Genomic DNA, 49883 nt, shown 5'->3' with positions numbered 1-49883 from the left:
GCGCCGGGAAACCGGCGCCCTCGACCTTTTTCGGCAGTACTCACCGCTCAGCCTGCGACGGGCTCCTGCCGGGTGCCGCCGCGCAGCCCGATCGACATGATGTCGGACGGCTCGTCGAGTTCGATTCTGTGCCAGCGGTTGCGCGGCACGATGAACGCGGTTCCTGTCGTGAGCCGCACCGCGGTTTCCGCCTCGCCCTGACTCTCCGGTCGCAGGTAGAGCCGCAGCGAACCGGCGAGGCAGCACACCGCTTCCTCACCGGACGGGTGCATCTCCCAGTGGTCGGCATGGACGTCGGCGTCGGTGTCGACGTGGAAGGTGGCCAGTTGCCAGCCGCCCGACGCGTCGGCCATTCGTCGCTCGCCCGATCGCACCGTGCCGTGCGGCTGGAAGTGCAGGGCGCGGGCGAACAGATCGATGGGTGTCATCGGAGTTCCTTTCATGGGGTTACTGCGGGAATGTCCTCGCGGACCGGGTTTTCGGTGCGGTCCAGCCGGGTGGGTAGGACGGTGGCCGCGACTACCGCCGCAGCGGCGAACAGCGCAGCGGCGATCGCCAACGCGAAGGCGTAGCCGTTGTTGAGCGCGACCGGATCGGCGCTCGCGCCGGTGCGGCCCGCCGCGAGGGTGGCCAGTACGGCGACGCCGACACTGCCGCCGAGTTGGCGGGCGCTGTTGAAGGCGCCGGAGGCCATGCCGGCTTCACCGGGGGCCACGCCGCTGACGGCCGCCGCCGCGACGGGGGCGAGGCAGAGTCCGAGCCCGATGCCGCCGACGATCGACGGGCCGAGAACGTCGGTGACGAAATCGCCGTCGGGACTGATGAGTGCGAACCAGCCGATGCCGACCGCGGTGAGTAGACCGCCCCCGACCAGCAATGGCCTGGGGGAGAAGTGGGCGCCCATCCGGGTGGCGGCGAGGGTGCCGACGATGACGCACAGTGAGAACGGGATGAAGGCGGCCCCGGTGGCCCCCGCGTTCATGTGCAGCACCTGCTGCATATACAGCGACACCAGGTAGAAGGCGGAGAACTGGCCCGCGGCGGCGCAGAAGACGAACAGGTTCGCGCCGCTCACCCAGCGGTTGGTGAAAAGGCTCAGCCGCAACAGCGGGTTCGCCGAGCGTGTCTCGACCACGAGGAAACCCGCGAGGAACCCTGCCGCTACGGCGAGGGTCACGCCAGTCTCGGTCGAAGCCCAGCCGTAGTGATCGGTGCGGATCACGCCGGTGACGAGTAGTCCGATACCGCCCGTCGCCAGCAGCGCACCGGCGATATCGAGCCGCGCCCGCGTACCCGTCGGCGCGTCGGCGGGTACGCCTCTGGCCAAGGCGAGCAGCGCGATCGCGACGATCGGGATATTGACCAGCATCACCCAGCGCCAATTCGCGTACTCGGTGAGCAGTCCGCCGACGAGCACGCCGAGCGCGCCACCCGCGGCGTTGACCCCGCCCCAGACGCCGAGCGCTCGGACGCGGGCGGGTCCTTCGGGAAACGTTGTGGTGAGTGTGGCGAGTGTGGCCGGGGCGATGGCCGCGGCCCCGATGCCCTGCACGGCGCGCGCGGCCACCAGTTGCCATGGTTCCTGCGCGAATCCGCCTGCGAGCGAGGCGATCGCGAAGACGAGCAGCCCGCCCGCGAACAGCCTGCGCCGCCCGTAGAGATCACACGCCTTGCCGCCGAGCAGCAGGAAACCGCCGAAGGTCAGGGCGTAGATGTGCACCACCCAGGCCAGGTCGAGCGGTGCGAAGCCGAGTGCGTCGCCGATCGAAGGAAGCGCCACGTTCACGACCGCCATATCGAGGGCGATCACGAACTGTGCGATGGCGACCGCGACCAGCGCGGTGCCGGGACGAGGAGGAGAAGTGTTTTTATACACGTATAAAAACTAACTCCACCGCGACCCCTTGTCCATACCCGGGCTTCGCATGGGCAAGATGGGGCCATGCCCACCTCGCAGTCGGATCAACCAGCGCGCACGGGCAGACCCGCGCGCATGTCCCGCGCGGATATCGTCGCGTCGGCGCACCGGGTGATCGCCGCCGACGGCGTCGAGAAGCTGACGATGCGCAGGCTCGCCACCGAACTCGGCTGCACCCCGATGGCGCTCTACCATCACGTCCGCGACAAGCAGGACCTGCTGCGGTTACTGCTCGACGACTACGCCGACGCGATCGCCTGGCCTGAGCTCCCGGCCGACCCGCGGCAGCGGATCCTGGTGGCCGCCACTGCGATGCGAGACGCGCTCGCGGCCCAGTCCTGGATCGTGGACGTGCTCGCCGACGGCGATCTGCTCGGCCGCTCGGCGCTGTGGTTCCCCGAGACCATCATCGACGCGGCGATCACCGCGGGCCTCACCGTCGAGCGCGCGGTGGCCGCGTACCGCGCCATCTGGCACTACACCGCAGGCGAGCTGATCGTCACCGGCAGGGCGGTGCGGCGCGCCGAGGAAGGGCCGACCTACCGCGCGGAGGTCTTCGCGGACCTGGACCCCGAGCAGCTACCCCGGCTGGCCGAGATCGGTTCCCGCTGGACCGAATTCGACGCCGAGAGCACCTACGCCGCCGGGCTGGCGGCGCTGGTCACCGGCTTGCTCGCGTGAGGCAGCACCGGCCGGTGACGACTATCCCAACGAGGACAGCACCGCGGGGAGGTCCTCGGTGTGCACCACGGCCAGTCGCTGGGTCGCGCGGGTCAGTGCGACGTAGAGGTCGTTGAGACCGCGCGGGGACTCGTCCAGGATCGCCTGCGGCTCGACCAGGTACACCCGGTCGAACTCGAGGCCCTTCGCATCGTGCACGGTGAGTACCTGAACGGATTCACCTGCCAGCGAGGATAATTCGGGCACCGAGGCGGCGGGAGCGAGGACCGCGGAGGTGCCCGGACCGTTCTCGGCCTCGAGCAACCGCGCCACCTCGCTCGCGACGTCGGCGGGCAACACCCGGTAGGCGCGTGGGGGATTGCCGGTCTCGCGAACCGAACGCGGCACCTTGGTGCCCGGATCGATCTCGGCGAGCACATCGGCCGCGACCGCCATGATCTCGGCGGGAGTGCGGTAGTTCACCGTGAGCTCGGTGAGCTTCCAGCGCTGTGCCACATACGGTTCCAGCACCCGCTGCCAGGACGACGCGCCGGCCGGATCACCGGTCTGGGCGACGTCGCCGACGACGGTGATCCAGCGATTCGGGATGCGCCGCATCACCATTCGCCACGCCATCTCCGAGAGTTCCTGTGCCTCGTCAACGATCACGTGACCGTAGGTCCAGGTCCGGTCGCCCGCCGCGCGTTCGGCAGTGGTCTGCCGGTTGCCGAATTCCTGGCGCTGGGCCAGCTGGGAGGCGTCGATCAGGTCGTAGGCCATCAGGATCTCGGGATCGAGTTCGTCCTCGATGTCCTGCGGGGCGGAACCCGTGAGGATGTCGAGCGCGTCCTGGGCCTCCTCGATCTGGGCTCGCCACCGGCGGCGCGAGCGTTCGCGTTCCTCGGTGTCGTCGACGCCGAGCAGCTCGGCCAGCTCGTCGAGCAGCGGGGCGTCGGCCGCGCCGAAGGTGCCGTCGTCGGAGCGCACCAGCTCGGCGCGGTCGTCGGGGCTCAGGGTCTTGGCGGCACGGTCCAGCCGCGCCGGGTCGGCGAGCAGGTCGGCGAGCACTTCCTGGGGCGAGAGCACCGGCCACAGCGCGCTGATCGCGGCCTGCACGTGCGGGTCGGCCCGCATCTCGTCGCCGATCTCGCTGAGGTCGGCGGAGCTGAGCAGGCTCGTGCCACCGGACAGGTCGGCGCCCATCGTGGCGGCGAGCTGGTCGGTGAGCGCGTCGATCACCGAGGACGCGAAGATCGGCCTGGCCAGGTTGTGCGGGCGTCGCGAGGAACGGGCCCGTCCGCGCGCCCTGGTCGCGATCTTGCGGTCCAGAGTCACCGGATAGCCGTCGAACGCCAGGCGCACCGGCTCCGACGGCACTTCCTGACGGTCGCGCACCGCCTGCTTGAGCACCTCGAGCATGTCCAGGGAGCCCTTGATCTCCCCGGCGCGCAGCGAATCCTCACGCACCGCCTTCACGCCCGGGTACAGGTCGCCGATGGTCGACAGCAGCACTCCGGTCTCACCGAGTGAGGGCAGCACCTGGCCGATGTAGTCGAGGAAGGTGGCGTTCGGGCCGATGATCAGCACGCCGCTCTTGGCCAGCTGCTGCCGATAGGTGTAGAGCAGGAAGGCCGCGCGATGCAGCGCGACGGCGGTCTTGCCGGTGCCCGGCCCACCCTGCACCACGAGCACGCTCTTGTGCTCGGAGCGGATGATCGCGTCCTGTTCGCTCTGGATCGTCTCGACGATGTCGTTCATGTGCCCGGTGCGGGCGGCGTTGAGCGCCGACAGCAGCGCGCTCTCGCCACCGACGCCGTCATCGGTGCCGACCACACCGTCGCGCTCGGCGGCATCGAGATCGAGGTACTCGTCGTTGATCGCGGTCACCGCGCGGTTGCGCGAGCGGATGTGCCTGCGCCGGGTGACGTTCTCGGGATTGGCGGTGGTGGCCAGGTAGAACGGGCGGGCCAGCGGAGCGCGCCAGTCGAGCAGCAGCGGCTCGTAGTCGTTGTCCTCGTCGAGGATGCCGAGCCTGCCGATGTAGCGCGCCGCGTCCTCGGTGCCTTCCAGATCGATCCGGCCGAAGCACAGACCGTGCTCGGCGGCGTCGTATTTGGACAGGTCCTCGTTGTAGAGCTGGGTGAAGGACTCGCGCTCACTGCGCGCCTGCGGCGTGCCACCGGATTCGAGGAGCACAGTCTTGAGCCGGTTCTGCGCGTAGTCGCGCATGCCGTCGAGCCGGTCGTAGAGCACCGAGAGGTACTGCTGCTCCTGTTCGATTTCGCGGTTGTGCGCGGCCGGGGAGGCGTCGGCGAGGCGGTCGGGCAAAACAGGACTCCTTTGTCACCGCGTTGAGAACAGAGTTGTCGAGTCTACGTGTCCGCGGGCAGGGCCGCCGCGACCGGGAAGACTTCGTCGCCGAGGACCGGCGTGAAGTGTTCGACCACCGGGAAAGGCTCGTAGAAGTGGTGCAACAGCGCACGCCAGCGCTGATATTCCGGTGACTCACGGAATCTCACCGTGTGGTCGGCCAGCTGCTCCCAGCGCACCAGCAACAGGAAGCAGTCGGGCCGCTCGACACAGCGCGACAACGACAACCCACCGAAACCGGGCATTCCCGCGATGATCGGATACGCCTGCGCGAAGGCCGCTTCGAAAGCGGCGGCGGCGCCGGGGCGAACGGGTAACAGCGCGTGTTCGACGATCACGCCGACCAGTCTGTCAGGAGGCGTGGGTGTTGTTCGAGCGTCGATTCTGACCGAGACCGAGCTCACGATGGGCCGACGGCTTGTCGCGGTACATCGCCAGGTCGGCGTCGTGCAGCACGGCTTCGGGGGTGCGGCGTTCGTGCGGGCCGAGTTCGGTGATGCCGACCGAGGCGCTCACCTCGAGACGGTGACCGCTGGCGATGATCGGTTCCGCCATCGTCACGCGCAGGCGCTCCACCAGGGCGGGCAGGTCGGCACGCTGCGGATGACCGGCCAGCAGCACCAGGAATTCGTCGCCACCCAGCCGCCCGACCAGGTCTTCGGCGCGCAGCGCCTGTTGCAACCGCTGGGCGACGATCTGCAACACCGTGTCGCCGATGGCGTGCCCGAGGGTGTCGTTGATCGCTTTGAAGCCGTCGAGGTCGATGAACAGCACCGTGGTGATCAGAGTGCCGCCGTCGTCGGCCAGCGCCGCCGACAGCTGCGACAGGATCAGGGAACGATTCGCGAGCCCGGTCAGCGCGTCATGGGTGGCCTGGTACTCGAGCTGGCGCTTGCTGGCCCGGAACGCGGTGATGTCGGCGAACGAGGACACCCCCGCCGACTCCGGGCTGTCCGGATTGAGTAACCGGCAGTTGCACGACAGCCATACCAGCTGCCCGTCGGTGCGCTCGACCCCGAAGATGAACTGGGTCACCGCCTCTCCCGTCGCGAGGGTGCGCGCCATCGGATGCTGGTCGGGCGCGAGTGGCCGACCGTCGCGGTCGAGCATCTTCATGGGCAGTTCGTCGATGTGCAGTCCGAGTACCGGCTCGGCCTCCGCAGCGATGCCGAGTATGCGTTTGCCTGCGGGGTTGATCGATTCGAGGCGACCGCGCCGATCGACGACGAGCACGCCTTCTTCCAGCTGCGACACCACGGTGGTGAAATACGCCTCCGCCTGCCGCGCCGACGCCTCCGCGGCGCGTTGGGCCGTGAGATCGTGCACGACCACCTGGAACGCGAGCTTCTCCTGCCACACCGTGAGCACCGACACGGTCTGCACCGGCACCGTGCGCCCGTCCACCCGGACGAGATCCATGTCGGTGGGCGGCGAGGCCGATCCCTCGGCGGTGAGCTGGTCGATCCGTTCGAGCATCGGGGCGATGGAATCGGGATGGACGAAGACGGTGATCGACAAGCCGAGCAGGTCGTCGGCCGAACGGGCGCCGAGCAGGCGAACCATGGCCGGATTGACGTAGACGATCGTCCCCGACTCGTGCACACAGATGGCATCGGGCGTGTGTTCGACCAGCGACCGGTAGCGCTGCGCGAGCTGCTCGGCGCTCGCCGCGTCGGTCCTTCCTTCTCCCACTGCGAAACCCCCGATCTCGGCCTGGTCTGCGAACGGCATACCGGACTAGTCTGGTGATCCTTCATGAAGATCCGCGAGGAGCGATGTGACGCTGGATGTGCTCACGGGCGGCATGACCCACCGCCTCGATTCTATGTCGCTCGCCGGCATGGGTGTTGTCTCCGGTTACGGGTGGGGTCGGGAATTCCTGTGGCAGGGATTGTTGGGGTGCAAACCGGCAGCCCGTTTGTACCCCGGTTACGGGCCCGGACGTGATCAGCACGCCTGGGTCGGGCTGATTCCCGACGGTGGTGACGTGGCCTACGGAACCGGTCTGTTCGGGCGTGCCGTGTTCGCCGCGGCCGCCGAGGCGGTCGCCGACGCGCAGGAACGCGGGTGGCGCCGGGAGGGACGAACCGTCGGCCTCGTGCACGCGTTCACGCTGGGCGATGTCGCCGATTGGCGCGATTTCTACCGTCGTGACGAGGGCCACCGGCGCTCACGCGACTATCTGCGGATGCTGCCGTCGACACCCATTTCGGTGGTGATGCAGGAGTTCGGTTTCCACGGGCCCGCGATGAACGTGTCGGCGGCGTGCAGTTCGGGCAATGTCGCGTTGCTGACGGCGAAGATGTGGCGTGACGCGGGTCTGGTCGACGATGTGTTGTGCATCACGACCGACCTGTCGGCCACCCCGGACATGCTCGAACATTTCGTCGGTCTGGGTGCCGCGATCGCCGATGCCGACCCGTTCACCGCCTGCAGGCCCTTTCAGGAGGGCACCCTCGGTTTCACCATGGCCGAGGCGTCGGTGGCGCTGCTGCTCACCGACGCGGTCGAGCGGCCCTATGCGCGGCTGCTCGGCGGCGCGATGACCAACGACGCCTTCCATGTCGTCTCGGTCGATCCCAGCCACGCCCAGATCATCGCGTGTGTCCGGCGCGCACTGGCCGACGCGGGGATCGACGCCGGCGACCTGGCGTACTACAACGCGCACGGCACCGGGACCAGGCAGTGCGATGCCGCCGAACGCGACGTGCTGCGCACGGTCTTCGACGACCGGCCCGCCGTCGCCGCGCTCAAACCGCTCACCGGGCACTGTCAAGGCGCCTGCGCGGCGGTCGAAGTCGCCGCGATCGCCCTGTCCTACGAGCGCGGCATCGTCGCGTCGGCGCCGACTGTGGCGCCCGCGCACCCGCGGCTGCTCAACGGCCCGACCCCGCTGCTCGACGGCCCGACGCTGAAACTGTCGCTGGGAATGGGCGGCAACAACGCCGCCGTGGTCCTGGCCGCGGCCTGACTCAGTCCTCGCCCGTCTCGGGTCCGGCGGCGAGGGCGAACCCGCCGGTCGTCGGCGCGTCCTGGGGCAGTGGCACCGCCCAGCGCAGCTGTGTGCCCGGCATCTCGGGGTGGTTGCCGTCGGCGTCGGGGCGTTTCGCCGGACCGACCTCGAAATACCCGCTTGCCTCCTGCGCGCGCTGCTCGAGATTGCGCAGCCCGCTGCGGATGACGTGGTTCGGAATGCCCCAGCCGTTGTCGGACACCGTGATCACCAGATCGTCGGCCACCTCGATCACGATGGCGACGGTGTCGGCACCGGAATGGCGCACCGCGTTGCTCACCGCCTCGCGCACCACCGCCTCGGCGTGGTCGGCCAGCTGCGGATCGAGTACCGACAGCGGGCCCGACACCTGGATCGTCGCGCGCAGGGCGATGTCGGAGGTCTGGCGCCGGATCGCCACCTCGAGGCGCTGCTGCAGCCCTTCGCTGTGACCGGAGCCGCTGGCGTGCAGATCGAAGATGGAGGTGCGGATCTCCTGCACCACCTCCTGCAGATCCATGATCACCGTCGAAAGCCGTTGCCGCACTTCGGGTACCACCGCCTTGGGCAGGGTCGCCTGCACGGTGAGACCGATCGCGAACAGGCGCTGGATCACATGGTCGTGCAGATCGCGCGCGATCCGGTCGCGGTCGGCGACGAGGTCGAGTTCGCGCATCCGCTGCTGCGCGTCGGCCAGCCGCACCGCCAGCGCGGCCTGATCGCAGAAGGCCGCCGTCAGCTCGAGCATCTCGTCGGAATACGGCGCGAAACCCGGCGGCCGGAACGTCACCAGGACGCCGAGGGTGGCATCGGGGGTGCACAGCGGCAGCACGAGAGCCGGTCCGGCGCCGGGTAATTCGGCCACGGGGAACTCGACGCCCAGTGTCACCTTCGACACGTCGTCGAAGCGCAGCGGTGTGCGTCTGCTGAAGGCGTCGCCCACCACCGTCCCCGCGATCGGGATGGTCTGCCAGTCCTGGCCCGCATCGGGGCCGGTCCACTGGGTGACCACCAATTCGCTGATCTCGCCGGGCAATTCGTCGGGCACCGGCACCGAGGCGAGGAACGCCTGATGCGATCCGGTGAGCCCGCGCGCGTGATCGACCACATGGCCGAGCACCCGATCGGATTCGGTACCGGCCAGGAATTCCGTCGCGATATCGCGGGTCGCCTCGATCCACGCCTGCCTGGTGCGTGCCTGCTCGTAGAGGCGCGCGTTGTCGACCGCGATGCCCGCGGCGGCCGCCAGCGCCAGCACCAGGACTTCGTCTTCCTCGGTGAACGGCTGACCGTCGGACTTCTCGGTCAGATAGAGACTGCCGAACACCTCGTCCCGAATGCGTACGGGCACACCGAGGAACGTGTGCATCGGCGGATGTCCCGCCGGAAACCCGATCGAGGATTCGTGCTGGGTGAGATCGGCCAGCCGCAGCGGCGCCTTGTGCGCGAACACCGCGCCGAGTACGCCGTGGCCCGCGGGTAATCGCTCGATCCGGTCGCGGATCTGATCCGGCATGCCCTCGTCGATGAACTGCGCGACCTGATGATCGTGGCCGCGCACCGCCAGCGCGCCGTAGCGGGCGTCGACCAGGTTCATCGCGGTCCGCACGATGGTGCGCAGGGTTTCGTCCAGGTCCAGACCCGCGGTGACCGTGAGCATGGCCTCGACGAGGCCGTCCATCCGATCGCGCGAACCGATCATCACTTCGACCCGATCGGCGACCTCGCCGAGCAGGCTGCGCAACATCTGCCGCGACACCGTCTGGTCAGCCGAATAGCGGCCGCCCCGACCGTCGTTCGCCATCGCAGTACCCCGTCTTCGCAGCTCCTCGAGTGAGTCGAAGCAAAGTCTAGTCCGCAATGAGGGGACTTTCGGCCCTTCACTCGCACCGGCGGTAGTGGTGGCATTGGGCACCGGGAATTGGGATCGAGAAGTGGGGCACATGATGAATTCGTTGTCGAGCACCCAGCACTGGACGACCGCCGCGGACCCGGAGCTCGCCGTGACCACGCGTGGCGAAGTGCCGGCCCAGGACGTCACCCGTGCTGTTCGCGCCATCACCCGCGTGATGCGCAGGCATCATCTCGACAGTCCGGCCAGGGTGCGTGTCACCGCGCCGCAGGGGTACGACGAGCCGACCCTGGTGCAGGCCAACATCCGTACCAACGACACCTTCACCCGTGTCCAGGTCACCGGCCCCGGCGGTTTCGCGGTCACCTTCGCCGCCGAACGGCTCGACCGTCAGCTCGCCCGCCGCGCCGGCAAGGAAGCGCGCGGCGCGTGGCCCGACCCGGCCCGTCGGCCGCTGGCGCAGATCACCGAGACGCGGCCGATCATCCGCCGCAAGGACTGTGCCCTGATGACCGGTACGCCGCTGGAAGCCAGCACCGTCCTGGACGCGATGGACTACGACGCCTACCTGTTCACCGACGCCGATACCGGTGAGGACGCCATCGTCACGTGGGCCGACCCGCACGGCGTCGCGCTGGCCAGGCAGCGGCTCACCGCCGCGGCGGACTCCTCGGCCGAGCTGCCGTTGACCGCGAGCGCGATGCCGGTCCGGGTGGTGCAGGACGCGGCTCCCGTCTTCGCCGAGGACGAGGCCTCCGACGCGCTGTGCGCCGCCGGGCTGCCCTACCTGTTCTTCACCGACAGCCACACCGGCCGCGGCAACCTGCTCTACCGCCGCTACGACGGCAACCTCACCATCGTCGTCCCGTCCTGAACCCTCACGGTTCGCGGAGCTTCGTCGCCAGGACGGCCGCCTGGGTGCGGCGTTCGACCCCCAGTTTCGCTAGCAGTCGCGAGACGTAGTTTTTGACCGTCTTCTCCGCGAGAAACATGCGCGCGGCGATCTGGCGGTTGGTCAGACCCTCACCGAGCAGTTCGAGCAGTCGGCGTTCCTGGTCGGTGAGCCCGGCCAGCGGCCCGGAGGGTTCGGCGCTGCGGCGCAGCCGGGCGCGCAGGGCGTCGGCGGCGCGGGTATCGAGCAGCGAGTGGCCCGCGCCCACCTGCTTGATCGCGTCGGCCAGTTTCATCCCGTCGATGTTCTTCACCACATATCCGCTGGCGCCGGCCAGAATGGCGTCGAGCATGGCGTGCTCGTCGGAGAACGAGGTCAGGATCAGGCAGTGCAGGTCGTCGAATTCGGCCAGCAGGTTGCGGCACAGCTCGATGCCGTTGCCGTCGGGTAACCGCACGTCGAGGACCGCGACATCGGGGCGGGCCTCGCGGATGCGCACCATCGCCTCGGCGACACCGCCTGCCTGACCGATCACAGTGAGTTCTGGATCACCTTCGAGCAGGTCGATCAATCCGCGCCGCACGATCTCGTGGTCGTCGACCAGGAACACCTCGAGCACGCCGGCTCCTTCATCATGTCGAACGATCCACCCTTGTGTTCCAACATAATCCGCGCCTGTCGGTTGCGGGGCCGGTCGGCGAACGAGATATGCCACGTCCCCTGCGCAGCGCGCCCGGCCGACGGGTCCGCGCGGTCGCACACCGAAACTTGTCGGACCCCACGCCTAGCATTGTCAGCGGGGGATTATGTCCGGTCGGCGGATGACGATGGAGAAGGGATTCACCAGGTGGCGGAACGCCTCACTGTGCGCGGAGCTCGGGAACACAACCTGAAAGGTGTAGACCTGGATTTGCCGCGCGACAGCCTGATCGTGTTCACCGGTCTGTCCGGTTCCGGGAAGTCGAGCTTGGCGTTCGACACGATCTTCGCCGAGGGGCAGCGTCGCTACGTCGAATCGCTGTCGGCCTACGCGCGTCAGTTCCTCGGGCAGATGGACAAGCCCGATGTCGACTTCATCGAGGGGCTCTCGCCCGCGGTGTCGATCGACCAGAAGTCGACCAACCGCAACCCGCGGTCCACGGTCGGCACCATCACCGAGGTCTACGACTACCTGCGCCTGCTCTACGCCCGCGCGGGCACGCCGCACTGCCCGGTCTGCCACGAGCTGATCGAGAAGCAGAGCCCGCAGCAGATCGTCGACCAGGTACTCGCCATGGACGACGGTCTCAAGTTCCAGGTGCTGGCGCCCGTGGTGCGCACCCGCAAGGGCGAGTTCGTCGACCTGTTCGACCAGCTCAAGACCCAGGGTTACTCGCGCGTGCGGGTGGACGGCGTGGTGTATCCGCTCACCGATCCGCCGAAGCTGAAGAAGCAGGAGAAGCACGACGTCGAGGTGGTCGTCGACCGTCTCTCGGTCAAGGCCGCCTCCAAGCAGCGCCTCACCGACTCGATCGAGACCGCGCTGCGCCTGGCCGACGGCATCGTGGTGCTCGATTTCGTCGATCGCGACGAGCACGCCCACGACCGGGAACGCCGCTTCTCCGAACGCCTGGCCTGCCCCAACGGGCACCCCCTCGACATCGAGGACCTCGAACCCCGCTCGTTCTCCTTCAACTCGCCCTACGGCGCCTGCCCCGACTGCACCGGCCTCGGCATCCGCAAGGAAGTCGACCCGGAACTGGTGGTGCCCGACCCCGACCTGAGCCTGGCCGACGGCGCGATCGCCCCGTGGTCGCGCGGGCAGACCGCCGAGTACTTCAACCGGTTGCTCTCCGGGCTGGCCGAGGCGGTCGGCTTCTCGATGGACACCCCGTGGCGCGATCTGCCCGCGAAGGCACGCAAGGCGGTGCTGGAAGGCAGCTCCGACCAGGTGCACGTGTCCTACACCAACCGCTACGGCCGCAAGCGCTCCTATTACGCCGATTTCGAAGGCGTGATGCCGTTTCTGCAGCGGCGCATGGAGAACACCGAGTCCGAGCAGATGAAAGAGCACTACGACGGGTACATGCGTGATGTGGCGTGCCCGGTCTGCAACGGCTCCCGGCTGCGCCCGGAGATCCTGGCCGTCACCTTGGCCTCGGACGGCACCGACAAGTCGATCGCCGAGGTCAGTGAGCTGTCCATCGGCGACTGCGCGCAGTTCCTGAACGCGCTCACGCTGGGGGAGCGTGAGACCGCGATCGCCGGTCAGGTGCTCAAGGAGATCCAGGCCCGGCTCGGCTTCCTGCTCGACGTCGGCCTGGAGTACCTGACGCTGTCGCGGGCCGCCGCGACCCTGTCCGGCGGTGAGGCCCAGCGCATCCGGCTGGCCACCCAGATCGGGTCCGGTCTGGTCGGTGTCCTCTATGTTCTCGACGAGCCGTCGATCGGCCTGCACCAGCGCGACAACCGCAGGCTCATCGAGACGCTGCTGCGATTGAAGAAGCTGGGCAACACGCTGATCGTCGTCGAGCACGACGAGGACACCATCCGCGCCTCGGACTGGGTGGTCGACATCGGCCCCCTCGCGGGCGAGCACGGTGGTCGCGTGGTGCACAGCGGCCCCTATGAGGAGCTGCTGACCGAGCCCGAATCGCTCACCGGCGCTTATCTTTCCGGCCGCGAGCAGATCGAGCTGCCGCTGGTGCGGCGCGCGATCGACAAGAAGCGCAAGCTCACCGTCGTGGGCGCCACCGAACACAATTTGCAGAATGTCGACGTGGCGTTCCCGCTGGGTGTACTCACCGCGGTCACCGGTGTCTCCGGTTCGGGCAAGTCGACCCTGGTCAACGACATCCTGGCCACCGTTCTCGCGAACAAGCTCAACGGCGCCCGCCAGGTGCCGGGTCGGCACACCAGGATCAACGGTCTCGACAACCTCGACAAGCTGGTACAGGTCGATCAGTCGCCGATCGGGCGCACGCCGCGCTCGAACCCGGCCACCTACACCGGCGTCTTCGACAAGATCCGCACCCTGTTCGCCTCCACCACCGAGGCCAAGGTGCGCGGCTACCAGCCCGGGCGGTTCTCGTTCAATGTCAAGGGCGGCCGCTGCGAGGCCTGCTCGGGCGACGGCACGCTCAAGATCGAGATGAACTTCCTGCCCGATGTGTACGTCCCGTGCGAGGTCTGCCACGGCGCTCGGTACAACCGGGAAACCCTCGAGGTGCACTACAAGGGCAAGACCATCGCCGAAGTCCTCGACATGCCGATCGACGAGGCGGCCGACTTCTTCGAGGCGATCACCTCGATCCACCGCTACCTCAAGACCCTCGTCGAGGTCGGCCTGGGTTACGTGCGTCTGGGCCAGAGTGCGCCGACCCTGTCCGGCGGTGAGGCCCAGCGCGTGAAGCTGGCCGCCGAGCTGCAGAAACGGTCCATGGGGCGGACGGTCTACATCCTCGACGAGCCGACCACCGGCCTGCACTTCGAAGACATCCGCAAACTGCTCAAGGTGATCAACGGACTGGTCGACAAGGGCAACACGGTGATCGTCATCGAGCACAACCTCGACGTCATCAAGACCGCCGACTGGGTCATCGACATGGGCCCCGAGGGCGGTTCGGGCGGCGGTACGGTGGTCGCCACCGGCACACCGGAGGACATCGCCGGGGTGTCGGACAGCTACACCGGTCAGTTCCTGAAGGAGGTGCTGGCAGCGCCCGCGCCGAAGAAGCCCGCCGCGAAGAAGGCGGCCAAGAAAGCTGCCCCCGCGGCGAAGAAGGCGCCGGCGGAGACGACCGCGGCCAAGCGGTTGGCGCGAAAGGCGGCCGCGCTGCGCTGAGCCGGGCTACCGTCCTCTCGAGACGTTCCGGCAGGGACTTTCCGAAAGCGCCACGAAGTGAAACAGCCGTGGGTAACATTCGCCTCACCGTCCCCGGAATGCCGGGTAGTAGCGGTTTGTCGACGGCTCGATCGTCGTGTAGTTCGAAAGGAACGTCCTCATGGATGAAGCCACCACGGCGCTCATCGCCCAGATTCTCGGTTTCCTCGCCGGCGGGTCATCGTTGGCTTACGAGCCCACCAAGCCGACCGTCTGACCTGGATTCGAAAGGAACGCCTGTAATGGATACCGGAAGCGCGGCGCTGCTCACCGCACTCGCCAACATGATCTCCTCCGGCTCGGCCGTCTCGGTCACCCCCGGCGGTCCCACTCCGACCCCCGTGGTCTGAGTCGCGACGTTCGCTCGCAGCACAGAAAAAGATCCGCCGACGCACTGCGCCGGCGGATCTTTTCGTTGTGCGGACCGTCAGTGCACCGGGCCGGTGTACTTCTCGCCCGGCCCAGTGCCCGGCGCGTCCGGTACCGAGGATGCCTCGCGGAACGCGCGCTGCAGCGCCTGCAAACCCTCGCGGATCGGGCCCGCGTGCGGGCCGAGGTACTCCACCGATGCCGTGACCAGTCCGGCCAGTGCGGTGATCACCCGGCGCGCCTCGTCGAGGTCGACGCCCGCGCCCGAATCCGGGTTCTCGCCTGCCAGGCCCAGCTTCTCCGCGGCCGAACTCATCAGCATCACGGCGGCCCGGCTGATCACCTCGACAGCGGGGATGTCGGCCAGGTCGCGCACAGGAGGATCGAGCTCGTCAGTCATGCTGATCAGGCTATAGCGAGCCTGATTCCGGATGCTCGGGCCAGGTGCGATTCGGTCATAGCCCAACGCCATGCTAGGCTGTTCGCTGACGACCGCCCCTGGATGTGTCATGCATCCGTGGGGCAGATAAGTGGAGCCCGACTCCCACCGTTACCGGCGAGCAATCGTTCGGATAAGCGGTCCCGGTCACCCGCTCATTGTGGTGGGTTTCCCGTGTGCCTGGCACGCGGGGGTCGACAACCGAGCCTGTGAGGGCGTCGGCTGTGGGCGATCGGTCGACATCGGGCCCCGTGGCGGAGAAATACCGCAGCGGGGCTTTCGTGTTGAAACAGGGGTTGCAGTTATTGCGTGCGGTCGTTAAGACGACACCGCTTGACCTAGGAGGCCCCATCAGCACTGAGACCCGCATCAACGATCGCATCCGTGTTCCCGAGGTTCGTCTCATCGGACCCGGCGGCGAACAGGTTGGGATCGTGCGTGTTGAAGATGCACTACGCGTCGCGCTCGAAGCCGACCTCGACCTCGTCGAGGTAGCACCCGATGCCCGTCCGCCGGTCTGCAAGATCATGGACTACGGCAAGTTCAAGTACGAGACCGCGCAGAAGGCGCGCGAGTCCCGTAAGAACCAGGTCCAGACCGTGATCAAGGAGCAGAAGCTCCGTCCGAAGATCGACGACCACGACTACGAGACCAAGAAGCGCAACGTGGTTCGCTTCCTCGAAGCCGGGTCCAAGGTCAAGGTCACGATCATGTTCCGCGGTCGTGAGCAGTCGCGTCCCGAACTCGGCTTCCGGTTGCTCCAGCGTCTGGGCTCCGATGTGGCCGATCTCGGGTTCGTCGAGACCTCGGCCAAGCAGGACGGCCGCAACATGACCATGGTCCTCGCTCCCCACAAGGGCGCGAAGACGCGGGTGAAGGCCCAGCAGGACTCTTCGGCGCCGGCGGCGACACGTCAGCCGCTGCCGACCGGTCCCGCGAGTGCAGACCCGGCCGCGCTGGTCGAACCGGCCGCACCGGTCGAGCAGGCCGCGCCTGCCGAGCAGGCTGCGCCGGCCGACCCGCAGTAAACGATTTCAACGACTAGATAGAGGAATCCATGCCGAAGAACAAGACCCACAGCGGCGCCAAGAAGCGATTCAAGGTGACCGGCCGGGGCAAGCTGCTTCGCGAGCAGGCGAACCGTCGCCACCTCCTGGAGCACAAGTCCTCTCGCCGGACTCGTCGTCTGGAAGGCACGGAGTCCGTCGCTTCCGTCGACGTCCCCCGCGTGAAGCGGCTGCTCGGTCTCGCCTGACCTTCGGGTCAGCCGGACCGTCGCAACCCGACGATTCCGCGGCCGGGATAACCGGACGCCGACAACTACCGAATTCGGGCGCCGCCGCGCCCCCAGATGATCAAGGACTACCAAAGTGGCACGCGTCAAAAGGGCCGTCAACGCTCAGAAGAAGCGCCGTTCCATCCTCGAGGCCTCCAAGGGCTACCGGGGCCAGCGTTCGCGCCTGTACCGCAAGGCCAAGGAACAGCAGCTCCACTCGCTGACCTACGCCTACCGTGACCGCAAGGCGCGCAAGGGTGACTTCCGCAAGCTGTGGATTGCTCGTATCAACGCCGCCGCGCGTCTGAACGACATCACCTACAACCGCTTCATCCAGGGCCTCAAGGCCGCTGGCGTCGAGGTGGACCGCAAGATCCTCGCCGAGCTCGCGGTTTCCGACGCCGAGGCCTTCGCCGGCCTGGTGGCTGTCGCCAAGGCCGCGCTGCCGGCCGACGTCAACGCCCCGGCCACCGCTGCCTGAGCTTGACAACACACAGCGATCTGTCGGAACGACCCGTGGACGCGCTCTCCGAGCGCAATCCGCGGGTCGTTTCCGCTGTCAAGCTCCAGCGCGCGGCCCAGCGCCGCAAATCCGGCCTTTTCCTCGCCGAGGGGGCCAACGCGGTGTCCGCCGCTCTGGAGACCGGCCGCGTCCGGGAGATCTTCTATTCGCTCGCGGCCGCCGGTCGTGAGAACGCGCTGATCGCCGGTGCCACCGCCGACGGCGTCCGCACCACCTTGGTCAGCGATCGCGCCGCCGAACATCTCGGTGAAACTGTCACGGCACCTGGCTTGGTCGCGGTGTGCGAACTCGTCGACGTGCCGCTAGGTGAGATCCTCGATCGTGGCCCGCGCATGCTCGCCGTCCCCGTGGAGATCGCCGAACCCGGCAACGCGGGCACCCTGATCCGGGTCGCCGATGCGGTCGGCGCCGACGGGGTGGTGCTGGCGGGCGAGACCGTCGACCCGCACAACGGCAAATGCGTGCGCGCCAGCGCGGGCAGCCTCTTCCACGTCCCCGTGGCCCGCAGCCGCGACATCACCGCGACTCTCGACGCGATCTCCGCCGCGGGCGTGACGATCCTCGCGACCGCCGCCCACGGCGAAGTCGACCTCGACGCCGCCGACGACATCCTGCGCGGACCGGTCGCCTGGCTGTTCGGCAACGAGGCCCACGGCCTCGACCCCGCCGTCGCCGCCCGCGCCGATCACCGCATCCGCATCCCCATTCACGGCCGCGCCGAAAGCCTGAATCTGGCTGCGGCAGCGGCTATCTGCCTCTACGCGAGCGCTCGCGTCCAGCACGCGAAGTAGTTCTCACGCCGGTGCGGCCCGGCCCCGGAGATAGTCGATCTGGGTGTGGCTGAGCTGCTCGGCCTTGCGCATGTGTTCGGTGATCGCCGCGAGCTCGTCCTCGGTATGGGTGTCGAGCAGCGCTTCCCAGCCCTCGCCGAGGTCGTCCCATACGGCGGTGACGCGGGCGACGCGATCGGGCACAGGGGAGACCAGCACTCGGCGGCGGTCCTCGGCGTCGGGTTCGCGCATCACATAGCCGTCGCGTTCGAGCCGGTCGACCAATCGGGTGGCGGAGCCGGTGGTGAGTCCGGTCATGTCGGCGATCTGTTTGACGGTGAGTGGCTGCGGCTCCGCGGTGAGCAGGCTCAGACATTGCAGATCGGTGGGGTGCATGCCCAGATGGTCGGCGACAGCCTGATTGAACAGGACATACGAGGCCATGTACTGCCGTGAGACGCGCGACAACTCCGCGTAGCGGGCACGTCGACTCTGCTCTGTAATCCGGATCACACTCCTTATCAGCTGCGCGACGCAGTTAAAACGGATAGATTGCTGTGTGGCACAGTTAATGTGCCACACAGCAAATCATACCGGAGGAAACATCATGCTCACCATCGCCGTGGCCGGTGCCACCGGCGCGCAGGGCGGCGCCACCGCTCGCGCCCTGCTCATCATGGGTCACCGCGTCCGCGCGCTCACCCGATTTCCCGACAGCCCCGCCGCGGTGGCGTTGCGCGATCTCGGCGCCGAGATCCACTACGCCGACTTCGACGACCGTGGCTCCCTCGGTGTCGCCCTGGCCGGTGTCGACTCCCTCTTCGCCGTGACCACGCCGTTCGGCACCGACACCACCGCCGAAACCCGCCACGGCGTCACCCTCGTCGATGCCGCCGGTGCCGCACATGTCGGCCACATCGTCTTCACCTCCGCCGCGCATGCCGACCGCGCCACCGGAATCCCGCACTACGACAGCAAATTCGCGATCGAGGAGCAGCTGCGGGCGAGCGGTGTCCCGTGGACCGTCATCGCGCCCGCCGCCTTCATGGACAACTACGCCACCGGCTGGACCCTCGACGGCCTCCGTGACGGCACCTTCGCCTGGCCGATGCCCGCCGATCGGCCGCTCACGCTGATCTGTGCCGAGGACATCGGCGCCTTCGCCGCGCTCGTCCTCGATCGCCGCGCCGAGTTCGCGGGTCGCCGCTTCGACATCGCCGCCGACGAACTCACCCCGGATCAACTCGCCGCCGCCCTGGCTGTCGCCCTCGACCGTCCGATCGCGCACCGCGAAGTCCCGCTCGACTACGTTCGCGGCCACTCCGAGGATCTGGCCGCCATGTTCGACTACTTCGCCACCGTCGGCCTCGACGTCGATGTCGATGGCCTTCGTCGTGCGTACCCCGACATAGCCTGGCATTCGTTCAGGGACTGGGCCGAGGCGCAGAACTGGTCCGTGCTGCTCGCGGGCTGACCGGTCTCAGCGCGAAGGGGTGGTGGCACTGCGCAGGTCGGTGAGGATTTCGGTGGCCCAGGGGAGTGCGATCGCGTCGCTGCCCGCGACCTGCATCGCGGTCATGATGGTGAGCAGCATGCCGGTGGCGACGAAGCGGCGCGATTCCAGCGTGTCGGCGCCGGTGAGTTCGCCGATCAGGCGATAGATGCGCCCGAATCGCTCTCGCATGTGGTCGCCGATCGCCGGATCCGCGCTGGCGGCGGCGCCGTGCAGCAGCACGAGGGGGAGTTCGCGTTCGGCCAGGAAGACATCGAATGCGTGTCCGAGGGCGCGCAATGCCTCCGCGGTGTCGGCGTCGGGGGCGATCTCGGCGTCACGGAACACCTGCTCGATGCGCGTGCACACCTCCAGCAGGCAGGCGATGAACAGCTGCTGCTTGGTTCCGAACAGGCGGATCACATAGGGCTGCGACACTCCCGCCAGTCTGGCGATCTCGTCGGTTTTCGTTGCGGCATAGCCGGTTTCGGCAAAGGCATGGATCGCGGCTTCGAGCACCTGGGCGCTGCGCTCGGACGCGGTCATCCGGGTTCTCGTCATGGGCGTCACTGCCTCCTCGTTCGAATGCCTCTTGACATGTTATCAGTCGATGCATAACGATAAGCGGAGAAGTTATCAGCCAATAACAACTAAGGGTTTGGCATGACGCAGACACTCGAATCCGGCGACGCGCGCGCCGCCGTGACGCCACCGAACTCCGGGGCGAAGAACAAGCCGCTCGGCGCGGTGATCGCCGCCGTCGGCATTCCGATGTTCATGGTCACACTGGACAACCTCGTCGTGACGAACGCCCTCCCGGTGATCAAAACCGAACTGGGAGCGTCGCTGTCGGACCTGCAATGGTTCATCAACGCCTACACGCTGTCCTTCGCCGCGCTGCTGCTGTCGGCGTCGGCCCTGGGCGACCGGATCGGCCGGCGCCGGGTCTTCCTGGCCGGAATCGGCATCTTCGTCGTCGCTTCCGCGGCGTGCGCGCTGGCCACCGAGCCGTGGATGCTCATCGCCGCCCGTGCGGTGCAGGGCGTCGGTGGTGCGGCCGTCATGCCGCTGTCGCTCACCTTGCTGGCCGCCGCGGTACCCGCGAAGATGCGCAGCGCCGCGATCGGCATCTGGGGCGGCATCGCCGGCCTGGGCGTCGCGGTCGGGCCGGTCGTCGGCGGTGCGGTGGTCGACGGCCTGAACTGGCAGTGGATCTTCTGGCTCAACGTCCCGATCGGGCTGCTGGCGCTGCCCTTCGCTGCCCGCATGCTGTCCGAATCACGGGGCGCCGCACGGAAACTCGACTATCTGGGCGTGCTGCTCTCGGCCGGCGGCGTGCTGGCACTGGTCTGGGGTGTCATCCACGGCGCCGATGACGGCTGGACCGCACCGCAGGTCCTCACCGCGCTGATCGGCGGCGTCGCGCTGCTCGTCGCGTTCGTCGTCTGGGAGACCTACGCCACCGATCCGATGCTCCCGCTGCGCATGTTCGAATCCCGCGGCCTGAGCCTGAGCTTCATCGTGTCCTTCGGGTTCTCGTCCGGCGTCTTCGGCTCGATCTTCCTGCTCGCCCAGTTCTTCCAGGTGGTCCAGGGCTACTCACCGCTGGAGTCGGGCATCCGCACGATGCCGTGGACGATGGTCCCGATGGTCGTCGCACCGCTGGCCGGCCTGATCGTCGACCGCGTCGGCGCCCGCACCCTCATCGCGATCGGCCAGCTCTGCCTGGCTGTCTCGCTCGGCTGGATGGCGATGATCACCACCGCCGACGTCCCCTATCTCGCCTTCGTCGCCCCGTTCGTCCTCGGCGGTATCGGCATGGGCCTCACCTTCGCGCCCTCGTCCACCATCGTCATGGCCAGCGCTTCCCCCGCCGACCAGGGCATGGCGTCGGGCATCAGCAGCACCGTTCGCGAAGTAGGCGTCGCCATGGGCATCGCCGTCCTGGCCTCGGTCTTCGCCTCTCACGGCTCTTACACCGACCCCCAGGCCTACGTGGACGGCCTGGTCCCCGCGGTGTGGGTCGGCGCCGCCCTGGTCGCCTGCGCGGCGGTGGTGGCAGCGTTCCTGCCCCGGCACACTCAGCCCGCGGAATAGCCGCTGATCGGTTCCCTGAGCAGGTGGTTGTCGCCGAACGGCACGACAACCACCTGCTCGGCGTCGTCGTAGATGATGGTGCCCGGTGCGGCGGAGTCCAGCCGCTCCCACCCGACGCCGTGCGCGTCGAGGATCTCGAGGTATCCCTCGACCCGCTCGATCATCGACACCGCGCTCGCCTTGAACCACGAGGCGGCACCCGGATGCCGTGCGCGGTCGTACACCCCCGGGTCGACATCACTCGGATTCGTCAGATTCTCGCTGAACCAGTCGTTGCCGTCACGGCGAAACCGCACCTCCCGGGCACTCAGGTGCCCTGCGGCCCACAGCCCGTTCACCAGGCCGAATACGCCCGGATGTCGACCGTGTCGATTGGGCTGCGCAGCCTGGAATCGAACGTAGGGCAGTGCGCCGGCCGACGTGACCCGACGGCCGTTCGGCCCCGTCATCCGACACTGTCCGGGTGCTGGCCCTGCTCGGGCGCCGCCTGCTGTTCTGGCCGGTGCGCGCACAACCCCGCCACACGCGGGAACGGACGCCGCCCCACGGGCCGAATCCCGAAGCCACACAACGCAAGCCCGCTCCCCGGAGCGGTGAGTCGAGCACGCCGCCCCCGCGGAGACGTCGGATCGCCGGTCTGTTCAGCCATCGAGTCGTCCTGTTCTCGAGTCGAACACGCTGGTGTGTTTGCTCATTTGGACGCGCCCCGATCCCATTCGGTTCCCTCGAATTCGGACTGCTTTCCGATTGCCCTGAGAAACAGCCGATTTCGCGCACAACACCCGACGCCGCCCGACTTGGTCGTCCTCCCTGACACCTGGGACACCGACGATGACTGGCTCGCCTACCCCCTCGATGTCGAACTCGCCGTCGAGGTGATCGCGAAGTCGGAGCGGGCGGCGCAGATCAACGGCAAGAACGGCTGGTACGCCGCGGCGGGCGTGCGCGCCCTACTCGTCATCGACCCTCGCGTCGGCCGCTGGGCATTGTTCGCCGGTCCCGCCGCAGGCGGCTACGCCGAACTGATCGAAGGCATATACGGCGACCCGATCAGCCTCCTCGATCCCCTGGGGTTGTCCCTCGACACTTCCTGCCTGCCCCGATACGACGAGTAGCCGCGCCACGACCCCCGACCAGATCGGTCAGTCCGCGATTGCGGGATCCCATACGAGGGCTGTGTGGGTGACGGTCGTGACCGGCGCGCCGGAACCGGGTAGGAGAATTCGCGCGACCTGCGCCGTGGATCCGCGCCCTCGAGTGCGCTGATCAGTCCACCTCGAGACCCCGCCGACCTGCGCTGATCGCGTCGCGAGTAATCCGGATGAATCGCGTCAACCCCATCCCATAGGATTTACGCAGCACCGATGCGGGATGGCAATGACGCGCCCGCGAACCGATCCCCAGGGGAGAGTCGAGAAGATCGTGGCCGACGACAACAGTGGAGTCGAGCAAAACGCCTCTTTGACCGAGGAGGCACTCGCGGCAGCGGCGGCGGAGGCCGAGAAGGCGTTTGCCGCGGCGGCTGACCTGGATGCGCTGGCGGTCGCCAAGACCGACTTCATCGGCGGTAAATCGCCGATCGCGCTCGCCCAGCGTGGGCTGGGCAGTGTGCCCAAGGAGGAGAAGGCCGAGGCCGGTAAGCGGGTCAACGTCGCGCGCAAGCGGGTATCGGACGCGTTCGAGGCGCGCCGTGCCGCGCTCTTGGCGGAGCGCGATCAGGCCGTGCTCATCTCCGAGAAGATCGACGTCACGCTGCCCGCCCGTCGTCAGCCCGTGGGCGCCCGGCACCCGATCACCGTCATCTCCGAGCAGATCGCCGACTTCTTCGTCGGCATGGGCTGGGAGGTCGCCGAGGGTCCCGAGGTGGAGACCGAGCACTTCAACTTCGACGCGCTGAACTTCCTGCCCGACCACCCGGCGCGCACCATGCAGGACACCTTCCACATCGCCCCGGAGGGTTCGCGCCAGGTGCTGCGCACGCACACCTCCCCGGTGCAGGTGCGGTCCATGCTGGAGCGCGAGGTGCCGATCTATGTCGCGTGCCCCGGTCGCACCTTCCGCACCGACGAGCTCGACGCCACCCACACTCCGGTGTTCTCGCAGGTGGAGGGTTTGGCGATCGACAGGGGCCTGACCATGGCGCACCTGCGCGGTGTCCTCGACGCGTTCGCCCAGGCCATGTTCGGCCCCGAGACCCGTACTCGCATGCGCCCCAACTACTTCCCCTTCACCGAGCCGTCGGCCGAGGTCGACGTGTGGTTCCCGAACAAGAAGGGCGGCGCGGGCTGGATCGAGTGGGGCGGCTGCGGCATGGTCAACCCGAAGGTCCTGATCGCCAGCGGCATCGATCCCGAGGTGTATTCCGGGTTCGCGTTCGGCATGGGCATGGAGCGCACCCTGCAGTTCCAGACCACCATCGCCGACATGCGCGACATCGTCGAGGGTGACGTGCGGTTCACCCTGCCCTTCGGTATCCGGTCTTAGAGAGAGAGCGAAACGTCAAGTGCGAGTAGCACAGTCCTGGCTGACCGAGATCCTGCAGCGCACCACCCCCGAGTGGTCGGTGTCGGCGGAAGAGCTCGACGCGGGCTTCGTCCGGGTGGGTCTGGAAGTCGAAGAGGTCGACAAGCTCGAGCCCATCGGCGGTGACATCGACAAGCCGCTGGTCGTCGGCCGCGTCGCCGAGATCACCGAACTGACCGAGTTCAAGAAGCCGATCCGCTTCTGCAAGGTCGACGTCGGCAACCCCGAGTTGCAGGAAATCGTCTGTGGCGCGCGCAATTTCGCGGTCGGCGACCTCGTTGTCGTCGTGCTGCCCGGTGGCGAGCTGCCCGGCGGGTTCAAGATCTCCTCGCGCAAGACCTACGGTCACACCTCCAACGGCATGATCTGCTCGGTCGCCGAACTCGGCATCGGTAAGGATCACGACGGCATCCTGGTGCTCGAGCCCGGTTCTGCGCAGCCGGGCGACGACGCGAACGTGCTGCTCGGCACCGATGACACGATCATCGAACTCAACATCACCCCCGATCGTGGCTACTGCTTCTCGGTGCGCGGCCTGGCCCGCGAGCTGGCCTGCGGGTTCGACCTCGAATACGCCGATCCCGCCGTGCGTACGCTGCCGGAGGCCGACGACCAGGCCTGGCCCGTTCGCCTGGAAGACGATGCGGATTGCACCCGCTTCGGCGTGCGCCGCGTCACCGGGATGAACCCGAACGCGGTGAGCCCGCTGTGGTTGCAGCGCAGGCTGATGCTGTCGGGTATGCGGCCGATCTCCCCGGCTGTCGACGTCACCAACTACGTGATGCTCGAACTCGGTCAGCCGCTGCACGCCTTCGACGCCGCGAAGCTGCACGGCGGCCTGGTGGTTCGCTCGGCGCACAAGGGCGAGACCCTGCGCACCCTCGACGACACCGAGCGCACCCTCGACGCCGAGGACGTGGTGATCGCCGATGATTCCGGCGTCATCTCCCTCGCCGGTGTCATGGGCGGTGCGAGCACCGAGGTCGGCGCCGAGACCACCGATGTGGTCCTGGAAGCCGCCGTCTGGAATCCGCTGCGGGTGTACCGGACCTCGCGCCGGCACAAGCTCTCCTCGGAGGCGGGCAAGCGCTACGAACGGGTCGTCGATCCCGAGATCAACATCGCCGCGCTCGACCGCGCCGCGACCCTGCTCGCCGACATCACCGGCGGCACCATCGAATCCGCGCTCACCGACATCCGGGTGCCCCTGGAGCCGGTCGCGCCGATCGCGATGGACATCGACCTGCCCGACCGCGTCGCCGGCGTCACCTACCCGGCGGGCACCTCCGTGCGCAGGCTGGCCCAGATCGGCGCGGGCGTCGAGATCGAGGTCAACGACGCGGGCAAGACCCAGCTGCTGGTGACCCCGCCGAGCTGGCGCCCCGATCTCTCGCAGCCCGCTGACCTGGTCGAAGAGGTCCTGCGGCTGGAGGGCCTCGAGCAGATTCCGTCCGTGCTGCCGACCGCGCCCGGCGGTCGCGGTCTGACCGCGCAGCAGCGGCGTCGTCGTGCGGTGAGCCGGGCGCTGGCCTTCGCCGGTGCCGTCGAGGTGCCGCCGCCCGCCTTCCTGCCCGGTGGCGTGTTCGAGGTGTGGGGGCTCGACGCCGACGACCCGCGCCGCAATACCACCCGCGTCCTCAACCCCCTGGACAGCGACCGCCCCGAACTGGCGACCACGTTGCTGCCGGGTCTGCTGGAAGTGGCCGCCCGCAACATCTCTCGCGGTGCGCGCGACCTGACCATCTACGGCATCGCCCAGGTGGTGCAGCCCGGCGCGCAGACCCGCTCGGTCGAGGCGCTGCCGGTGGACCGTCGTCCCACCGACGAACAGATCGCCGAGCTCAAAGCATCGCTGCCCGCCCAGCCGGTGCACATCGCCGCGGTGCTCAGCGGTAAGCACGACCCGCGCGGGCCGTGGGGGCCGGGCCGTCCGGCCGAGGCCGCCGACGCCTTCGCGCTGGTCGACGATATCGCCGACGCGGCGGGTGTCGTCATCGAACGACGGGCCGCGGCCTACCTCCCGTGGCACCCCGGTCGCTGCGCGGAACTGCTCGTCGACGGTGTGGTCGTCGGTCACGCGGGCGAACTCCACCCCGCCGTCCTGGAGCGCGCTGGTCTGCCGCCGCGCACCTGCGCGCTGGAAGTGGACCTCGACGCCCTGCCGCTGAGCGAATCCCTGCCCGCGCCCACGATCTCGGCGTTCCCGGCGGTCCTGCAGGACGTATCGATCAGTGTCGAGAAGATTGTCCCGGCCGCGCAGGTGGAAACCGCGCTCCGCACCGGCGGCGGCGACCTGCTCGAGAGCATCGCCCTGTTCGACGTCTACGAAGGCACCCAAGCCGGTGAGGGCCGTAAATCCCTCACCTACGCCCTGCGTTTCCGCGCGCCCGACCGCACCCTCACCGAAGACGAGGCCAGCGCCGCCCGCGACGCCGCCGTCGCCTCGGCCACCACCGCGGTCGGCGCAGAACTGCGCGGCTGATCCGCACCGATACCCGAAGGCCGTCCGGTTGTGCCGGGCGGCCTTCGTCGTGTCGCCGCAGTGATTCCACCTGGGCGGCACGTCCCCGGAATTCGGCGGCGGCGGGCGGGGAGCAGGGGCGACCGGTTGGGGGCGGAGGAGGGGCGGGATAGGTTGGACGGGTGTCGATGATGAAAGGTGCCAATGTCGCGGTGCCTGCCTCCGCGGTCCGGGTCGAATTGGGTTGGCAGTCGGGGCAGGGTGTGCCCGATGCCGATGCGTCCGCGCTGTTGCTCGCCGGGGCGAAAGTGCGCTCCGATGACGACTTCGTGTTCTACAACCAGGCCGTGCACCCCTCGGGGGCGGTGCGGCACGAAGGAAAACAGCAGGGGCACACCGTGGTCGACGCGCTCTCGGTGAATCTCGGGCAGGTCGAGCCGCAGATCGAGACGATCGTGCTCGCCGCGTCCGCCGACGGGGGGACCTTCGGGCAGTTCCACGGGCTCTACATCCGGGTGATCGACACCGCGAACGGCGCCGAGGTCGCGCGGTTCGACAGCAGCGGGGCGACCACGGAAACCGCGTTCGTGCTCGGCGAGCTGTACCGCCGCCAGGGTGCGTGGAAGTTCCGTGCGGTCGGCCAGGGGTATGACAGCGGATTGGCCGGGCTCGCTACCGATTTCGGCATCTCCGTCGACGACGCCCCCGCGCCTCCCGTCGCACCGCCCGCACCCCCGCAGCCGTTCGCTTCGGGCCGGCCGGCTCCGCAACAGTCGTACGCCCCACCGACACAGCCCTTCATCCCCGCGCCGCAGCCGAACCGGCCCCACACCCCGCCGCCCAGCCCGCCGACCCCCGCGTTCCCGCCGAATCAGCAGCAGCCGCAGTACGCGCCGCCGCCGAACCAGCCAGGCATCCCACCCCAGCAGAACCCCCAGTTCGCCCCGCCACCACCACCGGTCGACCTCGCCAAGGTGTCGCTCACCAAGGAGGCCCCGTCGGTCTCCCTGACGAAACACGGCGCCACCGGCGGCGTCATGCGCGTGAACCTCAATTGGACCTCGATGGCCGCCACCGGCCGCCTCTTCGGGAAACTCCGCGGCAAGAACATCGACCTCGACCTGTGCTGTTTCTTCGAATTGGTCAACGGCGCGATCGGTTCCGTGCGCGCCCTCGACCGCCGCTTCGGCGCCCTCTACGAGCCGCCGTTCATCCACCTCGATCAGGACGACCGCACCGGCGCCAGCATCACCGGCGAGAACCTGTCGGTCAATCTCGACTGCACCCAGTTCATCCGCCGCATCCTCGTGTTCGCCTCGATCTACGACGGCGCCAGCGATTTCCGTAATGTGCACGCCACCGTCACCCTGAACACGGTGAATTCCGCGCCCATCGAGATGACGCTCGACGGCTGCACCGACAACTCCCGCGACGCGGTGCTGTTCGCGCTGGAGAATGTCGACGGCGAGTTCGTGGTGCGCCGCGAGGGCAGCTTCGTCCGCCCGCCCGCCGGTCAACCGGGCGGCGGTGTCGTGGAGATCGCCCGCCTGTACAACTGGGACTTCGGCTTCCAGGCGGGCCGCGGCAAATGATCCGGCATCCCGCGACGCGCGTGCTCAACGCGCTGGTCTACCACCCCGACAAGCACCTCGCCCAGACCCCGGCGGCGCTCGGCCTGGACTATCGCGATCTGACCATGCGCACCGCCGACGGTGTCGATGTGCACGGCTGGTTCGTGCGGGCCGAGCGCCCCCGCGGTCACATCCTCTACGCGCACGGCAACGCGGGCACCATCGGCGACCGCGTCTCGATCATCGCGCTGCTGGTCGACGCCGGCTTCGACGTGCTCGCCTTCGACTACCGCGGCTTCGGCCACAGCACGGGCACGCCGAGCGAACAGGGCACCTACCTCGACGCCAGAGCCGCCCGCCAGGCCCTGCTCGATCAACCCGAAGTCGACCGCGATCGGGTCTACTACCTGGGCAAATCCCTCGGTGGCGGGGTATTGCTCGAACTGGCGGGCGAGTATCCGCCCGCGGGCATGATCCTCATGTCGACGTTCAGCGGCATGCGCGCCGCCGCCCGCTCGGTCTACCCGTTCCTGCCCGCGCCGCTGATCCCGAACGCCTATCCGAGCCTGCGGCACATCGCGAACCTGCGCGTCCCGGTCCTGATGATGCACGGTGACCGCGACGAACTCCTCCCGCTGCGCCACGCCGAACGCCTGTACGCGGCGGCACGGGAACCGAAACAGCTGATCGTGGTCCCCGGCGCGGGTCACAACGATGTGATCGACACGCTCGGCGCCCAGTGGCCGAAGATCATCGCCGACTGGGCGGCTCGATAACGCCGCCGGCCGGTCGTCGCCGGGGGTCGCTGATTCTGCGTAGCCTGGCGGTATGAGCGAAACGAGCGAACTCCTCGGCCGCCTGGCTGCGCTGCCCGACGACGAGCTGGTGTCGGTGCTGCGCGCCGCGGTCGCCGGACGCCCCGGGCTCGGCGCGGTCGCCGCCGCACTGGCCCAGGCTGAGATCGGTCATGCCGAAACCGGATCACCTGTGACTCTGGACACGAACGTCATCGACGCGGATGTGGTGCCCGTCGCATCCGGGCAGGTCGGAGGCGCGATGCCGGTACCGCCGGTACCGTCCGGGCTACCGGTGGCCGGCGCACCCACCGCCACCGGCGGATATTCCACTTCCGGAGTGCCGACATTCGACTCGGTTCGGGATAAGGTCGAGCAGCGTTTCGGCACCGCGCAGGGAATGGACGAGCTCGACCGGCAGACTCCCGCGGGTCGCAGCGTCGACGAGCAATGGGAGGCGCGGGAGAAAGCCGCGCGTGAGCGGCTGGATCAGATCCGGAAATCGGTGCAGGGCAACGATTCCGGCGAGAAGTAGCCACGCGTCCTCCCCTCCAGCAACGACCGTGATGGGTGGACACACAGATGACGCAGGCGCGCCAGATCGCCGACCGACTGCTCGATGCGCAGGTGGAATTCCTGCTCGCCGAGGTGACCGGTGAACGGTTCGCCGAGGTGATCGCCCGCGACGTGGCGGCCGTGCTGGCCGTCGGCGAGACGATCAGGTTCGGTGACGTGGTCTCCCTGGAACAGGGCGAGCAGACGGTGGCCACCGTGTTCGACCGCATCGGCGGCAGCCCCGTGATCGCCGATACCGTCGGCATCTTCTCCGACGCCATCTACGACCACATCGCCTCGAACACCGAATACACCCTCGGCGACGTGGTCGACCGCGAACCGGTGGAAGCGCTGCTGGAGAAGATCTTCGGCATGCACCAGGCCCAGGAGCGGATCCTGGACCGGCTCACCGAGAGCCCGCTCGTCGCCACGGTCGCCTCGCGTTTCGTCGACAAGCTGATCGGCGATTTCGTACAGGCCAATCGCGAGCGCGCCGAGAAGATTCCGGGCGTCTCCTCGCTGATGTCGCTGGGTCAGTCCGCTGCCAACCGGGCCAAGAAGGTCGCCGCCGACAGCACCTTCGTCGGTGACCTCGCGGGCAAGGGCGCGCTGTTCGCGCTCAAGCGCACCAACAACGCCATCCGCGACATGCTGCGCGACGCGCCCGTGCACTCGGCGGCGATGGAGTTCTGGGACCTGCACGCCGACGAACCCGTCGCGGGCCTGCGCGAATACCTCACCCAGAAGGACCTCAACGAGCTGGTCCAGATCTGCTACGAGATCGCGGTGACGACCAGGGAGAAGGAGTACTTCGGCCTGCTCGTGCGCGAGTGCGTCGAGGTGTTCTATGCCAGGTACAGCGACCACACGCTCTCGGCGATGCTGCCCGAACTCGGCCTCGATGCCGACGACATCAGTGCCGAGATCCTGCGCTACGGGCCGGCTGTCATCGAGGCCGCCAAGCGCAACGGTGTGCTGGCCGGGCTGATCAGGGAACGGCTCGAGCCGTTCTTCTACTCCGATCAGGTGCTGGGAATTCTCGGCGGCGAGTAATTCTCGCGAATGCCGTTCGGTAACGCGAATTGATCGATACGACTTCGCTTCTCGATTTGCGTGACATCGTCGCAACCGGTAGTGATGTCGAGCATTCGAATTGCGGCTTCTGATCGGTCGCATCAAATGTGCTGTGTGTCACGCTCTCTGGTGACCTGTATGTATCCGGCAGTGAACCGGCCGACCAACTCGCCGCCGGTGCGGCTGTGAGCATTCGGCTACACAAAGCCCGCTGGATTTCCGGCATGTTTAGATCAGTGCACGAATTGCTGCTTTACACCGTTCCGAATTGACCGCGCACTGCGCGGAGTGCAAGTTTGCACCTGACTTTCCGTGAGCCACCGTGACCGACGTTGCGGTGGCATTGCCAAGGAGTAGGTGTGCGTGCACGTTCCCGGCCGAACCCGACCGGAACCCGATCGGACGGCGGCGCTCGAGGGCAGCGGGCCGGCGCCGGGCTGATCCGGCCGCGCACCATCTCCGGCCAGCTCGCCCGGATCCTGGTGGTGTCGCTGGTGCTGGTGCTCGCACTGCTCGGGCTGACCATGTCGACACAGGTCAGCGCCTACCGCCGCAGCGGGGAGACCGTGGACGCGGTGGCGGTCGCGCTGGCCGCGCAGGACCTCGTGCAGCAGGTCCAGCGCGAGCGCGGTCTGAGCAACGGTCTGCTCGGCGGTGATCAGCGCCTGCGCCAACCCGTCACCGACCAGCGCACGGGCACCGACGCCGCCCTGCATGCCCTGGTGAACGCCGTCGTGGGGAACCCGCCCGGTGCGGGGGAGGTGCGCTCGGCGCTGGGGCATCTGGCGGGTCTGCCCGCGATCCGCTCCCAGGTCGACAATCGCAATGTCACCCGGCAGGCCGCGTTCCAGTTCTACACCGACGGCATCGACGCGCTGAACCGCCTCTCGCTGGGTCTCGACCAGGCGCGTGACCCGGCCGTCCGGCACGGCCTGCAAGCGCTCTACGCGCTCGGTGACGCGAAGGAATTCGCGGCCCGTGAACGCGGTTTCCTCAACGGCGTTTTCGCCGCGGGGGAATTCGCGCCGGGGGAGTACGTGCAGTTCCTCGACATCCGCGCTGCCCGCAATGCCGCGCTCACCGCCTTCGGCCACGACGCGACACCCGCCCAGCAGGCCCGTCTGGACGCGGTCCTGGCAAGCGAGAACGCCACGCGGGCAACCGAATCGGAGAACATCGCGATCGCCTCGACGTCGGGACCGCTGGTTCAGCAGGTCGACCCGGCCGTGTGGTGGACGCAGATGACCGCGGTCATCGACGAGCAACGCAGGGTCCAGCAGGTCATCGGCGACGACGTGGGCGCGCGGGCCGAGACACTGCGCCGCGACGCCGCGCTGATGCTGGCCGCCTTCGCCCTGGCCGCGCTGTTGGCGATCGCCGCCGAGTTCGCGCTCGTCTTCGCCAGCATCAGGGCCATCGTCCGCCCCTTGGCCCAGCTGGCCACCGAAGCCGACGACGTCGCCTCCGCCCGACTACCCGAGGTGATCGCGGCCTGGCACAGTGCCGCCGACGCCCAACCCGATCCGCCCGCCCCCGTGCGCACACCTCCCGGCGCAAGCGTCGAGATCGCCGCTGTCGCGGGTGCGTTGGATCGCGTGCAGACCACCGCGTTCGACCTCGCCTCCGAGCAGGCGCTGGTGCGGCGCAACACCACCGAATCGATGGCGAATCTGGCCCGCCGCAATCAGAACCTGGTGCGCCGTCAGCTGGGTTTGATCAGCGAGTTCGAACGCGAGGAGCTCGACCCGAAGGCACTGTCGAACCTGTTCGAACTCGACCACCTGGCCACCCGCATGCGGCGCAACGCCGAAAGTCTGCTGGTGCTGGTCGGCGAGGCGAGTCCGCGTCGATGGGCCGAGCCGATCGCGCTCACCGACGTGATCCGGGCCGGGCTGTCCGAGGTCGACGACTACCGGCGGGTGGTGCTGCGCCGGATCGACGACATCGCGGTGACCGGCGCCGTCGTGAGCGAACTGGCGCATATCCTGGCCGAACTCATCGAGAACGGGCTGGCCTTCTCGCCGCCCGATCTCGAGGTCGAGGTGTACGGCCGCAAGGTCGCGGGCGGCTACCTGCTCGCCGTCGTCGATCACGGCGTCGGCATGCCCGCCGAGCAACTCGCCGAAGCCAATGCCCGGCTGCGCGGCGAGCAGGACTTCATCGTCGCCTCCACCCGCTACCTGGGCCACTACGTGGTCGGTCGGCTGGCGGGGCGCCTCGGCATCGACGTGGAACTGAACACGTCACCGGTCAGCGGCATCGTCGCCCGCCTGCTCCTCCCGCCGTCGCTGCTCGCCGACGGAAAGACCGGGCAGACAGCGGATCCGCGAGAGGGCGCCGCCCGAGGCCCCGCACGTCAGGATCTGGCCGAACCCGCAACGCTGGAGCGCACTGCCACCTCCGTCGCAGTGGGTCACGCGGTGGCCCCTGCGCGCACTGGGGCCACGACCGGTTCGGCGACACCGGGGCACCACGCGATCCCGGCCGACGCGCCGGGTGCGGACCACAGCGATGATCGACCGGTCGGGTTCCTCGGCGATATGTCGCACGGCATCCGCGGTGGCTCGGCGTCGACGACCGGCACCAACGGGCGGTCGCGGCACAGCCGCAATCCGGAATCGGGAGCCGGCAGCAGCGCCAACGGCAGTGGTCCGGCCTCGGCGAACCATTCGTCCACCGGCTCCGTATACGCACAGTTCCTCAGCAGTTCAACCGATTCCGCGCACCCGCGCAACGGTGCGGTCCGCAACGGCACGTCGACTGAGGACCACTACGGCGTGGTAGCCCCGGACCGCTCGGAGCGGGCGGCCCGGGGACACAACGGCTCGGCGGTACCGCCACCGCGTGAACTGCCCGCCGTGGAGTCCATCGGCGCACCCGCCGTCGAACGCACCCGCAACGGCCTGGTCAAACGCAGCAAGCGCGCCAAGATCACCGGTGCGCCCGAGCGACCCCGCCGCGATCCGGCCGGCAGTCCGGACCGGCCTCCGGTTGTCGAACGGACCCCCGACCAGACACGCAGCATGCTCTCCTCGTTCCGCACCGGCCACGAACGCGGCGGCGAGACCGAATCCTCTTCCCCTCCACTCGATCCCACCCGCTGACCGATCGGACAAGACCCCAGGAGACCCGGTGACCACCCACCTACCGACCGCCGATCCACACACCTTCAACTGGCTGCTCGGCAACTTCGTCCGCAATACCGACGGCGTGCGCGACACCGTCGCCGTCTCCTCCGACGGGCTGCTGATCGCGATGTCGGACGGACTCGACCGCACCGGCGCCGACCGGCTCGCCGCGATGGTGTCGGGCCTGTCCAGCCTCGCCCGGAGTGCCTCGCGCAGTTACGATTTCGATGGCCTCAAATTGATCATGATCGAGATGAAGCGCGGCTTCCTGCTGGTGTCGGCGCTGGGCGACGGCAGCTGCCTCGGCGTGATCGCCGACGGCGGCTGTGATGTCGGTCTGGTCGGCTACGAGATGGCGATCCTCGCCGAACGCGCCGGATCACTGCTGGACCCGCTGCTGATCAGCGAATTGCGAGAGTCGTTGCGCAGATGAGAGATTTCGATCTCCCGCGGCTGCCCGACCCGCGCATGATCCCGATGAACCAGCCGGCGGGGTGGCGTGGTCTCGTCCCGTCGGTGCCGGTGACCCCCACCGACCACGACGATGTCGACGACCGCTTCGTTCGCCCGTTCGTGGTCACCGCGGGCCGCACCGTCCCGGTGCTGGACGGCCTGCGCATCGAAACCCTCGTCCAGGCACCGCCGTCCGCACTGTCGGCGCCGCTGCGGTTCGAAGAACGCACCGTGGTGCAGCTGTGCCTGACGCCGCACTCCATCGCCGAAATCGGTGCCGCCCTGCGGGTTCCGATCGGCATCGCCAAGGTGATCGTCAGCGATCTGGCGGCGGCGGGGCATGTGACCGTCCGTGACGCGCCGGAACTGTCGACCGCCGCCATCGAGAGGATCCGCGACCTTGTCCGCGCACTTTGAGGCACCAGCCATGCCGTCGTCGGTGAAGATCGTGGTCAGCGGCGGCTTCGGCGTCGGCAAGACCACCTTCATCGGCGCCATCTCCGAAATCGAGCCACTGGTCACCGAAGCGTCGATGACCGAGGTCTCCATCGGTGTCGACGATCCCGGTCGCCGCGCCGAAAAGACCGCGACCACAGTGGCTCTGGACTTCGGCCGGATCACCCTCGACAAGTCGCTGATCCTCTACCTCTTCGGCACCCCCGGCCAGGACCGATTCGTGTTCCTCTGGGACGACCTGGTCGACGGTGCCCTCGGCGCGGTGATCGTCGTCGACACCGGCCGCGTCGAGGACTGCTACCCCGTCCTGGACTACTTCGAGGAACACCACACGCCCTTCGTCGTGGTGGTGAACCGCTTCGCCGACGCGACCCGCTTCGATCTCGGTGAAGTCCGTGAAGCGCTCGGCCTCGACGACTGGATCCCGGTGCTGGACTGCGATGCCCGCGACCGTGACTCCGTGCGCGATGTCCTGGTCGCACTGCTCGAGCAGGTCCTGTTGCACCGCGTCCAACCCCGTCAGCGGGAGGTGAGCTGAACCCATCCCGGTCGCACCGGTCAGCGTCGATTCAGCGTGAGGTCCGACAGGGCCAGGTGCAACCGCGCGTCGGTGACATCGACCGAGGTGTCGGTGAACCGCTTGCCACCCAGCGTGTTCCGCAGGAAATCGCGTACGGTGCTCGGCTGCGCGTCCACCGAGGCGAGAAGTCCCTGCGGCACTTCGATGGTCCCGTCGAAGAACCGTGGCTGGGCGGTGATTCCGGGCTGCTGCGGTGTCTGCCGCAAGCCGTCGACGGTGTGCAGCACGACGTCGAGCCCGCTTCCGTCACCGAATTCGATCCGCAGCGGTGTGGCGGAGACGGCCGGGTCGAAGGACTGGATGCGTGCGGTCCACCCCTGGGCCGAAACGCCCTGGTAGCCGTACTCGGACACCGGACCGAGCGTCTCGTGAGCGCGGTTCACCGGCGAGTTCTCCAGCACCGCACCGGACAGCGGCTGATCGGTGACGACGAAGGTCCACGACGCATCGGTGAGCATCTTGCGCCAGAATCCGGTCCGGCCACCGTCGCGTCCTTCGACGCGCAGCTCTCGCGCCGCCGAGCCGGGCCCGGTCCGGTGGACGGAGATGCGGTCGGTGATCTCACCGGGCACCTTCGGCTGTGCGGCCCAGTCGGGTGCGGGCAGCTGGATGGCGGCGTAGCGAGGATCGACGCGCTCGGACAGCATGTCCGGCGCTTCGGGCAGGCCGCGCTGGTCCTCGTAGGAGTAGCGGAAGAAGACCTTGTCCGCGCCGGAGATGTCGAAATCGTAGAGGCGCGTGTAGAAGTCGCCGTACCGGTTGACGACCAGCGAGGTCGACGCGCTCGTGGACAACGCGACAGCCTGGAACCGCCCACCGAGCGGAGTGCTCATCTCGTAGCTGTGGTCCACCGGCAGCCACGGGTCGACGTACTGGATCCGCTGACCGCCGTGGGTGAGCGCGAAGACGTGCGACACCTTCGCCCCGCCGACGGGGTGTTCGTTGCCCGCGGTATCTGTCCACACGTGGTCCTCGTTGGGTGACAGCACCGACCACGACCAGGTCAGCGCGCCCGGCGGCAGCGTATTGCCGGGTCCGGTCCACAGCGGGGTGCCGTAGCGGCTGCTCCAGTTCCAGTCCGCGGGAGCGCTGAGTGCGTGATCCATCGTGACGAACCGGCCGTCCCGGTCGATCATCATCACTTCGTCGTCGTCGGCCGAGACACCGGCGATCGTGCCCGCCAGGCAGCCCGGCAGCGCGATCATGCGCCAACCACCGAGGGCGGCAGCCGCTTTCGCGTACACCTGACCGTCGCGGGTGGCGAAGGACCAGCGGCGGTTGAACGACTCGGTGGTGGTGCGGAAATACACCTGCTCGGGCAGCGCGACCGTTGCCGGGGCGAATGCCGCGAACCCGGCATCGGATTCGTCGACGCTCACCTCCGGGGTGCCGACCGTACCCACCGGCAGACACCCCGGATCGGCGAAGGCCGCCGATTGTGTTGTCACCCCGGCGAATACCAGCCCGGCTGCCGCGATCAGCGCTGTACGCCGGACGGCGTGCCCGCGCCTCACAGCCATCCCGCCGCGCCGAAACCGATCAGGGCGATCGCGTCGATCCCGAAGATCGTGCCGACCACCACCCCTTGCTCCGCACGCTCGGTAGATCGTGCACGAAGAAGCAGGCCGCGAAGAACGGCACGTACCCGATGATCCAGATCAGGAACGGGAAGCCCGGCTGCCACCATGACCAGTCCCAGGTCAGCACGCCGGCCTCGTTGAGCAGTATCTCGACACCCACCGCCGCGATCGAGTTGACCGCGATCAGCACCGGCCGGTTCGGCAGCCCGAAGATCCGAGTTTCCTTCGGCGGCAGCATCTTCGCCGCCGCGATGCCCATGATCGCGAACATGAAGCAGATCTCGATGTTCAGCCCGATCAAGATCTGGTACGCCGTCGGTCCGCTCGCCGCCCAGACCGGTGCCCGCTCGGTGAAGTGGAAGACCAGCGAGTTCCAGATCTCGTTGAACCAGTCCATGCCCCACAGCGCGAGCCCGGCGAACAGCACATTCCAGTTACGCCGCTCGACTTCGACCGCGTAGATGTAGATGACCACCAGTAACAGCGGAATGACATACCACTTGAACTGGCTCGCATCGCGAAGAATCTCCAGCGCGGCCCGCGCGTTGTCGGTCAACGGGGCACCTCCTGCTCATGATCGACGAACTCGGCGAGTATGATACAAATCAACATCGAACGTCAATGTGTATCGCCGAGTTCGCCGATTCGTCGAGTCAGCGGCTCCCGAGCGGCATGCCGAACAGGGACGCGAACTTCGCGGCGAGCGAGTCGCCGAGGAAGTCCAGGGCGCCGGGGGTCGCGGCCATGGTGCCCGCGTCGGAGGTGGTGCAGTCGGCAGCGGCCGGGACGCCGTCGAGGCGGTCACGCAGCCAGATCAGCGCGGCCGGACCGCCGACCACTTCCGCGACGATGTGTTCGCTGGCATGGTCGCGGGTGTAGGTCAGCGACGTGTTCGGATCGCGGCAGTAGGTGTCGACCAAGGTGTCGGTGGCGGCCAGCGGCAGGATCTCGTCCCACGCGGAATGCCACACGAACAGCGGCATGTCGGGGACGGACTTGCCCATGCGGGTGTCGTCGAGCATCGCCGCGACCGGCGGATCGTCGAGGGGATTACCGTCGGAGCCGATCATGCCCGTCAGATTCAGAAACGGCAGCAGCGCCGACTGATACTGCACGCACAGCGGCGATTTGATCGCGAACAGGGCCCTGCCGAGCGGATCGAGCCGCTGATCGAGGTAGGCGGCGAAATCGGGGTATTCGCGGATGAGTCCCAGAACGGCGGCGAACACCAGACCCGAGGTCAGCTGATTGTTCGCCATGCTCAAGGCGGCACCGAGATCGGCACCGACCCCGCCTTCGGCCGCGCCCACGATGTTCAGTTCGGGCGCGTAGCTGCTGTGTAGTTCGGCGGCATGGCCGGTCGCGATGGAACCGCCGGAGTAGCCGTAGAGACCCACCGGCGCGGTCGGTCCCGCCTCGAGCGGGGCGAAGCTGGTCGCCGCGCGAATACCGTCGAGGGTGATCCGGCCCGCCAGCGGTCCGGCCGCGTAGGCCGAATCCGGGCCCTGATGGTCCGGAACGACCACGGCCCAGCCCTGTGACAGCGCTGCCTGCGCGAACAAGAACTCGGCGGGCACCACGATCTGGCCCGCCACCGCGGCCGCCGAAAGATGTTGCAGCGCATAGGACGGCGCGCAGTAGCCCGCGGTCGAGTCCTCGGCCAGCTGCACCGACAGCAGCTTGCGCGGGTTCGGCGCCTGCCCGCGCGGCTTGATCAGGGTGGCGACCGCGGGGATCGCCTCGTCACGGCTGTTGTTGGAGCGATACGACACCTGCCATGCGTCGACATCGATCGGCAGCAGACCGAAATCGGCGATCCGCACCTGCCGGACCGCGATGATCGCCCCCGGCTCGGTCGCCGCCACCACGTCCGCAGGCGGTAGGTAGAAGCCCGGATCCCATTCGGGCGGTAGTGGAATCACCGGCGGGGGCGCCGCCGGCGGCGCGGCCGCGACCGGCCCGGCGGTCACCACCGTTGCCGCCGCGAGCACACCGGTGGCCAGGGCAAGCCATCGCTGAACGAAGGGAGATCTCATCGCGCACAGTCCTCACATGAATTGAGACTCCTTCGTCTCAATAGCGGCAACTATGACATGGGTGTGGCGCAGATCGCAATCACGCGTCGGGGGACGTCGCCGAGATCAGGCTGTTCAGGATGGTGGAGAACACGTCGACCAGTTCGTCGACGGGCGGGCGCGGGTCGTCCAGGCTCCACTGGTGCACGGCGCCGTTCACGGCCCCGATGAACGCCGCCATCGGCACCCGCCAACCGCCGGGCGGCATCCGCACGCCGTCGCGTCCGGCCGCGATCGCGGTGACCACCTCGCCCCACCGGTCCCTGACCTGCGCCCGATACGCCTCGATCTCGGGGCTCACTCCGACGATGTCGACGAAAGCGACTTTGGCGCACCGGATGTCGTCGGTGATCGCCTTCGTGTACGCGCGAACGGCCGCGTCGATCAGCGTGCGCAGCTCGTCGGATTCCGCCGCGGCCAGCGCCTCGGCGACCGCCGCCCCTGCCTTGTCCTGCACGGAGTCGTACACCGCGACGAGCAGTTCCTCGCGCCCGGCGAACTGTTCGTAGAACTGCCGACGCGACAGCCCCGCGGCCGCGCACACGTCGGTCAGCGAACTGTTGGCGTACGACTTCTCCGCGAACACGGTCAGTCCCGCGTCGATGAACAGCGCCCGGCGCTCGACCTGTCGTTCGGCGACCGAGGTGCCGGTGTAGTTGTGTCGAGTCCGCCCAGAGGTCACCCCATGACCCTACTGTTCAGGATTCGGTCGAGGCGCCGGCGTCGACGGGTCCGATCGGGACCACCAGCGGAGTGCCGGTGACCGGGTCGTCGATCACCTTGGCGCGCAGCCCGAATACCTGCGCCACCACGTCCTCGGTGAGCACTTCGGCGGGCGTACCCGCGGCAACCACCCGGCCCGCGCGCATCGCGACCAGTCGATGCGCGTACCGCGCGGCGAGGTTCAAGTCGTGCAGCACCATCACCACTGTCCGGCCCGCCTCGGCGTGCAGGCGCCGGACCAGGTCGAGAACCTCGATCTGGTGGGCGAGATCGAGAAAGGTGGTGGGTTCGTCGAGCAGGAGCAGGTCGGTGTTCTGGGCCAGCGCCATCGAGATCCACGCGCGCTGGCGTTGGCCGCCGGACAGCTCGTCGAGCGAGCGATCGGCGAACTCGACCATGTCGGTCCAGGTCAGCGCCTCGGTGATGGCGGCTTCGTCGTCGTCGGACCACTGGCGGTACCAGCGCTGGTGCGGGTGTCTGCCCCGGGCGACCAGGTCGGTGACGGTGAGACCCTCCGGAGCCAGCGGGGATTGGGGCAGGATGCCCAGCACGCGCGCCACTTCCTTGGTCGACATGCGGTCGATCCGTTTGCCGTCCAGGTGGACATGTCCACCGGCGGGTCGCAGGAGCCGGGCCATCGCGCGCAACAGGGTGGATTTGCCGCATCCGTTGGGTCCGATCACCGCGGTGACAGTGCCACCGGTGATGTCCAGGTCCAGCCCGTCCACGACGGTTGTCGGCCCGTAGCCGAGGGTCAGCTCGCTGGCCTGCAGCCGAACGGTCATCACACGCCCGCTTTCCCGACGCGATTGCGCCGCATCAACAGATAGATCAGATAGGGCGCGCCGAGGACGGCGGTGATCACCCCGACGGGCAGTTCGCCGGCGGGCAGCAGGGTGCGGGCGACCAGATCGGCGGCGACTGTGAAGGCCGCGCCGAGCACCACCGAGGTGAGCAGCGGTGGTTGTGCCGAACCGGTGAGACGCAGCGCGACCTGCGGCACCGCGAGCGCGATGAAGATGATGGCGCCCGCCGAGGCGGTCGCCACACCGGCGAGCAACACGGCCAGGACGAGGAGTGTCAGCCGGGCGGCGTTGAGCCGCACACCGAGTGAGCGGGCGGTGTCGTCGCCGAAATGCAGCGCGCCGAGCAGATGGGTGCCCCCGAGTACGACCGGCACCAGGACAGCCAGGGCGATCGCCACCGGTGTCACCTGGATCCAGCTGCTGCCGTTGAGGCTGCCGGTCAGCCAGGTCACCGCCCGCGTCGCGATATCCACGTCACCGACGCTGAGGAGCCAGAAGGTCACGCTGGAGAGCAGCGAACCGGCGCCGAGACCGACGAGCACCAGCCGATAGCCCTCGATACCGCCGCGCCAGGCCAGGAGGAAAACGCCGAGCGCGGCGAGCAGGCCGCCGAGCATGGACGCGACCGGCACCCCGATCTCGGCGGCGGCGCCGCTGATCTGGCCACGGCTGCCCGACAGGGCGATCACCGCGACCGCGGCCACGCTCGAGCCCGCCGTGACGCCGAGAATATCGGGACTGGACAACGGGTTTCGGGCAATGCCCTGCGTGATCGCGCCGGACAGCGCCAGTGCCGCGCCGACCAGCGCGCCGGTGAGAATCCGCGGCAGCCGCAGATCCCACACCACATAGGCCAGGCCGTCGTCGCCGCCACCGCTGAGCACGGCGAGCACGTCCCACGGCGTGACCGGACCGCCGTCGGGCATCGTGTAGGTGCCCAGCGCCAGCGCGACGCAACTCGCGGCGCCGAGGATCGCGAGGCCGACGACCAGGACTGCCGTCGTGCGCAGTCGTAGCTGCCAGGACACCGGTCCCAGCCGGACCGCCCGGACGGTACTCATATGCTCACCAGCTTTCGGCGGCGGACCAACACGATGAAGAACGGGACGCCGACGAAGGCCAGCATGATGCCCGCCGGAAGTTCGCCCTTGTCCAGCACCAGCCGCCCCGCGATGTCGGCGACCAGCACCATGACCACGCCGAGCAACCCGGCGACCGGGACCAGCCAGCGGTAGTCGGGCCCGGTGATACCGCGGGCCAGGTGCGGGACGACGAGCCCGACGAAGCCGAGCGGTCCCGCGATCGCCACGACCGCGCCGGTGAGCAGCACGATCGAGCCGATGCCGATGGTGCGCGCCAGGGAAACGCGATGGCCCAGCGCACGGGCGGTGTCCTCGCCGAGGCTGAGCGCGTTGAGCGCGGAGGTGTTGGCCAGTGCGAGGACGATCCCGACCAGGATGAACGGGGTGGCCTTGCCGAGGAGGTCCAGGTTGGATCCGACCAGCGAACCGGCCTTCCAGAAGCGGTAGATGTCGGTGACGTCGGTGTCGAACAGCACCACCGCCGAGATCAGGCCCTGCAGCAGGTAGCTCACGGCGGCGCCCGCCAAGGCGAGGGTCACCGGGGTCGGTCCGCCGCGGCCCGTCGCGCCGATGACGAACACGGTGACGGTGGCGATCAGGGCGCCGGCGAAGCCGAACCACACATAGCCGAACAGGCTGGAGATGCCGCCGATCATCACCGCCAGTACGATGCCGAGCGCCGCGCCCTGGGTGATGCCGAGCAGTGCGGGGTCGGCGAGGGGGTTTCTGGTGTGACCCTGGATCACCGCGCCTGCGATGCCGAGCGCGAGGCCGGCGAGGACCCCCAGCAGCGTGCGTGGCAGGCGAAGACCGTTGACGATGGCGCCGGTCTCGGTGTCGGTCGTGCCGCCGAGTGCGTGCAGAACATCAAGGGGAGCAATGAATTTGGAACCGATGGCCAAACTGAGCAGGACGGCCGCGAACACCGCGGCCAAGAGTCCGGCGATGAGTAGCAACCGGCGAGACCGTGTGTTGGCGAACACGACTCCGGGCGGCGATGCGGGCACTATTCCTCTTCATAGTTGGTAATTAGGTAAGGCTTCGCTAGGTTAGCAACCCTAAAGAACTCTGAACCACTCGGGAGACCTCGATGAACACCCCACTGAGCCGTCGGCTCGCCGCCGCCGCGGCAGTCGCCGCCGCCGTACTGAGCCTGTCCGCGTGTGGCCAGGACCGGTCGGCCACCGGCGCCGCGAGCAGCGATTGCGATACCGCGAGCAACCTCGACGGCGGCGCGTACCCGCGCACGATCGAGGCCGGGGCGGTCAAGGACAAGGCGGGCGCGAATGTCGGCACGGTCGTCGACCCGGCGACCATCACCACCCGGCCGGTTCGGGTCGCGGCGCTGGATCAGACGTTCGTCGACGCCGCCCTGGTGCTGAACACCGAAGTCGTCGCGTACACGACCTACCAGTCCATGGGCGAGAAGCTGCCCGCGTTCCTCGGCGCGGCCGCCCAGACCTGCGGCGGGCGAGCGGTGAACATCGGCAACCTGCAGACCCCCGATATCGAGAAGCTGGCCGGCGCCCGGCCGGATCTGATCGTGTCGGCGAAGGTGCGTCACGAGAAGCAGTACGAGCAGTTCAAGGGCATCAAGCTCGGTTCGGGCACCGTGCCGGTCGTGTTCAGCCAGACCACCGGTGCCACCTGGAAGGAGAACCTGCTGCTGCTCGCCAAGGCGGTCGACAAGGAGAACCTGGCGCAGGCCAAGCTGGCGGCGTACCAGGACCGTGCCACCAAGATCGGGGCGGCGATCAAGGCGAAGAACGGCGGCAACGCGCCGACCGTGTCGCTACTGCGCTTCCTGCCCAAGGAAGACCGGCTGATGCAGCGGGTCAGCTTTGTCGGCGACATCTTCGCCGACGCCGGTCTGAACCAGCCCGACAAGTCCGACGACCCCAAGAACGACTTCTCGATCACGCTCAGCCCCGAGCGGCTGCTGGACGCCGACGCCGACTACGTCTTCCTCACCAGCAACGGCGAGGACGCCGCCGCGCAGCGCAAGGCGGCCGCCGAGGCCAACCCGCTGTGGAACCAGTTGCGTGGCAAGGTCACTCCGGTCGACGACCTGGTCTGGCTGACCTCGGTCGGCCTCACCGGCGCCCACTCGGTCCTCGACGACATCGCCAAGACCTTCGAGGTCGACCCGGCCAAGTAGGTCGAACCCGCCGTGTTCGCCCACCCCTACACTCGGCGGGGTGGGCGAACAGAAGCAGCGGATGCTGGCCGGGGAGTTGTACAAGGACAACGATCCGGAACTGGTGGCCGAACGGCAACGGGCACAACGGTTGTGCGACGAGTTCAATCGCACCGGGCCCGACGAGACCGGGCGGCGCACCGAGTTGCTGGGTGATCTCCTCGGCAAGCTGGGGGAGGGTTCGTGGATCATGCCGCGATTCCAGTGTGACTACGGATACCTGATCGAGATCGGGGCGAACAGCTTCCTCAACTACGACGCGATCCTGCTCGACTGCGCGCCGATCACCATCGGCGACGACTGTTCGATCGGGCCGCGCTGTCAGCTGCTCACCGCGCTGCACCCGATGCAGGATCACGAAAAGCGCAGGCAGCGCTGGGAATCGGCGGCGCCGATCCGGATCGGGAACAATGTCTGGTTCGGTGGCGGGGTGATCGTGTGCCCGGGTGTGACCATCGGCGACGACGTGGTGGTCGGCGCGGGCAGCGTGGTGACCCGCGATCTACCGGACCGGGTGTTCGCGGCGGGCAATCCGGCGCGGGTGATCCGGCAACTCTAGGTTCGCTGGCTAGGCTGGAACGCAGGCGCCGGCGCACCGCTGACGCCCGACCGAAGGAGACCGGATGCGCCACGGCGAAGATCTCTCCCTCGCCCACGTCATGCTGCTCGTGGGCGACCAGGACCAGGCCCTCACCTTCTATCGGGACCTGATCGGCCTGCAGGTCCGCACCGACATGCCGTTCGGCGACAACACGCGCTGGCTGACGGTCGGCCCGGTCGACCAGAAGAACCTGGAATTCGTGCTCGAGGTCCCGGAGATGGCCCCCGACCCCGCCTATCGGGCCGCCGCGCTCGCGCGCATCGACAGCGGCGCCCAGTCCACCGTCATCTTCGCCACCGACGACATCGACGCCACCTTCACCCGTATCCGCGACGCCGGGGCCGAAGTCGCCCAGGAGATCGTGCACCAGCAGTACGGCCGCGACTGCGCGTTCCGTGACCCGTGGGGCAATCAGATCCGCTTCACCGCCCGCCACCACGGCTGAGCGCGACATGCGGTGCGGGTGCGGCGTCGGGTCGCGCCCGCGGCCCGGCGGCAATACTGTCTGACCATGGGCGAATCGCGAATCGAGATGGAACCCGAAGCTACCCGGCCGCTGCGCGAGGACATCCGCTTCCTCGGTGGCATCCTGGGCGACACCATCCGCGACCACGAAGGTCCGGAGGTGTTCGACCTGATCGAGCGCGTCCGCATCGAGGCGTTCCGGGTGCGCCGCGAGGAGGTCGAGCGCAGCGCCGTCGCCGACATGCTCGACGGCACCCCCACCGAGGTCGCGATCCCGCTGATCCGGGCGTTCAGCTACTTCGTGCTGCTGGCCAACTTGGCCGAGGACATCCAGCGTGATCGACGCCGCGCCGTGCACGTGGCCGCGGGCGAGCCGCCGCAGGACTCCTCCCTGGCCGCCACCTACGACAAACTCGACGCGGCCGGTCTGGACGGCACCGTGGTGGCCGACTTACTCACCGACGCGCTCGTCTCCCCGGTGATCACGGCGCATCCGACCGAAACCCGCAGGCGCACCGTCTTCGACGTGCAGTCCAAGATCACCGAACTGATGCGCCTGCGCCGGCGCCTCGAACCCGGCGAGCCCGGCCTCGACGAATCCGAACAGCGGATCCGCCGCGAAGTGCTCACCCTGTGGCGCACGGCGCTGATCCGGTTGGCGCGCTTGCGGATCCAGGACGAGATCTCCGTCGGTCTGCGCTATTACGACCTGACCCTCTACGACGTGATCCCCGCGATCAACGCGCAGGTGCGCGCGGCGCTGCGGACGCGCTGGCCCGCCGAAGATCTCCTGCCGCGCCCGATCCTGCGCCCCGGCTCGTGGATCGGCGGCGACCGTGACGGAAACCCCTTCGTCACAGCGGAAGTCGTGCACACCGCCGCTGAGCAGGCAGCCGCCTACGCCTTCGGCCGCTACCTGGACGAGCTGGTCGAACTCGAGAAGTCCCTGTCGCAATCGGCCCGCCTGGTGCAGGTGACACCCCGGGTCGCGGAACTCGCCGCAGCGGGTTACCCCGACCCCGGCCTGTTCGCCGACGAGCCGTATCGCCGTGCGCTGCACGCGATTCGGGCCCGGCTCAGTGCCACTGCCGAGCTCGCGCTCGGTGAACTGCCCGAACACGGCCTCGACGCCGGCGCCGCACCGTATCCGTCGCCGCAATCGGTCCTCGACGACCTCGACGCGATCGACGAGTCCATGCGCGCCAGCGGCGACGGACTGCTCGCCGACGATCGCCTGGCCGCGCTGCGCCACGCCATCGAGACCTTCGGCTTCCACCTGCAGGGCCTGGACATGCGCCAGAACTCCGAGGTCCACGAACAGGTGGTCACCGAACTGCTGGCGTGGTCGGGCGTGCACCCCGACTATCCGAGCCTGTCCGAAGCCCGGCGAGTGGAGCTGCTCGCCGCCGAATTGCGCACGCGCCGACCACTTCTCGGGCCGAACGCGCAGCTGAGCGAACTCGCCACCAAGGAACTCGGTGTTCTGGGCGCCGCCAAGGAGGTCATCGATACCTTCGGTGCCGCCGCTGTCCCGAACTACATCATCAGCATGTGCACCTCGGTCAGTGACATGCTCGAAGCGGCCTTGCTGTTGAAGGAATCCGGCATTCTCGATCCGGGCACCGCCGACACCGCGCCGAGCTGTCCCGTGGGCATCGTCCCGCTGTTCGAAACCATCGAGGACCTCAGCGCCGGCGCGTCGACTCTGGCCGCGGTGCTGGAGGTTCCGGTCTATCGCGAGCTGGTCGAGGCGGCGGGCATGCGCCAGGAAGTGATGCTCGGCTACTCCGACTCCAACAAGGACGGCGGATATCTCGCCGCGAACTGGGCGCTCTACCGCGCGGAACTGGACCTGGTGGAGGTGGCCAGGAAATCGGGTATCCGGTTGCGGCTGTTCCACGGTCGCGGCGGCACCGTCGGTCGCGGCGGCGGCCGCAGCTACGACGCCATCCTGGCGCAGCCCGCGGGCGCGGTGCGTGGTTCGCTGCGACTGACCGAACAGGGTGAGGTGATCGCCGCGAAGTACTCCGAATCCGGTGCGGCACACCGCAATCTGGAGTCGCTGATCGCAGGGACCCTGGAATCGACGCTACTGGACGTGGAAGGTCTCGGCGACGACGCCGAACCGGCCTATGAACTCCTCGACGACCTCGCCGCCCGCGCTCGTGCCGCCTACGCGAACCTGGTGCACGACACCCCCGGCTTCGTCGAGTACTTCCGCGAATCCACCCCGGTCGCCGAAGTCGGCGACCTCAATATCGGCAGCCGCCCCGCCTCCCGCAAACCCACCAATTCGGTCTCGGACTTGCGGGCCATCCCCTGGGTGATGGCCTGGAGTCAGGCCAGGGTCATGCTGCCCGGCTGGTACGGCACCGGCACCGCGCTCGAAGACTGGGTCGGCGACGATCCGGCCCGCCTCGCACGTCTCACCGACCTCTACCAGCGCTGGCCGTTCTTCAATACCGTGCTGTCGAACCTGGCCCAGGTGATGGCCAAGAGCGACCTCGACATCGCCGCCCGCTACGCCGAGCTGGTCACCGACGAAACCTTGCGCGCGAAGATCTTCGCCATGATCGCCGACGAACACGCCCGCACCATCCGCATGTACCTCGCGGTCACCGGCCACGCCGAACTCCTCAGCGACAACCCGTCGCTGGCCGAGTCGATCCACAACCGCTTCCCCTACCTGGAGCCGCTGAACCAGCTCCAGGTCGACCTGCTGGCCCGGCTGCGCGGCGGTGACGATTCCGAACTGGTGAAGCGGGGCATCCTGCTCACCATGAACGGCCTGGCCACCGCGCTGCGCAACTCGGGGTAGCGGCAACTCGGGTGAGCGACTACAGGCAGACGCTGATGGTGAAGGGCCCGACCGGGATGCCGGTGCAGATAGACACCGAGCCGACGACCGGCTGCGCGGGGGCGGCCGATGCGGTTCCGGCGCCGATCGCGGTCACGGACAGGGCAAGGGCGACGGCGAGCGGGCGGGCGATCTTGGCGAACATAGGCTGATCCTCGGGTAGAACGGGGTGAACACCCCCGTGCGGGGGCGACCCCATCTCAACACGATGCGCCGACGGCGTCCACGACATGGCGGGATTCGCGGTGGCTCAGCCGGTTACGACGGCGATCGCGTCGATCTCGACCAGCATCTCCGCGCGCGGCAGGCCGGTGAAAACGGTGGTGCGCGCGGGCAGCACGCCGTTGCCGGTGTGCTTCGTGACGAATTCGCCGTAGGCCTCGTTCATGATCGCGAAGTCCTCGCGCTTGGTGAGGTAGACCCGCAGCATCATCACATCGTCGAAGGTGGCGCCGGACGCGTCGATGATCGCCTTGACGTTCATCAGGGTGCGCGTGGTCTGGGCGGCGACATCGCCCTGATGCAGGTACTCGTTGGTCTCGGGGTCCACGGGTCCCTGACCGGACACCTGGACGAACGGGCCCTTGCGCACGCCCTGGGAGAAGGTGTGGGCGGGCGCCGGGGCGTCGGAGGTGCGCACGGCGGTCTTGTCGGACATGGAGTTCAGCCTTTCCTCGCGGTGACGTCTCGGCTGGGGTCCCAGCCGAGTTCGGTGGAGATGGCGTCGGCTGTCGCCCTGAGCTGCGGCAACAGTGCCAGCACCTGGTCATGGTCGAGCAGCACGTCGGGAACGGAGACCGACACGGCGGCGACGACGGCGCCGATCCCGTCGCGCACGCCGACGCCGATGCAGTTGACGAAGCTCTCATGTTCCTCGTGGTCCTCGGCGAAGCCCTGCGCGGCAACGAGTTTCAACTCGGCCAGGTACTGCTCGGGGGTGCGCAGGGTGCGGGTGGTGAAGGGGTGGTAGTCCAATCGGGCTGCCACTGCCGCCCATTCGCTGCGTGGCAGCGCGGCGACGAGCACCTTGCCGACCGCGGTGCAGTGCAGGGGCGCGGGCCTGCCGATCCGCGAGTACATCCGCACCGCCTGCTCGGCGTCGACCTTGTCGATGTAGACGGCATCGCCCGATTCGTAGGCGGCCAGGTGCACGGTCTGCCCGGTGGCCGCGCCCAGCGCACTCAGATGCCGGCGGGCGACGGTGCGCACGTCACGGTTCTCCAGTGCGCGACTGGCCAATTCGAACATGCGGGTGCCGAGCGAGTAGCGGTGCGCGTTGTCGCGCACGACGAACCGATCGGCCTGCATGGTCTGCAGTATCCGCAACACCGTCGACTTGTGGACGCCGAGCCGGGCAGCCAGCTCGTCGAGGGACTGCGAGTTCTCGCCGAGGGCGATGAGAATGGACAGGGCCCGCGACACGCTTTGACTCATGCGCTGATCGTTTCATCCAGCGCCGCCGGATAGCGCAGCGTGGCCCAGATATCATCGGGTAGCAGCGCGAGGCGCCGAATATCCTGGGGTGGCGGCAGTTTCGCCGAATCGCCGGTCGCGGTCAGCGCTGCCGCCGCGCACAGATGGCCGTATCGAAGGCGGGTGCGCAGGTCGGCGTCGTGCAGCAGGGCGGCGAGATAGCCGCCGGCGAAGGCGTCGCCGGCACCGATGCGCTCGGTGATCTCCAGTGTCAACGCGGGCACCTCGATCGAGGAATCGCCGTCGAATCCCGTGACGGTGTGCTTGTCGTTCTTGACGATGAGCTGGGCGGGTTCGGGAAACAACGCGCGCAGGGCGGCCGGTTCGCCGGTGCCGAAGATCTCCTCGGCCTCGTCGGCGCCGAGAAACGCCACATCGGCGCCGCGAATATGCGCGGCGAGTTCGTCGGTGGCCTCGTCGACGCGCGAACCCCACACTGCCGGACGGTAATTCAGGTCGAAGCTGACCAGCGCGCGACGGGGCTCGGCGAGCAGCGCGCGGGTGAGTTCGGTCGCCGATTCCGACAGCGCCGGGGTGATGCCGGTGAAGTGCACGAGATCGGCGCCCTCGAGCAAGGCCGCCCGGTCCGTGAGATCGGCGGGCGACAGTGCGCTGGCAGCCGAACCCGTGCGGTAGTAGTGCATGCGGCTGGCATCGGCGTCCAGATCGTTGGCCAGGCCGGAGCCCGCACCACGTTCCTTGACGTAGAGGCCGGTGGGCCGCATCGGGTCGACCGCGACCGCCGCGACATCCACGCCCTGCGCGCTGAGCTCGGCGAGCAGATATCGCCCGAATCCGTCGTCGCCGACCCGCGACAGCCAGGCCGCCGACACGTCGAGCTGGGCGAGTACCACGGCAACATTGGCCTCCGCGCCGCCCGCGCCGCGATCGAACCGCGCGGACAGTTCCAGGGGTCC

The 49883-nt window shown here is 68.4% G+C and carries 47 protein-coding genes (1 of these 47 only partly in view); 25 read left to right on the top strand and 22 right to left on the bottom strand.

Annotated features, from left to right (window positions below; all coding sequences use genetic code 11):
- Positions 1–47 precede the first annotated feature (47 nt).
- On the bottom strand, positions 48–428 hold the full coding sequence (locus ACFULV_RS27510; RefSeq protein ID WP_378661545.1) for a cupin: 381 nt from the start codon (positions 426–428) through the stop codon (positions 48–50).
- Positions 429–439: 11 nt separating this feature from the next.
- Positions 440–1876, bottom strand: coding sequence for an MFS transporter (locus tag ACFULV_RS27505; protein WP_378637077.1), 1437 nt, complete (start codon positions 1874–1876; stop codon positions 440–442).
- A gap of 66 nt (positions 1877–1942) precedes the next feature.
- Between ACFULV_RS27505 and ACFULV_RS27500 the strand changes: the two genes are divergently transcribed.
- Positions 1943–2599: a TetR/AcrR family transcriptional regulator gene (locus ACFULV_RS27500; protein WP_378661542.1), complete on the top strand. Its 657-nt coding sequence runs from the start codon at positions 1943–1945 to the stop codon at positions 2597–2599.
- 21 nt (positions 2600–2620) lie between these two features.
- On the opposite strand, the gene ACFULV_RS27495 is transcribed toward ACFULV_RS27500, so the two are convergent.
- From ACFULV_RS27495 to ACFULV_RS27485, 3 genes are read right to left on the bottom strand one after another with little or no spacing between them, the layout of a single operon-like run.
- Positions 2621–4906: a HelD family protein gene (locus ACFULV_RS27495; RefSeq protein ID WP_378661539.1), complete on the bottom strand. Its 2286-nt coding sequence runs from the start codon at positions 4904–4906 to the stop codon at positions 2621–2623.
- Between the two features lie 44 nt (positions 4907–4950).
- Positions 4951–5286: an antibiotic biosynthesis monooxygenase family protein gene (locus ACFULV_RS27490; protein ID WP_378661536.1), complete on the bottom strand. Its 336-nt coding sequence runs from the start codon at positions 5284–5286 to the stop codon at positions 4951–4953.
- 13 nt (positions 5287–5299) lie between these two features.
- The gene (locus ACFULV_RS27485) at positions 5300–6679 is read right to left on the bottom strand and encodes a diguanylate cyclase domain-containing protein (protein ID WP_378661533.1); all 1380 of its coding nucleotides are present in this window, start codon (positions 6677–6679) and stop codon (positions 5300–5302) included.
- 94 nt (positions 6680–6773) lie between these two features.
- Here ACFULV_RS27485 and ACFULV_RS27480 point away from each other — a divergent pair, with 94 nt between their 5' ends.
- Positions 6774–7919 (top strand): beta-ketoacyl synthase N-terminal-like domain-containing protein, encoded by a 1146-nt coding sequence (locus ACFULV_RS27480; RefSeq protein WP_378661563.1) that lies wholly within the window; start codon positions 6774–6776, stop codon positions 7917–7919.
- 1 nt (position 7920) lies between these two features.
- Here ACFULV_RS27480 and ACFULV_RS27475 read toward each other — a convergent pair whose 3' ends face one another.
- A complete protein-coding gene (locus ACFULV_RS27475; RefSeq protein ID WP_378661530.1) occupies positions 7921–9744 on the bottom strand; it encodes a GAF domain-containing protein in 1824 nt (607 codons plus the stop codon).
- A gap of 139 nt (positions 9745–9883) precedes the next feature.
- On the opposite strand from ACFULV_RS27475, the gene ACFULV_RS27470 reads away from it, so the two are divergent.
- A complete protein-coding gene (locus ACFULV_RS27470) occupies positions 9884–10666 on the top strand; it encodes a sigma 54 modulation/S30EA ribosomal C-terminal domain-containing protein (RefSeq protein WP_378637062.1) in 783 nt (260 codons plus the stop codon).
- A 4-nt stretch (positions 10667–10670) separates the two neighbouring features.
- Here the strand turns inward: ACFULV_RS27470 and ACFULV_RS27465 are convergent, their stop codons facing one another.
- Entirely contained in the window at positions 10671–11303 is a 633-nt protein-coding gene (locus ACFULV_RS27465) for a response regulator transcription factor (RefSeq protein ID WP_056824462.1), read from the bottom strand.
- A gap of 228 nt (positions 11304–11531) precedes the next feature.
- On the opposite strand from ACFULV_RS27465, the gene uvrA reads away from it, so the two are divergent.
- On the top strand, positions 11532–14507 hold the full coding sequence (gene uvrA / locus ACFULV_RS27460) for an excinuclease ABC subunit UvrA (RefSeq protein ID WP_378661527.1): 2976 nt from the start codon (positions 11532–11534) through the stop codon (positions 14505–14507).
- A gap of 466 nt (positions 14508–14973) precedes the next feature.
- Here the strand turns inward: uvrA and ACFULV_RS27455 are convergent, their stop codons facing one another.
- Positions 14974–15315, bottom strand: coding sequence for a DUF1844 domain-containing protein (locus tag ACFULV_RS27455; protein WP_378637057.1), 342 nt, complete (start codon positions 15313–15315; stop codon positions 14974–14976).
- 335 nt (positions 15316–15650) lie between these two features.
- Between ACFULV_RS27455 and infC the strand changes: the two genes are divergently transcribed.
- The 4 genes from infC (at position 15651) to ACFULV_RS27435 (ending at position 17944) form a co-directional block, all read left to right on the top strand.
- Positions 15651–16382: a translation initiation factor IF-3 gene (gene infC, locus ACFULV_RS27450; protein WP_378661560.1), complete on the top strand. Its 732-nt coding sequence runs from the start codon at positions 15651–15653 to the stop codon at positions 16380–16382.
- Between the two features lie 29 nt (positions 16383–16411).
- On the top strand, positions 16412–16609 hold the full coding sequence (rpmI, locus tag ACFULV_RS27445; RefSeq protein ID WP_056824456.1) for a 50S ribosomal protein L35: 198 nt from the start codon (positions 16412–16414) through the stop codon (positions 16607–16609).
- 115 nt (positions 16610–16724) lie between these two features.
- A complete protein-coding gene (rplT, locus tag ACFULV_RS27440; protein WP_019046423.1) occupies positions 16725–17111 on the top strand; it encodes a 50S ribosomal protein L20 in 387 nt (128 codons plus the stop codon).
- A 35-nt stretch (positions 17112–17146) separates the two neighbouring features.
- A complete protein-coding gene (locus tag ACFULV_RS27435) occupies positions 17147–17944 on the top strand; it encodes a TrmH family RNA methyltransferase (RefSeq protein WP_378661524.1) in 798 nt (265 codons plus the stop codon).
- Between the two features lie 3 nt (positions 17945–17947).
- Here ACFULV_RS27435 and ACFULV_RS27430 read toward each other — a convergent pair whose 3' ends face one another.
- Positions 17948–18436: a MarR family winged helix-turn-helix transcriptional regulator gene (locus tag ACFULV_RS27430; protein WP_378661521.1), complete on the bottom strand. Its 489-nt coding sequence runs from the start codon at positions 18434–18436 to the stop codon at positions 17948–17950.
- Positions 18437–18530: 94 nt separating this feature from the next.
- Between ACFULV_RS27430 and ACFULV_RS27425 the strand changes: the two genes are divergently transcribed.
- A complete protein-coding gene (locus ACFULV_RS27425) occupies positions 18531–19397 on the top strand; it encodes an NmrA/HSCARG family protein (RefSeq protein WP_378661519.1) in 867 nt (288 codons plus the stop codon).
- Between the two features lie 6 nt (positions 19398–19403).
- On the opposite strand, the gene ACFULV_RS27420 is transcribed toward ACFULV_RS27425, so the two are convergent.
- Positions 19404–19976, bottom strand: a complete 573-nt coding sequence (locus tag ACFULV_RS27420; protein ID WP_378661517.1) for a TetR/AcrR family transcriptional regulator — start codon at positions 19974–19976, stop codon at positions 19404–19406.
- 102 nt (positions 19977–20078) lie between these two features.
- On the opposite strand from ACFULV_RS27420, the gene ACFULV_RS27415 reads away from it, so the two are divergent.
- Complete coding sequence (locus tag ACFULV_RS27415) at positions 20079–21512, top strand: DHA2 family efflux MFS transporter permease subunit (RefSeq protein WP_378661515.1); 1434 nt, start codon at positions 20079–20081, stop codon at positions 21510–21512.
- Here ACFULV_RS27415 and ACFULV_RS27410 read toward each other — a convergent pair.
- Positions 21497–21961, bottom strand: a complete 465-nt coding sequence (locus ACFULV_RS27410) for a hypothetical protein (RefSeq protein ID WP_378661512.1) — start codon at positions 21959–21961, stop codon at positions 21497–21499. The genes ACFULV_RS27415 and ACFULV_RS27410 overlap by 16 nt on opposite strands.
- A 348-nt stretch (positions 21962–22309) precedes the next feature.
- Between ACFULV_RS27410 and ACFULV_RS27405 the strand changes: the two genes are divergently transcribed.
- From ACFULV_RS27405 to ACFULV_RS27355, 11 genes are all read left to right on the top strand, one after another.
- A complete protein-coding gene (locus ACFULV_RS27405; protein ID WP_378661509.1) occupies positions 22310–22627 on the top strand; it encodes a Uma2 family endonuclease in 318 nt (105 codons plus the stop codon).
- Between the two features lie 307 nt (positions 22628–22934).
- The gene (gene pheS, locus ACFULV_RS27400) at positions 22935–23996 is read left to right on the top strand and encodes a phenylalanine--tRNA ligase subunit alpha (RefSeq protein ID WP_378661557.1); all 1062 of its coding nucleotides are present in this window, start codon (positions 22935–22937) and stop codon (positions 23994–23996) included.
- A 19-nt stretch (positions 23997–24015) separates the two neighbouring features.
- Positions 24016–26517, top strand: coding sequence for a phenylalanine--tRNA ligase subunit beta (gene pheT, locus ACFULV_RS27395; RefSeq protein WP_378661506.1), 2502 nt, complete (start codon positions 24016–24018; stop codon positions 26515–26517).
- 167 nt (positions 26518–26684) lie between these two features.
- A complete protein-coding gene (locus ACFULV_RS27390) occupies positions 26685–28088 on the top strand; it encodes a TerD family protein (protein ID WP_378661554.1) in 1404 nt (467 codons plus the stop codon).
- Complete coding sequence (locus ACFULV_RS27385; protein WP_378661503.1) at positions 28085–28843, top strand: alpha/beta hydrolase; 759 nt, start codon at positions 28085–28087, stop codon at positions 28841–28843. The genes ACFULV_RS27390 and ACFULV_RS27385 overlap by 4 nt, the downstream gene beginning before the upstream one ends.
- Positions 28844–28895: 52 nt before the next feature.
- On the top strand, positions 28896–29396 hold the full coding sequence (locus ACFULV_RS27380) for a PspA/IM30 family protein (RefSeq protein WP_378661500.1): 501 nt from the start codon (positions 28896–28898) through the stop codon (positions 29394–29396).
- Positions 29397–29443: 47 nt separating this feature from the next.
- On the top strand, positions 29444–30469 hold the full coding sequence (locus ACFULV_RS27375; protein WP_378637028.1) for a hypothetical protein: 1026 nt from the start codon (positions 29444–29446) through the stop codon (positions 30467–30469).
- A gap of 380 nt (positions 30470–30849) precedes the next feature.
- A complete protein-coding gene (locus ACFULV_RS27370; RefSeq protein WP_378661497.1) occupies positions 30850–33594 on the top strand; it encodes a nitrate- and nitrite sensing domain-containing protein in 2745 nt (914 codons plus the stop codon).
- 28 nt (positions 33595–33622) lie between these two features.
- A complete protein-coding gene (locus ACFULV_RS27365) occupies positions 33623–34051 on the top strand; it encodes a roadblock/LC7 domain-containing protein (protein WP_378637023.1) in 429 nt (142 codons plus the stop codon).
- Complete coding sequence (locus ACFULV_RS27360) at positions 34048–34488, top strand: DUF742 domain-containing protein (RefSeq protein WP_378661495.1); 441 nt, start codon at positions 34048–34050, stop codon at positions 34486–34488. Before ACFULV_RS27365 ends, ACFULV_RS27360 begins: the two co-directional genes overlap by 4 nt.
- Positions 34489–34498: 10 nt before the next feature.
- The gene (locus ACFULV_RS27355; RefSeq protein WP_378661551.1) at positions 34499–35065 is read left to right on the top strand and encodes an ATP/GTP-binding protein; all 567 of its coding nucleotides are present in this window, start codon (positions 34499–34501) and stop codon (positions 35063–35065) included.
- Positions 35066–35085: 20 nt separating this feature from the next.
- Here ACFULV_RS27355 and ACFULV_RS27350 read toward each other — a convergent pair whose 3' ends face one another.
- The 7 genes from ACFULV_RS27350 to ACFULV_RS27320 form a co-directional block, all read right to left on the bottom strand.
- Positions 35086–36627, bottom strand: coding sequence for a hypothetical protein (locus ACFULV_RS27350; RefSeq protein ID WP_378661492.1), 1542 nt, complete (start codon positions 36625–36627; stop codon positions 35086–35088).
- A 19-nt stretch (positions 36628–36646) separates the two neighbouring features.
- Positions 36647–37243 carry a hypothetical protein gene (locus ACFULV_RS27345; protein WP_378661489.1) on the bottom strand — a complete coding sequence of 199 codons (597 nt, stop codon included), beginning with the start codon at positions 37241–37243 and terminating at the stop codon, positions 36647–36649.
- 97 nt (positions 37244–37340) lie between these two features.
- Positions 37341–38723, bottom strand: a complete 1383-nt coding sequence (locus tag ACFULV_RS27340) for a lipase family protein (protein WP_378661486.1) — start codon at positions 38721–38723, stop codon at positions 37341–37343.
- A gap of 79 nt (positions 38724–38802) precedes the next feature.
- Positions 38803–39444: a TetR/AcrR family transcriptional regulator gene (locus tag ACFULV_RS27335; protein WP_378661483.1), complete on the bottom strand. Its 642-nt coding sequence runs from the start codon at positions 39442–39444 to the stop codon at positions 38803–38805.
- Positions 39445–39460: 16 nt separating this feature from the next.
- Entirely contained in the window at positions 39461–40270 is an 810-nt protein-coding gene (locus ACFULV_RS27330; protein ID WP_378661481.1) for an ABC transporter ATP-binding protein, read from the bottom strand.
- A complete protein-coding gene (locus ACFULV_RS27325; RefSeq protein ID WP_378637003.1) occupies positions 40270–41352 on the bottom strand; it encodes a FecCD family ABC transporter permease in 1083 nt (360 codons plus the stop codon). Before ACFULV_RS27325 ends, ACFULV_RS27330 begins: the two co-directional genes overlap by 1 nt.
- Entirely contained in the window at positions 41349–42356 is a 1008-nt protein-coding gene (locus tag ACFULV_RS27320) for a FecCD family ABC transporter permease (RefSeq protein ID WP_378661479.1), read from the bottom strand. The genes ACFULV_RS27325 and ACFULV_RS27320 overlap by 4 nt, the downstream gene beginning before the upstream one ends.
- A gap of 107 nt (positions 42357–42463) precedes the next feature.
- Between ACFULV_RS27320 and ACFULV_RS27315 the strand changes: the two genes are divergently transcribed.
- The 4 genes from ACFULV_RS27315 to ppc all read left to right on the top strand — a co-directional run bounded on the left by ACFULV_RS27315 (position 42464) and on the right by ppc (position 47454).
- Positions 42464–43531, top strand: a complete 1068-nt coding sequence (locus ACFULV_RS27315; RefSeq protein WP_378661476.1) for an ABC transporter substrate-binding protein — start codon at positions 42464–42466, stop codon at positions 43529–43531.
- A gap of 61 nt (positions 43532–43592) precedes the next feature.
- Positions 43593–44129 carry a sugar O-acetyltransferase gene (locus tag ACFULV_RS27310; protein ID WP_378661548.1) on the top strand — a complete coding sequence of 179 codons (537 nt, stop codon included), beginning with the start codon at positions 43593–43595 and terminating at the stop codon, positions 44127–44129.
- A gap of 64 nt (positions 44130–44193) precedes the next feature.
- Entirely contained in the window at positions 44194–44616 is a 423-nt protein-coding gene (locus ACFULV_RS27305; protein WP_378661474.1) for a VOC family protein, read from the top strand.
- Positions 44617–44682: 66 nt separating this feature from the next.
- Positions 44683–47454, top strand: a complete 2772-nt coding sequence (gene ppc / locus ACFULV_RS27300) for a phosphoenolpyruvate carboxylase (protein ID WP_378661471.1) — start codon at positions 44683–44685, stop codon at positions 47452–47454.
- A 19-nt stretch (positions 47455–47473) separates the two neighbouring features.
- Here ppc and ACFULV_RS27295 read toward each other — a convergent pair whose 3' ends face one another.
- The 4 genes from ACFULV_RS27295 to ACFULV_RS27280 form a co-directional block, all read right to left on the bottom strand.
- The gene (locus ACFULV_RS27295; protein ID WP_378661469.1) at positions 47474–47638 is read right to left on the bottom strand and encodes a hypothetical protein; all 165 of its coding nucleotides are present in this window, start codon (positions 47636–47638) and stop codon (positions 47474–47476) included.
- A gap of 105 nt (positions 47639–47743) precedes the next feature.
- Positions 47744–48151 carry a RidA family protein gene (locus ACFULV_RS27290; RefSeq protein ID WP_378636988.1) on the bottom strand — a complete coding sequence of 136 codons (408 nt, stop codon included), beginning with the start codon at positions 48149–48151 and terminating at the stop codon, positions 47744–47746.
- A gap of 5 nt (positions 48152–48156) precedes the next feature.
- Positions 48157–48927: an IclR family transcriptional regulator gene (locus ACFULV_RS27285; RefSeq protein WP_378661467.1), complete on the bottom strand. Its 771-nt coding sequence runs from the start codon at positions 48925–48927 to the stop codon at positions 48157–48159.
- Positions 48924–49883, bottom strand: the 3' portion of a protein-coding gene (locus ACFULV_RS27280) for a sugar kinase (protein ID WP_378661464.1). It continues 138 nt past the right edge of the window; 960 of the gene's 1098 nt are visible here — the last part of the coding sequence; the start codon falls outside the window, past its right edge; its stop codon occupies positions 48924–48926. Before ACFULV_RS27280 ends, ACFULV_RS27285 begins: the two co-directional genes overlap by 4 nt.

The sequence above is a fragment of the Nocardia sp. NPDC057272 genome (assembly GCF_042668615.1).
Taxonomy (GTDB): domain Bacteria; phylum Actinomycetota; class Actinomycetes; order Mycobacteriales; family Mycobacteriaceae; genus Nocardia.
The sequence above is the reverse complement of the archived record's forward strand: the minus strand, read 5'-3'. Positions and strand labels throughout refer to the sequence as shown.

Bases quoted from the DNA above. Each gene is read 5' to 3' on its own strand.
- ACFULV_RS27510 (WP_378661545.1), bottom strand. From the start codon at position 428: ATGACACCCATCGATCTGTTCGCCCGCGCCCTGCACTTCCAGCCGCAC.
- ACFULV_RS27500 (WP_378661542.1), top strand. From the start codon at position 1,943: ATGCCCACCTCGCAGTCGGATCAACCAGCGCGCACGGGCAGACCCGCG.
- ACFULV_RS27485 (WP_378661533.1), bottom strand. From the start codon at position 6,679: ATGCCGTTCGCAGACCAGGCCGAGATCGGGGGTTTCGCAGTGGGAGAA.
- ACFULV_RS27480 (WP_378661563.1), top strand. From the start codon at position 6,774: ATGTCGCTCGCCGGCATGGGTGTTGTCTCCGGTTACGGGTGGGGTCGG.
- ACFULV_RS27475 (WP_378661530.1), bottom strand. From the start codon at position 9,744: ATGGCGAACGACGGTCGGGGCGGCCGCTATTCGGCTGACCAGACGGTG.
- ACFULV_RS27470 (WP_378637062.1), top strand. From the start codon at position 9,884: ATGATGAATTCGTTGTCGAGCACCCAGCACTGGACGACCGCCGCGGAC.
- ACFULV_RS27455 (WP_378637057.1), bottom strand. From the start codon at position 15,315: ATGACTGACGAGCTCGATCCTCCTGTGCGCGACCTGGCCGACATCCCC.
- rpmI (WP_056824456.1), top strand. From the start codon at position 16,412: ATGCCGAAGAACAAGACCCACAGCGGCGCCAAGAAGCGATTCAAGGTG.
- ACFULV_RS27425 (WP_378661519.1), top strand. From the start codon at position 18,531: ATGCTCACCATCGCCGTGGCCGGTGCCACCGGCGCGCAGGGCGGCGCC.
- ACFULV_RS27420 (WP_378661517.1), bottom strand. From the start codon at position 19,976: ATGACGAGAACCCGGATGACCGCGTCCGAGCGCAGCGCCCAGGTGCTC.
- ACFULV_RS27415 (WP_378661515.1), top strand. From the start codon at position 20,079: ATGACGCAGACACTCGAATCCGGCGACGCGCGCGCCGCCGTGACGCCA.
- ACFULV_RS27410 (WP_378661512.1), bottom strand. From the start codon at position 21,961: ATGACGGGGCCGAACGGCCGTCGGGTCACGTCGGCCGGCGCACTGCCC.
- ACFULV_RS27390 (WP_378661554.1), top strand. From the start codon at position 26,685: ATGATGAAAGGTGCCAATGTCGCGGTGCCTGCCTCCGCGGTCCGGGTC.
- ACFULV_RS27385 (WP_378661503.1), top strand. From the start codon at position 28,085: ATGATCCGGCATCCCGCGACGCGCGTGCTCAACGCGCTGGTCTACCAC.
- ACFULV_RS27380 (WP_378661500.1), top strand. From the start codon at position 28,896: ATGAGCGAAACGAGCGAACTCCTCGGCCGCCTGGCTGCGCTGCCCGAC.
- ACFULV_RS27375 (WP_378637028.1), top strand. From the start codon at position 29,444: ATGACGCAGGCGCGCCAGATCGCCGACCGACTGCTCGATGCGCAGGTG.
- ACFULV_RS27360 (WP_378661495.1), top strand. From the start codon at position 34,048: ATGAGAGATTTCGATCTCCCGCGGCTGCCCGACCCGCGCATGATCCCG.
- ACFULV_RS27355 (WP_378661551.1), top strand. From the start codon at position 34,499: ATGCCGTCGTCGGTGAAGATCGTGGTCAGCGGCGGCTTCGGCGTCGGC.
- ACFULV_RS27350 (WP_378661492.1), bottom strand. From the start codon at position 36,627: ATGGCTGTGAGGCGCGGGCACGCCGTCCGGCGTACAGCGCTGATCGCG.
- ACFULV_RS27340 (WP_378661486.1), bottom strand. From the start codon at position 38,723: ATGAGATCTCCCTTCGTTCAGCGATGGCTTGCCCTGGCCACCGGTGTG.
- ACFULV_RS27330 (WP_378661481.1), bottom strand. From the start codon at position 40,270: ATGACCGTTCGGCTGCAGGCCAGCGAGCTGACCCTCGGCTACGGGCCG.
- ACFULV_RS27325 (WP_378637003.1), bottom strand. From the start codon at position 41,352: ATGAGTACCGTCCGGGCGGTCCGGCTGGGACCGGTGTCCTGGCAGCTA.
- ACFULV_RS27315 (WP_378661476.1), top strand. From the start codon at position 42,464: ATGAACACCCCACTGAGCCGTCGGCTCGCCGCCGCCGCGGCAGTCGCC.
- ACFULV_RS27310 (WP_378661548.1), top strand. From the start codon at position 43,593: ATGCTGGCCGGGGAGTTGTACAAGGACAACGATCCGGAACTGGTGGCC.
- ACFULV_RS27305 (WP_378661474.1), top strand. From the start codon at position 44,194: ATGCGCCACGGCGAAGATCTCTCCCTCGCCCACGTCATGCTGCTCGTG.
- ppc (WP_378661471.1), top strand. From the start codon at position 44,683: ATGGGCGAATCGCGAATCGAGATGGAACCCGAAGCTACCCGGCCGCTG.
- ACFULV_RS27295 (WP_378661469.1), bottom strand. From the start codon at position 47,638: ATGTTCGCCAAGATCGCCCGCCCGCTCGCCGTCGCCCTTGCCCTGTCC.
- ACFULV_RS27290 (WP_378636988.1), bottom strand. From the start codon at position 48,151: ATGTCCGACAAGACCGCCGTGCGCACCTCCGACGCCCCGGCGCCCGCC.
- ACFULV_RS27285 (WP_378661467.1), bottom strand. From the start codon at position 48,927: ATGAGTCAAAGCGTGTCGCGGGCCCTGTCCATTCTCATCGCCCTCGGC.